General features: G+C 56.8%; 54 protein-coding genes and 3 pseudogenes (1 of these 57 running past the window's edge). 31 read left to right on the forward strand and 26 right to left on the reverse strand.

Features of this window, described 5'->3' with window-relative positions; all coding sequences use genetic code 11:
• Positions 1–63: 63 nt before the first annotated feature.
• From AC0V61_RS11420 to AC0V61_RS11450, 7 genes are all read right to left on the reverse strand, one after another.
• Complete coding sequence (locus AC0V61_RS11420; RefSeq protein ID WP_486157633.1) at positions 64–1080, reverse strand: type II secretion system F family protein; 1017 nt, start codon at positions 1078–1080, stop codon at positions 64–66.
• Positions 1081–1098: 18 nt separating this feature from the next.
• Entirely contained in the window at positions 1099–2070 is a 972-nt protein-coding gene (locus AC0V61_RS11425; protein ID WP_486157634.1) for a type II secretion system F family protein, read from the reverse strand.
• 108 nt (positions 2071–2178) lie between these two features.
• Positions 2179–3465: a pilus assembly protein CpaE gene (locus AC0V61_RS11430; protein WP_486157636.1), complete on the reverse strand. Its 1287-nt coding sequence runs from the start codon at positions 3463–3465 to the stop codon at positions 2179–2181.
• A gap of 3 nt (positions 3466–3468) precedes the next feature.
• The gene (locus AC0V61_RS11435) at positions 3469–4128 is read right to left on the reverse strand and encodes a CpaD family pilus assembly protein (RefSeq protein ID WP_486157638.1); all 660 of its coding nucleotides are present in this window, start codon (positions 4126–4128) and stop codon (positions 3469–3471) included.
• 24 nt (positions 4129–4152) lie between these two features.
• Positions 4153–5805: a type II and III secretion system protein family protein gene (locus AC0V61_RS11440; protein ID WP_486157640.1), complete on the reverse strand. Its 1653-nt coding sequence runs from the start codon at positions 5803–5805 to the stop codon at positions 4153–4155.
• 105 nt (positions 5806–5910) lie between these two features.
• Positions 5911–7023: a Flp pilus assembly protein CpaB gene (gene cpaB / locus AC0V61_RS11445; protein ID WP_486157642.1), complete on the reverse strand. Its 1113-nt coding sequence runs from the start codon at positions 7021–7023 to the stop codon at positions 5911–5913.
• A gap of 109 nt (positions 7024–7132) precedes the next feature.
• A complete protein-coding gene (locus AC0V61_RS11450; protein WP_486157643.1) occupies positions 7133–7612 on the reverse strand; it encodes an A24 family peptidase in 480 nt (159 codons plus the stop codon).
• Between the two features lie 136 nt (positions 7613–7748).
• Between AC0V61_RS11450 and AC0V61_RS11455 the strand changes: the two genes are divergently transcribed.
• The 4 genes from AC0V61_RS11455 to AC0V61_RS11470 all read left to right on the forward strand — a co-directional run bounded on the left by AC0V61_RS11455 (position 7749) and on the right by AC0V61_RS11470 (position 10106).
• Positions 7749–8168 (forward strand): alpha/beta hydrolase, encoded by a 420-nt coding sequence (locus AC0V61_RS11455; RefSeq protein ID WP_486157644.1) that lies wholly within the window; start codon positions 7749–7751, stop codon positions 8166–8168.
• A gap of 2 nt (positions 8169–8170) precedes the next feature.
• Entirely contained in the window at positions 8171–8743 is a 573-nt protein-coding gene (locus tag AC0V61_RS11460) for a serine aminopeptidase domain-containing protein (RefSeq protein WP_486157646.1), read from the forward strand.
• Positions 8740–9864 carry an NAD(P)/FAD-dependent oxidoreductase gene (locus AC0V61_RS11465; RefSeq protein ID WP_486157648.1) on the forward strand — a complete coding sequence of 375 codons (1125 nt, stop codon included), beginning with the start codon at positions 8740–8742 and terminating at the stop codon, positions 9862–9864. Before AC0V61_RS11460 ends, AC0V61_RS11465 begins: the two co-directional genes overlap by 4 nt.
• 65 nt (positions 9865–9929) lie before the next feature.
• Complete coding sequence (locus AC0V61_RS11470; RefSeq protein ID WP_247271696.1) at positions 9930–10106, forward strand: YegP family protein; 177 nt, start codon at positions 9930–9932, stop codon at positions 10104–10106.
• Positions 10107–10173: 67 nt separating this feature from the next.
• Here AC0V61_RS11470 and rnhA read toward each other — a convergent pair whose 3' ends face one another.
• Genes rnhA through ispH form a run of 3 tightly spaced genes read right to left on the reverse strand, consistent with a single transcriptional unit; the run spans position 10174 to position 12621 of the window.
• The gene (gene rnhA / locus AC0V61_RS11475; protein ID WP_486157650.1) at positions 10174–10635 is read right to left on the reverse strand and encodes a ribonuclease HI; all 462 of its coding nucleotides are present in this window, start codon (positions 10633–10635) and stop codon (positions 10174–10176) included.
• Between the two features lie 30 nt (positions 10636–10665).
• The gene (locus AC0V61_RS11480; RefSeq protein ID WP_486157652.1) at positions 10666–11634 is read right to left on the reverse strand and encodes a homoserine kinase; all 969 of its coding nucleotides are present in this window, start codon (positions 11632–11634) and stop codon (positions 10666–10668) included.
• Between the two features lie 12 nt (positions 11635–11646).
• Positions 11647–12621 carry a 4-hydroxy-3-methylbut-2-enyl diphosphate reductase gene (ispH, locus tag AC0V61_RS11485; protein WP_486157654.1) on the reverse strand — a complete coding sequence of 325 codons (975 nt, stop codon included), beginning with the start codon at positions 12619–12621 and terminating at the stop codon, positions 11647–11649.
• Positions 12622–12733: 112 nt separating this feature from the next.
• On the opposite strand from ispH, the gene AC0V61_RS11490 reads away from it, so the two are divergent.
• The 9 genes and pseudogenes from AC0V61_RS11490 (at position 12734) to tatC (ending at position 20428) form a co-directional block, all read left to right on the forward strand.
• Positions 12734–13384 (forward strand): hypothetical protein, encoded by a 651-nt coding sequence (locus AC0V61_RS11490; protein WP_486157656.1) that lies wholly within the window; start codon positions 12734–12736, stop codon positions 13382–13384.
• A 171-nt stretch (positions 13385–13555) separates the two neighbouring features.
• A pseudogene (gene argS / locus AC0V61_RS11495) lies at positions 13556–15305 on the forward strand (arginine--tRNA ligase).
• A 48-nt stretch (positions 15306–15353) separates the two neighbouring features.
• A complete protein-coding gene (locus AC0V61_RS11500; RefSeq protein ID WP_486157658.1) occupies positions 15354–16094 on the forward strand; it encodes an SPOR domain-containing protein in 741 nt (246 codons plus the stop codon).
• Positions 16095–16212: 118 nt separating this feature from the next.
• On the forward strand, positions 16213–17235 hold the full coding sequence (gene nagZ / locus AC0V61_RS11505) for a beta-N-acetylhexosaminidase (RefSeq protein WP_486159530.1): 1023 nt from the start codon (positions 16213–16215) through the stop codon (positions 17233–17235).
• 92 nt (positions 17236–17327) lie between these two features.
• The gene (locus AC0V61_RS11510) at positions 17328–18113 is read left to right on the forward strand and encodes a segregation and condensation protein A (RefSeq protein ID WP_486159532.1); all 786 of its coding nucleotides are present in this window, start codon (positions 17328–17330) and stop codon (positions 18111–18113) included.
• Positions 18113–18793 carry an SMC-Scp complex subunit ScpB gene (scpB, locus tag AC0V61_RS11515; protein ID WP_486157660.1) on the forward strand — a complete coding sequence of 227 codons (681 nt, stop codon included), beginning with the start codon at positions 18113–18115 and terminating at the stop codon, positions 18791–18793. Before AC0V61_RS11510 ends, scpB begins: the two co-directional genes overlap by 1 nt.
• A 101-nt stretch (positions 18794–18894) precedes the next feature.
• Positions 18895–19143 carry a twin-arginine translocase TatA/TatE family subunit gene (tatA, locus tag AC0V61_RS11520; RefSeq protein ID WP_486157662.1) on the forward strand — a complete coding sequence of 83 codons (249 nt, stop codon included), beginning with the start codon at positions 18895–18897 and terminating at the stop codon, positions 19141–19143.
• A 31-nt stretch (positions 19144–19174) separates the two neighbouring features.
• A complete protein-coding gene (gene tatB / locus AC0V61_RS11525; protein WP_486157664.1) occupies positions 19175–19582 on the forward strand; it encodes a Sec-independent protein translocase protein TatB in 408 nt (135 codons plus the stop codon).
• A 9-nt stretch (positions 19583–19591) separates the two neighbouring features.
• The gene (tatC, locus tag AC0V61_RS11530; RefSeq protein WP_486157666.1) at positions 19592–20428 is read left to right on the forward strand and encodes a twin-arginine translocase subunit TatC; all 837 of its coding nucleotides are present in this window, start codon (positions 19592–19594) and stop codon (positions 20426–20428) included.
• 6 nt (positions 20429–20434) lie between these two features.
• On the opposite strand, the gene AC0V61_RS11535 is transcribed toward tatC, so the two are convergent.
• Both AC0V61_RS11535 and AC0V61_RS11540 read right to left on the reverse strand, forming a co-directional pair.
• Positions 20435–22093 (reverse strand): amidohydrolase, encoded by a 1659-nt coding sequence (locus AC0V61_RS11535; protein WP_486157668.1) that lies wholly within the window; start codon positions 22091–22093, stop codon positions 20435–20437.
• A complete protein-coding gene (locus AC0V61_RS11540; protein ID WP_486157670.1) occupies positions 22090–22992 on the reverse strand; it encodes an NAD(P)-dependent oxidoreductase in 903 nt (300 codons plus the stop codon). Before AC0V61_RS11540 ends, AC0V61_RS11535 begins: the two co-directional genes overlap by 4 nt.
• A gap of 88 nt (positions 22993–23080) precedes the next feature.
• Here AC0V61_RS11540 and AC0V61_RS11545 point away from each other — a divergent pair, with 88 nt between their 5' ends.
• The 4 genes from AC0V61_RS11545 (at position 23081) to AC0V61_RS11560 (ending at position 31964) form a co-directional block, all read left to right on the forward strand.
• A complete protein-coding gene (locus tag AC0V61_RS11545) occupies positions 23081–24334 on the forward strand; it encodes a threonine ammonia-lyase (protein WP_486157672.1) in 1254 nt (417 codons plus the stop codon).
• Positions 24335–24593: 259 nt separating this feature from the next.
• Positions 24594–25439, forward strand: a complete 846-nt coding sequence (locus tag AC0V61_RS11550) for an arginyltransferase (protein ID WP_486157674.1) — start codon at positions 24594–24596, stop codon at positions 25437–25439.
• Between the two features lie 7 nt (positions 25440–25446).
• Entirely contained in the window at positions 25447–27732 is a 2286-nt protein-coding gene (locus AC0V61_RS11555; protein WP_486157676.1) for an autotransporter assembly complex protein TamA, read from the forward strand.
• On the forward strand, positions 27732–31964 hold the full coding sequence (locus AC0V61_RS11560) for a translocation/assembly module TamB domain-containing protein (RefSeq protein WP_486157678.1): 4233 nt from the start codon (positions 27732–27734) through the stop codon (positions 31962–31964). The genes AC0V61_RS11555 and AC0V61_RS11560 overlap by 1 nt, the downstream gene beginning before the upstream one ends.
• Here the strand turns inward: AC0V61_RS11560 and AC0V61_RS11565 are convergent.
• Positions 31961–32611, reverse strand: a complete 651-nt coding sequence (locus tag AC0V61_RS11565) for a lysozyme (RefSeq protein ID WP_486157680.1) — start codon at positions 32609–32611, stop codon at positions 31961–31963. The two genes, AC0V61_RS11560 and AC0V61_RS11565, sit on opposite strands and share 4 nt — an antisense overlap.
• A 212-nt stretch (positions 32612–32823) precedes the next feature.
• Here AC0V61_RS11565 and AC0V61_RS11570 point away from each other — a divergent pair, with 212 nt between their 5' ends.
• From AC0V61_RS11570 to AC0V61_RS11585, 4 genes are all read left to right on the forward strand, one after another.
• Positions 32824–35079 carry a putative bifunctional diguanylate cyclase/phosphodiesterase gene (locus AC0V61_RS11570; protein WP_486157682.1) on the forward strand — a complete coding sequence of 752 codons (2256 nt, stop codon included), beginning with the start codon at positions 32824–32826 and terminating at the stop codon, positions 35077–35079.
• Positions 35080–35170: 91 nt separating this feature from the next.
• Entirely contained in the window at positions 35171–35383 is a 213-nt protein-coding gene (locus tag AC0V61_RS11575) for a helix-turn-helix transcriptional regulator (protein ID WP_486157684.1), read from the forward strand.
• Complete coding sequence (locus AC0V61_RS11580; protein ID WP_486157686.1) at positions 35373–36029, forward strand: hypothetical protein; 657 nt, start codon at positions 35373–35375, stop codon at positions 36027–36029. Before AC0V61_RS11575 ends, AC0V61_RS11580 begins: the two co-directional genes overlap by 11 nt.
• Before the next feature lie 356 nt (positions 36030–36385).
• Complete coding sequence (locus AC0V61_RS11585) at positions 36386–36928, forward strand: DUF5655 domain-containing protein (RefSeq protein WP_486157688.1); 543 nt, start codon at positions 36386–36388, stop codon at positions 36926–36928.
• A 76-nt stretch (positions 36929–37004) separates the two neighbouring features.
• Here AC0V61_RS11585 and AC0V61_RS11590 read toward each other — a convergent pair whose 3' ends face one another.
• The 7 genes and pseudogenes from AC0V61_RS11590 to AC0V61_RS11620 form a co-directional block, all read right to left on the reverse strand.
• Positions 37005–37628 carry an NADP-dependent oxidoreductase gene (locus tag AC0V61_RS11590; RefSeq protein WP_486159534.1) on the reverse strand — a complete coding sequence of 208 codons (624 nt, stop codon included), beginning with the start codon at positions 37626–37628 and terminating at the stop codon, positions 37005–37007.
• A 114-nt stretch (positions 37629–37742) separates the two neighbouring features.
• Positions 37743–38007: pseudogene (locus tag AC0V61_RS11595) on the reverse strand (NADP-dependent oxidoreductase); the annotation flags it as partial.
• A gap of 134 nt (positions 38008–38141) precedes the next feature.
• The gene (gene glnA, locus AC0V61_RS11600; protein ID WP_486157690.1) at positions 38142–39551 is read right to left on the reverse strand and encodes a type I glutamate--ammonia ligase; all 1410 of its coding nucleotides are present in this window, start codon (positions 39549–39551) and stop codon (positions 38142–38144) included.
• Between the two features lie 87 nt (positions 39552–39638).
• Complete coding sequence (locus AC0V61_RS11605) at positions 39639–39977, reverse strand: P-II family nitrogen regulator (RefSeq protein WP_486159536.1); 339 nt, start codon at positions 39975–39977, stop codon at positions 39639–39641.
• A 221-nt stretch (positions 39978–40198) separates the two neighbouring features.
• Positions 40199–41128 (reverse strand): N-acetyl-gamma-glutamyl-phosphate reductase, encoded by a 930-nt coding sequence (argC, locus tag AC0V61_RS11610; protein WP_486157692.1) that lies wholly within the window; start codon positions 41126–41128, stop codon positions 40199–40201.
• 51 nt (positions 41129–41179) lie between these two features.
• Complete coding sequence (locus tag AC0V61_RS11615; RefSeq protein WP_486157694.1) at positions 41180–41533, reverse strand: hypothetical protein; 354 nt, start codon at positions 41531–41533, stop codon at positions 41180–41182.
• A 67-nt stretch (positions 41534–41600) separates the two neighbouring features.
• The gene (locus AC0V61_RS11620) at positions 41601–42986 is read right to left on the reverse strand and encodes a leucyl aminopeptidase family protein (protein WP_486157696.1); all 1386 of its coding nucleotides are present in this window, start codon (positions 42984–42986) and stop codon (positions 41601–41603) included.
• 80 nt (positions 42987–43066) lie between these two features.
• Between AC0V61_RS11620 and map the strand changes: the two genes are divergently transcribed.
• Positions 43067–43894 (forward strand): type I methionyl aminopeptidase, encoded by an 828-nt coding sequence (gene map / locus AC0V61_RS11625; RefSeq protein ID WP_486157698.1) that lies wholly within the window; start codon positions 43067–43069, stop codon positions 43892–43894.
• Between the two features lie 10 nt (positions 43895–43904).
• On the opposite strand, the gene AC0V61_RS11630 is transcribed toward map, so the two are convergent.
• The 3 genes from AC0V61_RS11630 to ccmA are packed head-to-tail and all read right to left on the reverse strand — an operon-like array spanning position 43905 to position 45851.
• Positions 43905–44567, reverse strand: a complete 663-nt coding sequence (locus AC0V61_RS11630; protein WP_486157700.1) for a hypothetical protein — start codon at positions 44565–44567, stop codon at positions 43905–43907.
• Positions 44568–44583: 16 nt separating this feature from the next.
• Positions 44584–45234: a heme exporter protein CcmB gene (locus AC0V61_RS11635; protein WP_486157702.1), complete on the reverse strand. Its 651-nt coding sequence runs from the start codon at positions 45232–45234 to the stop codon at positions 44584–44586.
• The gene (gene ccmA, locus AC0V61_RS11640) at positions 45231–45851 is read right to left on the reverse strand and encodes a heme ABC exporter ATP-binding protein CcmA (RefSeq protein WP_486157703.1); all 621 of its coding nucleotides are present in this window, start codon (positions 45849–45851) and stop codon (positions 45231–45233) included. Before ccmA ends, AC0V61_RS11635 begins: the two co-directional genes overlap by 4 nt.
• Before the next feature lie 63 nt (positions 45852–45914).
• On the opposite strand from ccmA, the gene AC0V61_RS11645 reads away from it, so the two are divergent.
• Together AC0V61_RS11645 and AC0V61_RS11650 are read left to right on the forward strand one after the other, a co-directional pair.
• Positions 45915–46220, forward strand: a complete 306-nt coding sequence (locus AC0V61_RS11645; RefSeq protein WP_486157705.1) for a 4a-hydroxytetrahydrobiopterin dehydratase — start codon at positions 45915–45917, stop codon at positions 46218–46220.
• Positions 46220–47434: a hypothetical protein gene (locus tag AC0V61_RS11650; RefSeq protein WP_486157707.1), complete on the forward strand. Its 1215-nt coding sequence runs from the start codon at positions 46220–46222 to the stop codon at positions 47432–47434. Before AC0V61_RS11645 ends, AC0V61_RS11650 begins: the two co-directional genes overlap by 1 nt.
• A gap of 9 nt (positions 47435–47443) precedes the next feature.
• Here the strand turns inward: AC0V61_RS11650 and AC0V61_RS11655 are convergent, their stop codons facing one another.
• From AC0V61_RS11655 to AC0V61_RS11665, 3 genes are all read right to left on the reverse strand, one after another.
• Entirely contained in the window at positions 47444–48277 is an 834-nt protein-coding gene (locus tag AC0V61_RS11655; RefSeq protein WP_486157709.1) for an SDR family oxidoreductase, read from the reverse strand.
• An 84-nt stretch (positions 48278–48361) separates the two neighbouring features.
• On the reverse strand, positions 48362–50323 hold the full coding sequence (locus tag AC0V61_RS11660) for a S9 family peptidase (protein ID WP_486157711.1): 1962 nt from the start codon (positions 50321–50323) through the stop codon (positions 48362–48364).
• A gap of 95 nt (positions 50324–50418) precedes the next feature.
• On the reverse strand, positions 50419–51036 hold the full coding sequence (locus AC0V61_RS11665; protein ID WP_486157713.1) for a DNA-3-methyladenine glycosylase family protein: 618 nt from the start codon (positions 51034–51036) through the stop codon (positions 50419–50421).
• 120 nt (positions 51037–51156) lie between these two features.
• On the opposite strand from AC0V61_RS11665, the gene AC0V61_RS11670 reads away from it, so the two are divergent.
• The 7 genes and pseudogenes from AC0V61_RS11670 to AC0V61_RS11700 all read left to right on the forward strand — a co-directional run.
• A complete protein-coding gene (locus AC0V61_RS11670) occupies positions 51157–51471 on the forward strand; it encodes a 2Fe-2S iron-sulfur cluster-binding protein (RefSeq protein ID WP_486157715.1) in 315 nt (104 codons plus the stop codon).
• 81 nt (positions 51472–51552) lie between these two features.
• Positions 51553–52563 carry a cysteine synthase A gene (locus tag AC0V61_RS11675; RefSeq protein ID WP_486157716.1) on the forward strand — a complete coding sequence of 337 codons (1011 nt, stop codon included), beginning with the start codon at positions 51553–51555 and terminating at the stop codon, positions 52561–52563.
• A 92-nt stretch (positions 52564–52655) separates the two neighbouring features.
• Positions 52656–53054: a hypothetical protein gene (locus AC0V61_RS11680; RefSeq protein ID WP_486157718.1), complete on the forward strand. Its 399-nt coding sequence runs from the start codon at positions 52656–52658 to the stop codon at positions 53052–53054.
• A 528-nt stretch (positions 53055–53582) separates the two neighbouring features.
• Positions 53583–54083 carry a division/cell wall cluster transcriptional repressor MraZ gene (locus tag AC0V61_RS11685; RefSeq protein WP_486157720.1) on the forward strand — a complete coding sequence of 167 codons (501 nt, stop codon included), beginning with the start codon at positions 53583–53585 and terminating at the stop codon, positions 54081–54083.
• Positions 54080–55022: pseudogene (rsmH, locus tag AC0V61_RS11690) on the forward strand (16S rRNA (cytosine(1402)-N(4))-methyltransferase RsmH). The gene AC0V61_RS11685 and the pseudogene rsmH overlap by 4 nt, the downstream one beginning before the upstream one ends.
• Positions 55019–55582: a hypothetical protein gene (locus AC0V61_RS11695; protein ID WP_486157722.1), complete on the forward strand. Its 564-nt coding sequence runs from the start codon at positions 55019–55021 to the stop codon at positions 55580–55582. Before rsmH ends, AC0V61_RS11695 begins: the two are co-directional and overlap by 4 nt.
• Positions 55579–56522: the 5' portion of a peptidoglycan D,D-transpeptidase FtsI family protein gene (locus tag AC0V61_RS11700; RefSeq protein ID WP_486157724.1), read on the forward strand. Its footprint extends 871 nt past the window's final position; only the first 944 of its 1815 coding nucleotides appear in the window; the start codon lies at positions 55579–55581; its stop codon lies off the right edge, out of view. Before AC0V61_RS11695 ends, AC0V61_RS11700 begins: the two co-directional genes overlap by 4 nt.

Here is a 56522-nt window from a genome sequence, read left to right on the forward strand (position 1 = left end):
AAAGGGGCCGGTACGCTCGAAAGCGACCGGCCCCTTTGGTCTCAGGTTCGCAAGGCTGTGACCTTAGCCGCCCTCTTGGCTCGGTGTGACCAAAGCATCGGTGATCGAACAGGCCGCTGGGCCAAGGATCACGATGAAAAGCACCGGCAGAATGAACATGATCAGCGGAACGGTCATGATCGCTGGAAGACGCGCGGCCTTCTCTTCGGCGCGCATCATCCGCTCGTTGCGGAATTCAGCGGACAGAACGCGCAGAGCAGAGGCAAGCGGCGTACCGTAGCGTTCGGTCTGAACCATGGTGGTCACCACGCCTTTGACCGCCTCGAGATCAACCCGGTAGGCAAGGTTGTCAAATGCCATCTTACGCTCGTTCAGGAAGGAAAGCTCAATCGCGGTAAGCGCAAACTCATCGCCAAGCTCTGGATAGGCCCGACCCAATTCCTTTGCCACCCGGTTGAAAGCGGCGTCGACGGTCAAGCCAGCTTCAGCGCAGATGACGAGTAAGTCGAGCGCGTCTGGCAGGCCTTTCTGGATTTCGGTTGTGCGCTTCTTGGCAAGGTTCGAGAGGTAAATTTCCGGGCCTTTGTAGCCGAGGAAGACCATGGCACCAAAGGCGAAGACCTTCTTCATCGAGCCATCGCCCCAAGCGAAATAGTCGACCCAATAAAACATGACGAACCCGATAGCGCCGAACACAATCGGAAGGATGGCTCGAAGGCCAATTACGATAACCGCAAGCTCTTTGTTGCGGATACCGGCATGCGCGAGCTTTTGCTGAACCGCCTCGATCTGGCTCTGCTCGAGCACATTCATCTTGCCAAGGCTGTCTTTGACCTTATCGGTCGTGTCAGATCGGCGAACGAGGCTCGCACGCTTTTTCGATCCTCCGGTGACGATACCGGCTTTGAGTTCGTCGCGGCGGTCCTCGAGTGACTTCACGCGCTTTGCCATCGGATCTTTGATGGTGACCGCAGCGTAAATGGCCATGATAACGGCAAAGGCGGCAAGTCCTGCGAGGATGCTTCCCACAAGGATAACATCAAAGCCAAGGAGCGTTGGTCCGGTTGGTTGATCAAGCATTTTGAATTCCCTCCCGGATCAGATTTCGAAGCTGACCATTTTGGCCATGATAAAGGCACCGATGCTCATCCAAACAAGGCCACCAAGGCCGGTAATGATGAGGCGTTCGTCGATGAAAAACTGCCCAAGATAATCAGGATTAATCCAGTAAATGAGGCCAAAGACGATGAACGGCAAAGAGCCCACAATATAAGCAGAAGCCTTCGATTCAGAGCTCATCGCCTTAATCTTAAGCTTCATCTGCGAACGCTTGCGAAGCACGTCAGCAAGGTTCGAGAGCGTTTCAGCCAAATTACCGCCGGTCTCGCGCTGAATGGCAAGGGTGATGGTGAAGAAGTTGAACTCTGGAATGCCCAGCTTGTCGCCTGCTTCCTGGAGCGAATCTTCCATGGTCTTACCGATCTTGATCCGCTCAACCACCGATTTGAATTCGATGCCGACCGGCCCAGGGACTTCTTCGGCAACCACTTGGAGTGTCTCTGCCACAGGAAGACCTGAGCGAAGACCGCGAACAAGAAGCTCGATCCCATCGGGGAACTTGGCGACGAATTGATTGGTGCGCCGTTTGATCATGAAACCCACAACGAAGTGAGGCAGACCGCAGCCAATGACCGCGCCAATTCCGAGCGCGAGCAAAGGCGCACCGCTCTGAAGAAAGATCACAACGGCAACGGCCATCGTCAGGCCGAGTGAGGCGTATATGTATTGTGAAAGAGTCCAACCCTTACCCGTGCGATCCAGCCGCACTTCGAGAGCTTCTACCCGTGAGCCCGATCCCGCAACGCGGTGCGATTTGGGTTTGCGGGCCGCGATGGCTTTCTTGAGCTGGGATTCAACCTTGGCATCAGCGCTGTCGGAATGGCGATAGCGAAGAGCATCGACGCGGCGTTTTTGTGCCTTGCCAATGTTCGGTCCCGACAACAGCAAATAGCCGCCAACGATGACCAAAAAGATCACCACGGTGATCAGCAGGGTTTGCACTATGTCCATCTTGGTATCGTCCTGCCCGTCTGCGTCGGCTTGCTCAGCGTTCGTTCAATTCTGCCGCGCTCCAAAGTTGGGCGATTAAGCCCAAGCGTTGGAGCGCATTGACTAGGTTTACTCGGCCGCCTCAGCAGGCGCCGCGTTTTTATCTTTCTTCGCCAGCAGCGATTTGAGATCAAAGCCGCCCAAAAGCGATTTCTTCTCTTCCGTCAGCGCTGCCATATCGTCTTCGCTTGCACCCATGATGCGCTCAGCGATTTGCTTGATCGTAGCAGTTGCCTTTGAGCTCTTGTTCGCCTCGGTAAAGACCTGACCAAGCTTTGCCGCGTTTGATGCCGCTTTCACGTCATATGGAATTGCAAAGTCGATTTTGCGCTCGATGGAGGCCTCAAAGTCGGATTTGCTGATCTCAGCAACACCTGCTTGGAATTTGTTGACCACGACCATGGGATGAGCGTGTGCTGCATTGGTTTTGAGCCAAGACAATACGCGAATAGTATCGCGCGCTGATGCAAGCGTAAGCTCGCATGTCAGGACAACCAAATTCACATCAGCCAGCAAATGCGGGAAGTTGATCAGCATGTTGCGTGGCAGATCAATTACCGTCATTTCAAACGCTTGGCGGAACTCTTCCTCGAGCTGAACGAAGGCGGCGCCATCGGTCATGAGCGGTTGGCTAATCGGCGCTTCGGCTGAGAGGATTGAGAGGTTGTCATTGGCGCGGATCATTGCGCGCTCAATGAACAGGCCATCGATCCGGCTCGGGTTGTCGATCGCATCGGTGAGACCGCGACCTGGCTCCAGATCAAGCGCGAGTGCGCCCGTCCCGAAGTGCACATCGAGGTCAAACAGGGCGGTTGGTGCCTTGTGATGATCGCTGAAGAGCCACGAAAGCGAGGTTGCCAGCGTCGATGCACCAACGCCGCCGCGTGTGCCGACCACTGCGGTCGAGATGTGGCGTTTTACGCCTTCGGCATCGCCTGCTTTAGGCGAAGTGAAAACCGCAAGTGCACCGTTAAGTGCGTCGTGCACGGCCTGCGCGTTGAGAGGCTTCAAAAGATAGTCGTGAATGCCGCTTGCCAAAAGGTCACGGTACAAACGCACGTCGTTGACTTGGCCAATGGCGATAACAACTGTGCCAGGCTCGCAAACTTCGGCCAAAGCATTGATATCATTAAGCGGGTCGCCGCTTTCTGAAAGGTCAACGACCAAAATCGCCGGGCTTGCGCTAACCGAAAGCGATTGAACGGCGTTGCGAAGACCGCCTTTGTTGCATTTCTCAGGCGGCCAGCCCATTTCGATGACGACAGGTCGCAGCACATCGAGGGCTGCATCGTCGCAGATGTAAGCGGCGAAAGGATCGCGGTTGCCGGGAAGTCCCGATTTCCATGGAGCGTTCATTGGTTAGTTTCCTCCGCCTTGAGCTTGAGCGTTCTGGAGACCACCAGCACCTGTTGGTTCCGCATCGCGCAGTGTCGCGATGGCTTTGGTGCCGGTTGCGATCACGGTTTCACCCGTTCCCGATTGACCCTCAAGCAGGTCTTCAGGATTAGCGACCATCGCCGCCAGATTGCTGTTCACCGCGCAGCCGTAGTTCTTGCTGGTCTCGTTCTTGTAATTGCTATCGGATCTGCCAGCCCAATTGGGGCATGTTGGCACAGATGCGGTCGAGCGGGTGATGACCACGCGCGCTTGTCCTGCACCCAAAAGCCCGGCTGTTGTTGGCGCGACACCGTCAACGATCAGGCCATAACGGCCCGCGAGCGTGTTCACGGCATCTGCAACCGCCGGATTGGATGAGGGGTCCTCGATAGTGACGCGGTCACCATAACGAAGGTCCATTGTTTCAAACCAGCCATTGAGGCGTTGCTGCTCGCTGATGGAGAGGCCCGAGCGATTGGTATCGACATCCAGCGCAAAATTGGTGCGTTCCACCACGGGCTGATTGACCGAGTACAGTGAGGTGTTTGTTTCAGTCAAAGGACCAGAGCTGCACCCCGCAACCGTTACGCCGAGAGCCAGAGCAATAGAGCCCAGCAGCTTGTTAGTGTGTGTATTTGTCATCACGGTAACCTTTTTGCTGAGGGCTTAGAGGCTGAAGCCAGGGGCAGGAGCGTTTCCAGCATCCCGCTTGCGTTTGTTGCGGTTCGCATCGGCGCGGCGATCTTGCTTGCTCGGGCGCGAAGGCACGATGGCAGCAGGATCCGCAGCGCTAACTTCTGGATTAGGGGCCTCGCGCTCGGAAGCGGTTGGGGCTGGACGGCGCTCTCCGGTTACACCGCCGCTTTCCTTGAACAACAGCAGTTGCTCCGCTTCTGAAGCGGCGCGGAAGCCGTCGGTTGGGTAAGTGATGTCGCGCTCATTGACCGGTTTCACCAGATACGGCGTCACCACGATCACAAGCTCGGTTTCACCGCGGCGGAAAGAACGCGAACGGAAAAGGTTGCCAAGGATCGGCACATCGCCAAGACCCGGCGCTTTATCGAGCGAGTTTTGTGCGTTGTTGCTGAGAAGGCCGGCAATCATAAAGCTTTCGCCAGAACCCAGCTCCACCGTCGTTTCGGTACGGCGGATTGTGAGGGCAGGGACCTGGAAGCCGTTAAGCGTCACAGCGCCTTGCGATGAAAGCTCAGACACTTCCGGACGCACACGGATCGAAATCCGGCCGTTTGAAAGAACTGTCGGTGTGTATGCGAGGCTTACACCAAAATCGCGATATTCAATCGCGACGTTGCCAAGACCTTGCGAGATCGGGATTGGAAATTCACCGCCAGCCAGGAAGGTAGCGGTTTCACCAGAAAGCGCGGTAAGGTTAGGCTGTGAGATCGTTGTGATAAGGCCCAGACGCTCTGAAAGGTCCATTGCGCCAAGCACGTCGAGACCAAACAGTTGGGCAAGCCCGCCGATGGTTGTGCCTGAACCGGCGTTGGTTCCAATCGCGCTTCCGGGAACATCCACAAGCTGAGGAATACCTTGATCATCGACCACGATATTGCCTGCAAGATCGCGGACAAAACGCTGTCCGGTTACAGCGCCTGCACCTGGGCCTACGCTAAGTGGGCCGCCAGTGTTAAAGCCTGAATCGCCGGTAAGCGCTCGGCCGGTTCCAACACCGCCGCGAAAGCCGCCTTGCGCGCCATCAATCGTGGTGACGTTGCCGCCGATTTCGCGCACCAAGCTGCGGCTGACTTCGGCGAACTTCACCTGAAGGTTCACTTGCAGCGGGGTGGCTGTCTTGAGACGGGTGATTACATTGGTCTCATTGCCGAGGAAGGCGGCGACAAGGCGCTCGGCCTCGGCTGCATCTTCGGGAGCTTTTACTGTGCCTGTCAAAAGCACGGTGTTTGTGCCCATCGTTGCGACATTCACTTTCGCCTCTGGCATTGCCAAAGCGAGCATCTGATCGATGCTCCCGATGTTGTTGCCCACGCGAATGTTAGCCGAGAAGATGACATCGCCCCGAGCGTTGCTCGCGTAAATCGTTGTCTCACCGCCAGCGCGGCCAAAGACATACAATTGGCGCTGGGATTTAACCTGAACGTCTGCGATTTGCTCGTTTGCAACGAACACATCCGTCATGGCCCCTGGCACAGCGATCAACTCGCCTTTGCCGATCGAAAGCACGATCTCAGAATTCGGGCTTACAACCTGTTGGGCTGTTGCTGATCCGGTTGGCATGGCTGCAAGTGGCAGCATGGCAATCCCGGCAAGCAGCGCTTTGCTAAGAAATTTGGCTTTCATCTTAGGGGCCCCTCTGGATTTCCCTGTTTGCCCGCTGGCTACAATGGCCTTTTGGGTGTTCGTGATGGTGTCGGCTCGCATGGCTTTTGTCCTTGTTCTCGAGCGTTACCGAATTGTGCTCAGCGCGGATGGAACGGTCTGCCCAGCCTGCCCGACACCTTGGCTAACGGCGCCGTTAAGGTTGCCGGTTGCAGCGGTGATTGAGCCGCTTACCGGCACTTCGGTCGTCGCTTTGCCGCGCGTCACACGGACCGATGGACCTTTGTAGACGGGCGCGCCGCCCACTTTGGCGGGTACACCTGGTGCAGCTGGCGTACGCGGAGGTGCGCGGTTGCCGCCATCGTTTTGAGGTGGGATCGACTTGCGCTGGAAGCGTGAGACATCACCGCCGGTTTGGAACGTAGACTTACCTTCGACCGGACGGCCCATTGCAGTGCGCAAGAAGCGCTCTTCTTCTTCAGGCGTTGCATCAGCTGGGATTTCAATCTCACCAGAAGCAATCGCCCGTTCAAGTTCGGCCTGATTGTCTGAGATCGAACGCAGAACCAATGTGAGTTCGCCGATTTGCTGCGCTACGGCAACTTTCTCAGCGATCTTTGGCGTCACTTCGAGGGTGACTGTGCGGAAGGCGCGAACGACCGTCTTGCCTTCTTGATCGGTCACTTGTTCGGTAGTTTGGTCGGTCGCAAGAACGCGCAGGTTACGAAGAACCGTTTCAGCAGCTTGAAGCGCACGGCCTTCACCAGCAACGCTTTGCGTAAGGACCATATCAACACGGTCGCCCGGGAATACGAAGCCAGCAACGCCGGTCTTTGCGGACACAGGAACTGTGACAGCGCGCATGCCTGGGCCGAGCGCTGCTGCGAGGAAGCCTCGGTCACCGGGGCGCACAAGCGACCCTTGGGTAACCGGCTCACCAGCAGTGACTGGGAAGCGAACAACGGTGCCAAGAAGTTGGCTCATGTCAGAGTTGCCTTCAATGAAGTAGGCGTCCTGGACAAGCTCTTCAGGCCATTGCTGATAGCCCATGGCATCTGCTGTAATGATGGTGCCTGCGGGCAATGCGCGGTTGGCGACGAGAACTTTGGGTCCTTGTGGCTCCTCTTGCGCAACAGCGACGGGTGTCGCGTCACCTGCAAACATGCTGCGTGCAAGAAAGGCGCTGCCGATCGCAACGATCAACGCACCAAGCAGCAGAACCAGTTTCTTCCTATCCATGGCTATTCAGCCCCCTTCGTAAGCCCAACACAATTCGGGCGGGTATGCTTGACGTTGCTACGTCCAAAGTAGTTAAGATCGGGTTCACAGCGTCCGAACACCTTCAAATTCAGGCAAATGTCGGCACATCGCTCAAGCGCGGGGCGAGAACCCAGAAGGCGCCAAAAGCAATTGCAACGCCATACGGTATCGCTAATTTCTCTTTTTGCCTGCGCATCATGTGAACCACCGCCATCACGAGCGTGAGGATGCCGCCAGCAACCGCCATCACCAACAAAAGCTGCATAAAGGCAGTCGGCTCAATCCAAAGGGCAAGGGCAGTCAGCAGCTTCACATCGCCGCCGCCCATCATGCCAATGGCAAACATTCCTGCAAAAACGGCAAAAGCTGCCACAGCAACGCCGAGCTGGATCGCAACATCCGGCCACAGAGCAAGGCCGCTCGCCCACCAGAAGACAGGCGCCAAGGCGGCAATCCCTATATTCAGCCAATTGGCGATAGTGCGCGACCGGATATCGGTGAAAGCGGCGTAAAGGAGGGCAATTGCCAAGGCAATCAGCAGCCCGTATTGAACAGTCGTCATTAACATCGTTTGCCCCTCGAAATGGCCAAGACCAACCAACCGGCAAGGCTTGCAAACCTTGCGTCTTTCAAAAGGGTGCTACAGATGAGTGCTTACCAAATAGTAACCACGATCAACGGCTCAGGAACTCGCGCGTGCTCTCATGACTGAAATATTAGCTGAGAGCGATTTGGAACCGATTGATCGCCGGGTGATCCCACCTGCTGCAACTGAGACCATGTGGACGCTTGCCGATGGGCATGAGGTGCGGCGCATTGATTGGCCCGGGAGGGCGTCGGGTGGTGCAACGCCGAGAGGCTCAATCCTTTTTCTGCCCGGGCGTGGTGATTGCTACGAGAAGTATCTCGAAACGCTCGAAGAGTGGCACCGTGATGGGTGGCGCGTGACTGCCTCTGATTGGCGCGGGCAGGCAGGTTCGGGGCGACTGGGCAAAGACCCCTATACTGGGCACATCGAGGATTTCTCGATTTGGACCGATGATCTGCGCTATCTGTGGCAGGCATGGGTCAAAGAAGTGCCGGGCCCGCATATCATCGCGGGCCACTCGATGGGGGGCATTTAATTATGCGAGCGTTAGTCGATGGAAAGCTTCAGGGGGAAACGCCTCCGGTTGCGGCTGTCTTGAGCGCGCCGATGTTGGGTATGAAGGGACCGCCCGCGCCGTTCTTTCTTCAGCACGCAGTGGCAAAGCTGATGACGTGGATCGGCGATCCCACCCGTCAGGCGTGGAAGTGGAGCGAGAAACCCGGCGAACTTCCCGCGGACCGTATTAACTTGCTGACGCATGATCTTGATCGATATGCTGACGAGCAATTCTGGCGCGACGCCCGGTGTGAGCTTGTGATGGGGCCTGCCAGTTGGCGCTGGGTTGAGCGGGCCTATGCCTCGTGCCGCGTGCTCAATAGTGCAGGCGCGATGGAAAAGGTTGAGGTCCCGGTCTTCATTGCATCAACCACCAATGATCGATTGGTCAGCCATGCCGCAAATGCGCGCGCAGTGGAGCGGTTGCCGAACGGACAGATGTTCGAACTCGGCGAAGAGGCGCATCACGAGGTTTTGCGCGAAACCGACGAAGTAAGAGGGCGTGTGATGCGAGCGATCGCCGATTTCCTTGATGAGGTCGTGCCGACGCAATGAGCGAGACTTTCTACGACTTTGCAATTGTCGGAGCTGGCATGGCAGGCGCGAGCCTTGCCGCTGAGCTGGGGCCCTTTGCAAAGGTATTGGTTCTCGAGGCAGAAGAGGTTCCCGGCTATCATTCTACCGGTCGCTCGGCTGCGTTTTGGGAAGAGTGCTATGGTGGCCCAGGAATTGTCCCGCTTACCCTTCCTTCGGGCGCTTATTTGCGCGAACACGGATTCTTACGCCAACGCGGCGCGCTCTATGTCGGAAGGGAAGAAGACGCACCGCAGCTCGATGCATTTGAAAATCGGTTCGATGGCACCGGCGTCACCATTGAACGGGTTAACGGCAGCACCGCTCGCTCAAAGGCGCCATTGCTGCGCGAGCACTGGTGCGATGCGATCTATGAAGAGGCATGCGCGGACATAGATGTCGCTGGCTTGCACCAGCATTATCTCAAAGCGCTGAAAGCGGCTGGAGCTGATCTCATTTGCCGCGCAAGTGTGGCTGACCTTCAGCGCGAGGGGGGCGTTTGGCGCATCACGACGCGTGCTGGCGAGACCTATCGCAGCGCCAATATCATCAATGCGGGCGGTGCTTGGGCGGATGGTATTGCCGCGCTTGCCGGGGCTCATCCGCTTGGTATTCAGCCTTATCGGCGCACTGTTGCTCAACTAAGGGTTGAGCCCGGCGCACCCGATGACATGCCACTGGTGCTGGATATATCGGGGAATTTCTACTTTAAATCGGACAATGGGCGGATATGGCTCAGCCCGCATGATGAAACGCCGAGCGACCCGTGTGATGCAGCACCTGAGGAGATTGATATCGCCCGCGCAATCGCTTCTTTCGAGGACGCGACAAGCTGGCGAATCCAATCTGTTGAACGCAAATGGGCAGGGCTGAGAAGCTTTGCGCCCGACCGCCTGCCGATTTACGGGCCTGACCCGCACATACCTGGCTTCATATGGTTTGCAGGTCAGGGCGGTTTCGGCATCCAGACAGCTCCAGCAGCCGCGAGATTGGCTTCGCAGATCATTCTTGAGCTTGGACGAGATGCGCTCACACAGGCCATTGATGCAAATGTTTACGCCCCTACACGGTTTTGCGAGCAGAAAGCTGTAAACGCACTCTAGTCACAGCCTATCTGATCTGTATTGTAGCGCGCGAGTTCCAAAACATATGAGAGGGTACGAAAACCATGGCTCACAAGTTTGAAATCTACAAAGACAAAGCAGGCGAGTTCCGCGTGCGCTTCAGCTACAACTCAGAGGTGATGTTCTCGACCCAAGGGTATTCGAGCAAGTCGTCGGCTGAAAACGCGATTGCGTCGATCAAGAAGAACGGCCCAGACGCGCCGACCGAAGACAACACTTAAACATTTGCATTAGGCGAAAACAAAGCGGGCGTGCCAGAACATGGCGCGCCCGTTTTTTGTTGGGCGGTCAGATATCCTCGCCAGCTGCAATCCGCTCAGCTGCATCGCTAGCAAGCTTATCAACGCGCTCATTCTCGGCATGGCCTGCGTGACCTTTGACCCAATGCCATGAGACCTCATGCCTGGCATTCGCCTCGATCAATTCGTGCCAAAGATCGGCGTTGCGTACCGGCTTTTTACTGGCATTCACCCAGCCGCGTTTTTTCCAGCCGTGAACCCATTTTGTGATCCCATCGATCACATATTTGCTGTCAGAGTATAAGTCGACAAGGCAGGGTTCCGTCAGCGCGTTAAGCCCTTCCAAGACTGCCTGCATTTCCATTCGATTGTTGGTTGTATCTGCCTCGCCGCCAGACAGCTCTTTTTCATGGCGTCCCATACGCAAAAGCGCGCCCCAGCCTCCTGGGCCCGGGTTACCCTTACACGCACCGTCCGTGAAGATTTCGATGTGTTTGGTCGGTTTTGCCATCGCCCCTACTATTTGCCCTAGCGAGCACCGTTAGGCAAATAAATCAGCGCCATGCTCGTTGTAGAAGTCCCAGCGTGAGACAAACTGCATCGGGTCCTTGCGCGTGACAAGCGCGTCATCAGGTGTGTCGAGCCAGTCTTCTGCGCGGCTTGCCACAAAACGGATGGCCGCACCTTTGGCAATACCGGGTAGGGCCGTGCGTTCGCTATCGCTGAGTGGTCGGTGGGTTTGGTAGCCTTTGAGCAATGCTTCTCCCAGAGCAGGGAGATACGCGCCATCTTCATCAAAACACCAAGCCGCGTGGGTGACGGCCAAATCCAAGGCCATCGCGCCAGAGCATGCAAAGTAGAAATCGATCAGGCCGGTGACCTTTGGCCCCAGCATAAGGACATTATCAGGGAACAGGTCTGCATGAATTTGTGCTTGGGGCAGCGTCGACAGGTCGAGTGCAGCCGCATCACGGGCGGGCCCAAGTATCTCTGGCAAGTCGGGGTGGATTGACGCAAGGCCATCTTCTCCGCACGCAGCGAGGGTCGCAAGGTTTTGCTCAAAACCCATTGTATTGGCTCGTGAGTGCGGAAAATCGGCGCTCGCTGCGTGCATTTGAGCGAGCGTTTCTCCGACAGCGTAAGCTTGCGCGGCCTCCGGCAACGTGGGCGATACGCCGGGCAGAAACTCGATCAAAGCCACCGCTTTGCCATCAAGCATTCGAAATGCAGCGCCGTCATTATCATGGATGGTGCGAGGAACGGGGCAGCCCTTTGCAGAAAGGTGGTCAAGCAGCCCGAGGAAATAGGGTAGATCCTCCAGCTCAATGCGCCGCTCATACATGGTGAGGATAAAGCGGGCACTGCTGCCATTCACGCCTGCGGTGTCGATCAGCCAGTTCGAATTGGAAACGCCTTCCGCAATACCCTTGGCCGAGACTAGATCGCCCACAGGATAATTCGCGATCAATGCCGCCAGCTCTTCAGCGCCAAGATGTGTGTAAACCGCCAAGGGTAGCTTTGCCTATTCGGTCAGTTGACGCGGCAGTTTGAAGACCATCTTCTCTTCGGTGTGCTTAATCTCGCGCTCTTCGATAGGGCGCATTTTTGAAAGCGCCTCAACAACTTCGCGCACCAGAATTTCAGGCGCCGATGCACCGGCGGTCAGGCCAATCGTCTTCACCCCTTCGAGCCACTCTGGATCGATTTCATCAGAGCGCTGGATCAGTTTGCCGGGTGTCCCAAGCCGTTCAGCCACCTCTACGAGGCGCAGCGAATTGGAAGAATTGGGCGCACCGACTACAAGCACCAGATCGCAGTCATGCGCGAGTTCCTTAACCGCTGCCTGACGGTTTGACGTGGCGTAACAAATATCCTCCGCCTTAGGTCCGCTGATGTTGGGATAACGCCATTCGAGCGCTTCAATCACCTCGCGGGTGTCATCCACGGAGAGGGTGGTTTGAGTAAGGTAAGCAAGCGGCATGTCGCTATCGAAGGGAAGCTTGTCCACGTCCTCGATATTTTCAACAAGCGTCATCTGGCCCGGTTCAACCTGCCCCATCGTGCCGATCACTTCTGGGTGCCCCTCGTGGCCTACAAAAATGATATGCCGCCCTTTTTCCAATTGCCTCTCTGCCTGACGGTGGACCTTTGAAACAAGCGGACAGGTCGCATCGACATAGATCATGTTGCGACGTTCAGCTTCTGCAGGGACCGATTTGGGGACGCCATGCGCGCTGAATACCACCGGGGCATCGGTGGGCACCTCGTCCAATTCCTTGACGAAAATCGCGCCTTTCGCCTTCAACCCTTCAACCACATATTTGTTGTGAACAATCTCGTGGCGCACATAAACGGGCGCGCCATAGCGTTCGAGCGCCTTTTCAACGATCTCAATCGCGCGGTCCACACCGGCGCAAAAGCCGCGCGGGGCAGCAATCAGAAGGTTCAGCGGTTCGGCAGTTGTGGCCGAGGTTTCTTCAGTTATAGGCGCGTTCATACTACGCCCTCTAGCGCTTTGCTGCGCGGCTCGCTAGGGCATATGCGATATCGGATAAATTGCGCGATTACTCGCGCAATAATGAGACACAGTTTAGGGATCACCTTATATCATGATTCACCGCAAATCTGCTTTGACCGCTCTTGCAGGAGCAGCCGTGCTCGCTGGTTGCGCTGGCGAGGGTGATCTAGTGATTGACCAAGGGGTGGGGGTTTCGGCCGTTCTGTCGTCCTGCCCTGATGTTGGCATTCCAGATTTCACTGGCGATGTGACTGTATTTCGCGCGTCCGGTTCGCAGACCCAAGGCGATCTTGATGTGACCGCAGCGATGACGAATTTACGCTCAACTTGCGATGATACAGGTGACAAAGTTTACTCAGAGGCGACCTTTGATGTGCTTGCCCGCCGGACTGATACCCGCGGAAGCCGCACGGTTACCCTCCCTTATTTCGTTACAGTTCTGCGCGGTAGCAGCGCGGTTGTGACCAAACGTGTCGGCCAAGTCGAAGTCACTTTCGCTGATGGTCAAGACCGTGCTCAGGCAAGCGCGAAAGCTGGTTCTTTCATAGATCGTTCAGCAGCCACCCTGCCGGAAGATATCCGCGAGCGCATCACCCGCAAACGACGAGCAGGCGATGCAGATGCGGCGCTTGACCCATTGTCCGCGCCAGAAGTGAAAGCGGCAATTCAACGCACGCGTTTCGAAATGCTCGTTGGCTTCCAACTCACCGAACAGCAGTTGGCGTATAACGCAACGAGGTAGGCGTTGTGTTCGCCCATCTGGGCGGACTCCTCGGTGCTGTTCCCTCCGCTTCGCTACGGGGCACCTACGGGCGCGCGGTCGTGCTTGCGACGCTTGGGCGTCGTATTGGTCGCGCGCCTCGTGTCTTTCCCTTTGTTCCTTTTTCCCCTTTGCGCTAACGGCGCATCCGAGATGACTGATATGCAAACTCTTTACACTGCCTTTGGTGGCACGATTGAAACCGCGCTTAATGCGCTCGTTGCAGATGGCGTTTTGCCTGCTGATGCCTCGTTCAAGAACGTAACGCTGGAGCCGCCGCGCGATCCTTCGCACGGAGACCTGGCGACCAATGCCGCTATGGTTCTTGCAAAACCTGCCAAAACGAGATCCGCGCGCGCTGGCTGAGGCGCTTGTTGCAAAACTTGAAGCCGCTGACGGCATCGCCAGCGCCGAAATCGCAGGCCCCGGCTTCATCAACCTGCGGCTCGACCCGCAAGTCTGGCTCGATGAGCTCGGCGCTATTACCGCTCTTGCATGTGACTACGGCCGCTCCACCATGGGCGAGGGCACACGCGTCAACGTTGAGTATGTAAGCGCCAACCCCACAGGACCTATGCACATGGGGCATTGCCGGGGCGCGGTAGTGGGTGATGCTCTTTCGAGCTTGCTTGAGCTCGCCGGCCATGAAGTCACGCGCGAATACTACATCAATGATGCTGGCGGTCAGGTCGACACGCTCGCCCGGTCCGCGCACCTGCGGTATCGCGAGGCGCTTGGCGATAGGATCACCATACCGGAAGGGCTCTATCCCGGCGACTATTTGATCCCAGTGGGTGAGGCCCTCGCCCAAGAGTTAGGCGATGCGCACAAGGACGCGCCCGAAGAGCAGTGGTTGCCATTGTTCCGAGAGCATGCGGTTGCGCAAATGATGAAGCTTATCAAAGCGGACCTCGCGATGCTGGGCATTCACCATGATATTTTTTCATCGGAAGCTGCCCTTCATGCTGCTGGAAAACCGGATGCAGCCGAGGCTTGGCTGCGTGAGCAGGACCTTGTCTATGATGGGGTGCTCGAAGCGCCCAAAGGCAAAGCGCCGCCAGAAGATTGGGAGCCGGTGGAGCTGCCGTTGTTCCGTTCGACCAAATTTGGCGATGATCAGGACCGGCCGATCAAGAAATCAGATGGCAAATGGACCTATTTTGGTGCTGACCTTGCCTACCATATGCAGAAGGCTGAAAGCGCCGATGAGCTCATCGATATCTGGGGCGCAGACCATGCTGGAACCGTCAAACGGATCAAAGCGGCTGTGGCAGCTCTTTCGGAAGGAAAAGGCAAACCAACCCCATTTGATGTAAAACTTGTGCAGATGGTTCAGCTGTTGCGGGGCGGTGAACCTGTAAAAATGTCAAAAAGATCAGGCAACTTCGTCACCATCGAAGAAATGGTCAAAGAGGTTGGCCGCGACGTTGTGCGCTTCACCATGCTGACCCGCAAACCCGAAGCGCAAATGGAGTTCGACTTCGCCAAAGTGGTCGAAGCCTCGAAGGATAATCCGGTGTGGTATGTGCAATATGCGCACGCCCGAATCCAATCGACGCTGCGTAAGGCGTTGGAAGAAGAGGGTTTTGCGCCATCTGCGGACGCCGTTGGCGAGCTTTGCGACGAAGAGATTGCTCTGATCAAACGCGCGGCGCAATTTCCGCGCGAGGTTGAGGCCGCTGCCAAAGCGCGCGAGCCGCACCGAATTGCGTTCTATCTTTACGACCTCGCAACCGACCTTAATGCCTTCTATTCCTTGGGTAACACCGACACGAAAAAGCGGTTCATTGTGAAACAAGATGCGCCTTTATCACAGGCACGTCTTTTCCTTGGGAGCGCAATCGGGCAAGTTATCAGAAATGGCCTGCGCGTCCTTGGCGTAAAGGCGGTGGACAGAATGTAAGCGGATCAGGCCGGTATGTGCCTGAGGTGCTAGAGGTACAGTGCTGTGATGATCATTGCTGAATATGAAGACATCGAGACCGCTGATGGGGAATTGGACCTGTCGGAAGGCGATAGTCTGCCGTGGCTAGAGGCTGACGAAGAGGAAGAAGAGGGCACTGATCACACTCAGATCATCGTCTTCGCTTTGATATTGGTCGGCATCGCTATCGCAGCAATCGGCACTGTCTTGTTATTCGGCAGCAAAGCCTCCGATGGCGAAATTCTCGCGGATGGCAGCGTGATCGAAGCGCCCGAAGGTCCCTTCAAAGAGCGCCCTGATGATCCCGGCGGCAAGGAATTCGCTGGAACGGGAAGCGTTGCACCAGTTGTCGGCGAAGGTGGTACGCCAGAAGGCGTCATGAACACCGATGGGAATGCAAACGCAGGCGCAGGTGCTGGATCAGGCGCTGGCTCGACAGGCACCTCAACAGCGGCAAATTCAGCCGCTAATGGAAGCGCATCAGGTTCTGGAGCCAGCGGCAGCCAATCCTCTGGCGCAACCACCAGCCGCAGCGGTATTGGCGTGCAATTGGCGGCCTATTCCTCGCGCGCCCGCGCTGAACAAGGGTGGAATGAAATCTCCCGTCGCACCAGTGCGCTATCTGGTATGCGTTATCGCATTGAGGAAGGCGTCGTGGACATCGGAACGGTCTACCGCTTGCAGGCCGTTGCCAGCGATGTTGCTGCGGCGAACAAGCTGTGTACGAGCCTGAAGTCAGACGGCATCGATTGTCAGGTGAAACGCTGATTATCGGCATGGGAATCAGGGCTAGATTGGCCTTTCCCACCGTGTTTCCCCCCGAAAAGGCCACAATGGAGCGTTCAGGCGCTTGCCTCGAAGCTCGCTCGCTGCAAATCTAATGCCCATGGTTCCAGCAATATTCGGATGTTCTGGCACAGCCTTGACCAAGGACGAGCGTGCGTTCTTTCGCGACGCTGAGCCTGCGGGCTATATTCTGTTTGGTCGCAATTGCGAAAATCCTGAGCAGTTGCGCGCTTTGACTGACGAACTGCGGGCCCTTCATGGGCGCGATCACTTGCTCATCTCCATCGATCAGGAGGGCGGCCGTGTGGCGCGCCTGCGCCCACCGCATTGGGCCGCTTACCCGTCGGGCGAGGCGTTTGATCTGCTCTATCAACTGGCTCCAGCCAGCGCGATTGAGGCGGCACGGGCAGGCGCAAAAGCAATGGCGCTTGAGCTGTCAGCCATGGGGATTACGGTCGACTACCACCCGCCCTTGGACCTTCGCCAAGAGGGCGCGCATGATGTGATCGGCGACCGCGCGCTTGGGTATGAACCGATGCAGATTGCAGCGATTGGCCGGGCTATTCTTGACGGGCTTGCCGCTGGCGGTGTGACAGGCTGTATCAAACATATGCCGGGCCACGGCCGGAGCATGGTTGATACGCATAAGGAAATGCCCACCGTTCATGCGAGCGCCGAGGAATTGGAGCAGGATTTGTCTCCCTTTCGTAAGCTCAATTCGGCGCTGATCGGGATGACGGGGCACCTTAAGTTTCCGGTGTGGGATGCGCAGAACCCTGCCACTTTGTCCGAGGCGATCATTCGCGATGTTATTCGCGGACAGATTGGTTTCGAGGGTCTGCTTTTGACCGACGATATCGACATGCAAGCGCTTGATGGCACTGTGCCAGAGCGCGCCGAGCGAGCGGTTGCTGCTGGCTGCGATATCGTGCTCAATTGCTGGGCTAAGATGGACGATATGCAGGGGATTTGTGAGCGTTTGCCGGACATGAGCGAGGCGGTGACAGGGCGATTGAACCGTGCCCTTGAAGGCACCAGTGTGGCGGACACGATCGCTGAGGAAGCAGGCGAGCTTCTGGCCAAGCGCGATGAGCTCTTGGCTCTCACCGAGGTAGCCGCATGAGCACTCCTATAACGACCGACAACGACGCCAGAGATGACGAAGGTTTCATGCTGACTGGGGGCAGCATGAACGCTGAGGAACCCGGTGCCATTATGCCCGACGGCTGGGATGATGATCCCGCCAAACAGGGCGCGAAGGCCGGGGAAGAGGCGCTCTATCTGGAGCTTGATGGGTGGGAGGGACCGTTAGACCTCTTGCTTGACCTCGCACGGCGGCAAAAGGTTGATCTCAAACAGATTTCGATCCTCGCGCTGGTTGATCAATATCTTGCCTATATTGAGCGCGCGCAGGACCTGAGGCTGGAACTGGCCGCCGACTACCTCGTCATGGCCGCATGGCTTGCCTTTCTCAAATCCTCAATGCTCTTGCCCAAGGATGAGCAAGAAGACCCGAGCCCTGAAGAGTTGGCTTTGCGCCTCCAACTGCGCCTGCAACGCCTCGGTGCGATGCGCGAGGCGGCGGCGCGCTTAATGGGCCGGGACCGGATTGGGCGCGATATTTTCCTTCGCGGAAATCCCGAAGGGCTGCGTACCGATCGCAAGGTCTTGTGGAAGTCCGACGCGTTCTCTTTGATCCAAGCCTATGGTCAAGTGAAAGCGCGCACGGCTCCTCGCATTTATCACGTCTCTGACCGTCCGGTGATGACATTGGACAGCGCGCTTGATCGGGTGTCGGCGATGCTGGGCGTGACGCTCGACTGGATGGATATTCGCGATTTTCTTCCCAAGCACGCAGAGCCTGCCTTACGCAAATCGGCGCTCGCCTCTAGCTTTGTGGCCGCGCTTGAATTGACGCGTCTGGGCAAAGCGGAGCTTGAGCAGGAGGGCGCGTTCGAGCCCTTGCGAATTAGGCGTCTTAAAGAGAGCGCGGGCGCATAATGTTCGAGGCAGCGGATGAACCCGATGAAATCGAACGCGGCCTTGAGGCGACCCTCTTTGCTGCTGAAGAACCGCTCACCGTGGATCAGCTTTCCGCCCATCTTGGCGACCTCGACAAGGATGTGGTGCGCGATGGGCTAAAGGCTCTCGCACACCATTACGAAAAGCGTGGTGTCCATTTGGTGGAGCGGGGTAAGCGGTGGCATTTTGAAACCGCTGCCGACATGGCGCACCTGCTCAGACGCGAGAAAGAGCAAGTCCGCCGCCTCAGCCGCGCGGCTACGGAAGTGCTCGCAATCATCGCCTACCATGAGCCGGTGAGCCGCGCCGAAATTGAATCGATCCGCGGCGTACAGACAAGCTCCGGCACGCTTGATGTGCTGATGGAAGCGGGATGGATTAAGCTTGCAGGACGGCGCGAGGTGCCCGGTCGCCCGGTGATTTATGCGACGACGCCAGAATTTCTCGATCATTTTGGCCTGTCCTCGCGCCGCGATTTGCCGGGAATTGATGAGCTTCGTGCGTCCGGCCTGCTCGACCCCGTGGATGAGGCGTTTGAAGACGCTATGTCCAAGGATGAGGAAGCCAAGGAGGACGCGTCTGAGGATGAGGCCCGGGACGCAGATGAAGCCACCGATGCGCCAAATCCGGACGAGACTTCCGACCCTTCAGATAGCTGATTTGCACCATTCACTGGCGTCATTGGCCCCTTGCGCCTATATTGCCATTATAACCCCATCCCTTGTACCCCCTTAGCTGGGGCAATTAAGAGAGAAGTCTTATGTTTGGCCAAGTCGGTATCTGGCAAATCCTCATCGTCGCTCTGGTCATTCTGATCCTGTTCGGACGCGGCCGCATCTCTGAGATGATGGGTGATTTTGGTAAGGGTATCAATAGCTTCAAGAAGGGTATGACCGAAACGGAAGAAGCCGTTGAGGAGACCAAAGGTCAGATCGAGGCGCCTGTAAATAATGGCGCGAAAGATGTGAAAGACGCCAAGACCAACGAGAAAAGCGAAACTTCGAGCTAAACCAGGCACGCGCATTTAAGAGCCCCCTTTCATGTTTGACATCGGCGCAGCAGAGCTTTTGGTGGTGATCATCGTCGCGGTCCTTGTGATCGGGCCGAAGGATATGCCCATGGCCATGCGTCACGCAGGGCGCTGGATCGGCAAGGTTCGCCGCGTGTCTTCCCATTTCCGAACCGGTGTTGATGCCATGGTGCGCGAAGCTGAGCTTGAGGATATGGAGAAGAAGTGGAAGGCGCAAAACGAGGCGATCATGAAGCAGTCCGCTGCTGATGTAGAAGCCTCTAAGGGTGAGCCTGTTATGACCGGTCCGCCTCCTGTTGAAGAACAGATGGTCGCAGATGCCGAGAGCGCTGCGAAGGACACCGCGAAAAGCATTGCGCAGGCACCCGCCCCCCAAGAGCCAACCGCGCCCGAGGCGCAGGCCAAGCCCCGAGAATAGGCGGCGCATATGGCTTTTGAGATCAAGGATATCGACGAGACTAGAGCGCCGCTGCTCGATCATTTGATCGAATTGCGCAGCCGTTTGGTGCGCGCGATTTTTGCGCTGCTGATTGGCTTTGGGGTTTGCTTCTATTTCGCTGACCCGATCCTTGGGTTTCTTGTCCAGCCTTTGAAAGACGCGTTTCCTGAGGGTGAAGGGCAGCTCATTTTCACCAAGCTGCCAGAGGTCTTCTTTGTTGAGCTCAAAATCGGCCTGTTCGCAGGTTTTATGGTGAGCTTTCCGATTATTGCGAACCAGCTTTGGGCCTTTGTTGCGCCGGGGCTTTATGCGCAGGAAAAGAAGGCGTTTTTGCCTTTCCTGATCGCCACGCCGGTGCTTTTCTTTGCTGGTGCAGCGCTTGCCTATTACGTTGTGATGCCGCTCGCATTCCTGTTTTTCCTCGGGTTTTCGGGAGAAGCGGGGGGCTTAGAGGTTCAGGCGCTTCCGTCTGCGGGTGAGTATCTGAGCCTCGTGATGCAATTCATCCTTGCGTTCGGGCTGACCTTTCTGCTCCCGCTTTTGCTGATCCTGCTCAACCGTGCTGGCATTGTCTCGCGCGCGCAGTTTGTGAGCGCGCGGCGCTATGTGATTGTCGGGATCGTTGCGCTTGCAGCGCTTGTCACGCCGCCTGACCCCGGCACTCAGGTGATTTTGGCCGTGCCGCTGCTGATCCTGTTTGAAGGCTCGCTTATCATCATGCGATTGCAGGAACGCGCGATGGGCAAGAAGAAGCTTGCCGATAAAACTGACGATGCCGACGAGATCGAGCAGACCGGCGAAGAAACCGAACAGCCTGCTGAATAAGCCAAACTATTTGGCGTAGACCCGCTTGCCCGCAAGGTAGACCTCGCGCACTTCGGTCTCGCGAATTTGGGTTGGGGATGAGAACATCGGGTCGCGGTCCACGAACAGAAAATCTGCCCGTTCACCCGGGACCAATCTCCCAAACCGTCCGTCAGCAAAGCCAGCATAGGCGGCATCCGATGTGAACGCTGCCAGCGCTTGTTCTCGGCTCACCGCTTCATGCGCGCGCCACCCACCAAACGGATTGCCATTCTCATCGGTGCGGCTGATCGCAACGGCAATCCCGGCAAACACGTCGGCTGGCTCAACAGGCGCGTCGGAACCAAAGGCAATCTGCCCGCCCACCTCGATAATGCTCTTCCAAGCATAGGCGCCGCCCAAGCGGTCTTCGCCAAGCCGGGCCTCTGCCATGAACATATCGCTTGTCTGGTGGAGCGGCTGCATCGAGGCAATCGTGCCATGGTCGCCAAATCGGGGGAGGTCAGCCGGGTCGACAATCTGCGCGTGCTCGATCCGCCAACGCCGATCGCCTTTATATGTGTCGGAAAGCTCGGCAATCGCCATCAATACATCGGAATTAGCCGCATCGCCGATGGCGTGCACAGCGGTCTGGAAATTGTCGAGGGCCGCGCGGCTCATTCGATTACGCAGTTGAGCAGGCGAGGTGATCGCGATACCCCGCGTTGCGGGCTCATCGTGATAGGGCTCTTTGAGCGTTGCCCCGCGCGATCCCAGCGCGCCGTCAACATAAAGCTTAATGCCATTGAGACGCAGCTTGTCCTCATAAAGCCATGGGGTGGGGCCGGGGCCACCGATTAGCTCCATCGCTTCCGGACTGCTGGCATAGGACATGATCCGAATGTTGAGTTCGCCCCGGTCAGCGGCTCTGCGGAATGTCATCCAGTCGACAACCGGCGTGCCCATATCGGCGACTGCAGTGATGCCATTCGCGAGCAAGCGTGCCTGCGCCATGGCGAAAGCTGCATCGCGGTCTTCTGCGCGCGGGGGCGGTACGCTGTCGGCGACAAGGCGTTTGGCTGCATCGACAAATACACCTGTTGGATTGCCGCTGGCATCGCGGATGATGCGCCCGCCTTCGGGGCTTTTGGACGCAGGCGTTATACCTGCCTTTTCCATCGCGACGCTGTTCGCCCAATTGGCGTGATTATCCGCGCGCTCCAGCCAAACGGGGCGGTCAGAGACTACGGCGTTGAGCTCAGCAGCGGTCGGGAAACGGCCAAGGCCCCATTTCTCCTGGTTCCAGCCGCGCCCCAAAATCCAAGGACGCCCCGGATTGGCCTCAGCAAATGCAGCCACTTTGGCGAGCGCTTCTTCAAGGCTGTTCGTATCGGACAGGTCGAGCGTGAGGGCGGCAAATCCGATATCCATCACATGGACGTGGGCATCAATCATGCCTGGAAGCATCACCTGACCCTCACCATCCAAAGCAAAGTCGATATCCTCAGGCCGCTCTTCTCCGCGCTCCAGCACATGGGTGATGACGCCGTCGTCATCGAATACAAGCTCGGTAAAGCGTTTGACCTTTCCCTCTTCATCTATCGTTATGCCATCGACATTGTAGATCAGCGTATCAGCAAGTGCAGGCGATGCGATTGCAGCTATGCTTGCGGCAAGGATCGAGCGAAGGAGCTTTGTGTTCTTCATTGGGAATTGGCCTTGGGAAGACGGGTGATAAGGGCGCTTGTGTCGTTGCGACTGCCGCCTGAGTTTTGGACCTCAGCATAGAATTGATCGACCAAAGCGGTAATGGGTGATGACAGGCCGAGGCGTTTTGCTTCATCAAGCGCATAGCCCAAATCCTTGCGCATCCAGTCAATGGCAAAGCCGAAGTCAAATTCATCTTTGGTCATAGTGGCCCAGCGATTGTCCATCTGCCAACTTTGCGCAGCGCCACCGCAAATGGCTTCGTAGGTTTTGTCTAGGTCGAGGCCTGCGCCTTGTGCAAGCCGGATTGCCTCGGAGAGCCCGCCCAAGACCCCGGCAATGCACATCTGGTTCGCCATCTTGGCCGTTTGTCCAGCGCCGGTCGGGCCGACATGGACAATCGACTTTGCATATGGCTCCATCACGCCGCTAGCTCTGACCATTGCGTCATCTGATCCGCCGCACATTATCGCAAGCTGGCCGTTCTGCGCGCCGGCCTGGCCGCCGCTTACCGGGGCATCGACAAAATCAATTCCCTTAGCAGCGCTCGTCTCGCCAAGTGTGCGGGCGATGTCAGCTGAGGTCGTGGTGTGGTCGATGAGAAGCGAGCCCTTACTCATCGCCTCCAAGACGCCGTCCGGGCCTGTGGTGACGCCGATCAGATCGTCATCATTGCCAACGCATGTGCAAACGACTTCGGCGTCTTTTGCAGCTAATGCAGGCGTGTCTGCAAAATCTATATCGAGCCCTTCGGCGGCCCAAACCTTGCGCCAATTCTCGGCTCGCTCAGGGGAGCGATTATAGGCGGTGACGTCCAATCCAGCGCGCGCCAAATGCCCCGCCATTGGCCCGCCCATAACACCAAGGCCAATGAAGGCGATTTTCATGCTCTTACTCATAGGCCTCACGCCTAATAGCTTTGCTACACAATTGCCAAGGCAATCACGGTTGCTCATGTGAAAGCGAAGGCTTAGTGGCGATTGCGATATGAATGCACCAAACGCAAGCCTCACCGCAGGGCCAACGCCTGCTGATCTGACCCTTGAAGACGTCCGTGCAGCAGCCGCGCGTATTGATGGGGCGGTGGTCAAAACGCCGATGATGCATTCGATTACCCTGTCAGAGATTACCGGGGCTGAGGTTTGGCTGAAGTTTGAAAACTTGCAGTTCACCGCCGCTTACAAGGAGCGCGGCGCTCTCAATGCGCTTTTGCAGCTCACCGAGGAACAGCGAAAGCGCGGCGTGATTGCCGCATCTGCTGGCAACCACAGCCAAGGCCTTTCTTACCACGGCACGCGTTTGGGTGTGCCGGTGACCATCGTAATGCCTCGCACCACTCCGACTGTGAAGGTTATGCAAACCGAAAGCGTTGGTGGGAATGTCGTGCTTCATGGTGAGACGTTCGACGATGCAAACGCACATGCTCGCGAACTTGAGGTGGAACGTGGGCTTACCTTTGTGCACCCGTTCGATCATCCCCATGTTGCCGCCGGGCAAGGCTCGGTTGCGCTTGAGATGCTTGAGGCAAATCCTGATTTGGACACGCTTGTCGTACCCATTGGCGGGGGCGGGCTGATCTCAGGCATGGCGACGGTTGCTCGCGAATTGGCCCCTGACCTTGAAGTTGTGGGCGTGCAGGCGGGCCTTTTCCCCAGCATGTTTGCAAAGATCAAAGGCGAGCAGCGAGATTGCGGTGGTGACACTTTGGCTGAAGGGATCGCGGTCAAACAACCCGGCGAATTTACCAGCCAAGTGATCAAAGAGCGGGTCGATGATATCCTGCTTGTGGGCGAGCCCGTGCTCGAAAAGGCGGTCGCTTTGCTGCTTCAGATCGAGAAGACCGTTGTAGAAGGCGCAGGCGCAGCAGGGCTCGCTGCCGTTCTTGCCAATCCGGACCGATTTAAAGGCAAGAAAGTTGGCCTTGTGCTTTGCGGCGGCAATATTGACACCCGGCTTTTGGCCAATGTGCTTTTGCGTGATTTGGCGCGGCAAGGTCGTTTGGCGCGCCTAAGGGTGACTTTGCAAGATCGCCCGGGCGCGCTGTTTAAAGTGATGCGCCTCTTTGATGAGCACAACGTCAACATCATCGAGATCTATCACCAGCGCATCTTTACAACGCTGCCTGCCAAAGGTTTGATCACCGATATCGAATGCGAGGCCCGCGATGCGCAGCAGGTCGAGCAATTGGTGCAGGCATTGCGCGTTGCTCGCTATCATGTGGACGTTGTTGAGTTGAACTGATTCGCACAGTTCGAGGTTCTCTTTTGCTCGTTCTAAACGCGCACACGTGCGTTTGTCCCACTACGTGACGCCTGTGCCTAAACCCGTAAATCACTGGTCCAAAGTGGTGCTTTTTTGCGCCCAGTTATGTGCAAAGTAAGACAAAGTTCACCATGATTTTTGGTTAAAGGTCTTTTACCGGCGCGTGCAAAAAGGCATAACAATGTCTTAAGAATGTAATCGCTGATTCCCCGTTTCGCTGAAGGACGAAGCCAGACCTGTGACGGCACCTATCCGCTTCCCCCGTTTCTTTGTGACGAGCCCTGCGCCGTGCCCTTATCTGCCGGGCCGAAGCGAGCGCAAGGTGTTCACTGAGCTTAAGGGGGCACATGCGGATCAGCTGAACGAGGCCCTTGGCCGGATAGGTTTCCGTCGCAGTCAGACGGTCGCCTATCGCCCGAGCTGCCTTGATTGTCAGGCCTGTGTGTCTGTCCGTGTCGTGGCAGATGAATTTAGGCCGTCGAGCACGCAAAAACGCGAGATTAAGCGTAACCGCGATCTTGTCGTCACCGAGTGTCGTCCTTGGGCGACTGATGAACAATTTGAGCTTCTGACAAAGTATCTCAGCTTGCGCCATCCTGATGGTGGCATGTCCGCAATGGATGAGATGGACTATGCCGACATGGTCGAACATACACCCGTCACCAGCTCATTGGTTGAATATCGTGAGCCGACCGAGACGGGCGAGCCCGGCAAGCTCATAGGGGCGTGCCTGACTGATCGGCAGGGCGATGGTCTCTCGATGATCTATTCTTTCTATGACCCTGACCATGAAGGGCGCGTGGGTCTTGGAAACTATATTATCCTCGACCACATCCAACGCGCGGCGCAGAGCGGCCTTCCTTACGTCTACCTTGGATATTGGGTCGATGGTTCGCCTCGCATGCAGTATAAGGTCCGTTACCGTCCCCTTGAGCAGCTAACCCGTGATGGTTGGCGCCGCATGAGCGAGGAAGAGCAAACCAAGCTAATCGCCGCAGCGACAGCTCCGCGCAGCGAAAAAGCTGGTGCGATAACGGGAGCACGGGGTAAAGACGGCCAACCTGTCAAATTCTCTGCGAGCTGACCGCCTTTTGACAATTTTGGAATTAAGACTGGCCCTTAAGTGGGGTGTTGCTGCTGGATTGCTCACCGCCAGCTCCTTGGCTGCCGGGCAGGAGCGTGTGCCCGATGAACCAGTAGAGCCAGCTCAAAATAGCGCGGCTCAAAATGACGCACCTCAAAGCAACACAGCTCAAAGCGACAGTGTTTCTTCCAAAACGCTTAATGATCTTATCCCCCAAAGTGCCACTGACAATCCCGAAGAATGGGCTGCGCGCAGCGTTGAGAGCGGTGCGACGAGCGGGCCTGATAGCGAGGAATCACAAGCGCCTGACCCAGTAGGAGTGCCCGATAACGGTTTAGCACCGGGCGGATTGTTCGACCTCGAAGGCGCATTGGATGCGATGGAGATTGCCATCCCCGAGCGACTTGAGCCAGATCCTGATAGGCCATCATTTGCCGATATTGACGCGCCTACTTTGACTGAGCTGCCCGAGCTTGCCGAGTTCGATATAAGCGAGCAGCTTGTCCTTGCTTTTCCAGCCGAGACCGGCAGCTTTCCCGAAGAAGCGCAGTTCATCGCGCGTTTCCGGGCATTGTCAGCTATCGAAGCGTTGGGCAGCGGCGATGATACCGTGCCTCAGCTTGCTGCAAGAGCGCGAAGTGATGCCGAATTGCTCACCGCTATTCTACGAAATTATGGGTATTATGATGGTGAAGTAATCCGCCAGCTTTCTGGGGGAAGACGCGGATTCGCCGATGAGGCGCGCGGCGAAGCTCGCAGATCCGCGGACCGCGATCCGCAAGTGCGCTTTGATGTGCTGCCCGGGCCGCAGTATGCCTTTGGTGCCGTTGATTTGGGAGAGTTGAGCGCGCTTCCCGAGCAAGAAAAATCGCCCCTGCTTGACGCTTTTGGAATCCGCTCCGGCGACCCTCTTTATGCCGATGCCATTGTGTCTGGTGAGGCGCAATTGCGCTTGGCTTTGGGTGAAAATGGGTATCCGTTTGGCGAATTGGGTTCACCCGATTTGTTAGTCGATCATTCGCGCAATGAAGGTGATCTGACACTGCCTGTTACACCTGGGGGCAGATATGCATTCGGCAACGTCGTGAGTGATGATCCGAAGTTTCTATCCGGCCGCCACTTAGGGCGTGTTGCCCGTTTTGATCTTGGGGATATTTACCAAACCAGCATGCAAGCTGATTTGCGCCGCGCGATTTTGGCGACCGGCCTTGTGTCCTCGGTGACGATTACTCCGCGCGAGGTCGCACCGCCCCAAGGCGATGAGCCTGGGGAAGTTGCTTTGGATGTGGCGATTGAGCGCGCGCCTCTGCGGACGATCTCGGGCGCTATTGGCTTTGGGACGGAAGATGGATTTAAGCTTGAAGCAGGTTGGGAGCATCGCAATCTCCTTCCACCAGAGGGTGCGCTGCGTCTGCGCGGGATTATCGGGACAAGAGAACAACTTGCGAGTGCGACTTTTCGGCGAAGCAATTTTCGTGGTCGCGATCAGATACTGACCCTCGATGCCTTTGCGAGCGATATCGAAACCGAAGCGGTTGATGCACGCACTGTTGCCTTAAGGGGGTCTTTTGAGCGTGTGTCGAACCTGCTCTTTCAAAAGCCATTTAGCTGGCAGGTCGGCTCTGAGGTCTTGTACTCGGATGAACGAAACCGGGTCACCAACGGCATTGTACGCCCGCGTCAGGAATATTTGATCGGCGGTGTTTTTGGCCGTGCCACGATTGATGGCAGCGACGACCTTCTCGACCCGCGCACTGGTTACCGTGTGAGTTTCTTCGCCGAGCCTGAAATCTCGCGCACTTTGGGGGATGTTTCGACTTATCTTCGGGCGCGTGTCGATGCGAGCTATTACCAGCCGGTGGGTGGCACCGTGATTGCAGCGCGTGTCGCAGCCGCCTCGGTCATCGGCACGGACCTGTTTGATATCGCACCCTCACGCAGACTTTATTCTGGCGGCGGTGGTTCAGTTCGTGGATACGGCTTCCAAGCCATCGGCCCGCGCAATGCCTTTGATGAAGCGGAAGGGGGGCGCTCACTGATCGAGGCGGCGGTAGAGGCCCGAATTCCAACCGGCTTCCTAGATGGAGCGGTCGAGGTGGTTCCGTTTTTCGATCTAGGCTCAATCTCAAGCGGACAGCGGCCCGACTTCGACGCTGTACGTGCGGGGGCAGGTGTTGGTGTGCGTTATAAAACCAGCTTTGGTCCAATCCGCGTTGACGTGGGTGTCCCGCTCAATCCTACTGCTTTTGATGCTCCCGTCGTCGTTTACGTAAGCTTGGGTCAGGCATTTTGATGACGGATAAGCCAGATATCAATTCGCCAGAGCGTCAATCCAAAGGCCGAAAAAGGGTATGGGCCAAGCGATTGGGTTGGCTAATCGCGATCGTCTTGGCGCCTCTTCTATTGGCGGCAATGTTTCTGGCGACACCCATCGGCAAACGCTTTGTCGCCGATCAAATTGCGAGCGCTGCGCCTGCGTCCGGTTTGCGCTTTGAGGTGGGCCGGATTGAGGGGGATATCTACGCCAAAGCCGTGCTGAGAGATGTGGTGCTCAAAGACCCTAAGGGGCCGTTTCTAACTGTCCCTGAAGTTGAGCTCGACTGGAGGCCTCTTGCATGGTTGTGGAGCGGGCTTGATATTCGCGAGTTTTCCGCAAAGCGTGGCAAGTTGGAGCGATTGCCAGAACTGCTGCCCGGCGATCCAGACGCGCCGATCCTACCAGACTTTGATATCCGTATAGACAATTTTGAACTTGAGAATTTCGTACTTGCACAAGGGCTTGCAGGAGAACAGCCGCAGCGCGTCGACTTCTCCGCTGAGGTCGGCATCAGTCAGGGCCGCGCACTTATCGATGCGAAAGGCACATTGGGACCGGCAGATCGTATTGCTCTGTTGCTTGATGCACAGCCTGACGCGGACCGGTTTGACCTTGCATTAGACTATTCAGCCTCGGCAGACGGACCCATCGCAAAGCTCTCGGGGCTTAATTCGGCCTATGAGGCGCGTGTAAGGGGCGAGGGCACCTGGACTCGCTGGCTCGGCCATGCGCTTGTTCAGCGTGGCGACGCGCCGGGCTCAACCGTTGCTGCCCTCGAACTTAGCAATAATGCCGGTCGGTTTGATTTAAGCGGCAAACTGACCCCTGACGTCGCGCCGAATTCGACGATTGGCAGGACGCTTGCAGGCGGTGTGGCTTTGGCGATGTCCGGGACGCTCGAGGAGAGCGTGTTTGATGGCAATATCGCGGCGGTGAGCGATGCGTTGGACATGCGGGGCAAGGGCGCGATTGATCTGGGTGCCAACCGCGCCGACCGGTTTGAAGTGCGCACCGTGGTGCGCGATCCAGAATGGTTGGAGCCAGCCGTACAGCTTCGGGGCGGTGAGTTTACGGCACTATTCGATGGTCCGTTTCGGTCGCTTGAGATTGAGCACCGGTTGAATGTCGAAGCCCTTGTTATCGGTCAATCAATCACTGTCGCACGCCTCGTTCAAGCTGGCACAGCAACTTATGATGAGGGGACGCTGCGAATTCCCCTTTCAGCAGAGGCTGAGCGCGTTGTGACCGGCACATCGATGATCGATGAAAGACTTGTCGGCGGTGAGATCGAGGGCATGCTGACCATTACTGGTAGCGAGCTTGCAGCAGATAACACCTCAATATCCTTCCCTGATATTGCAGGGGATCTCACCTTGCGCGGCGACCTTTCGAGCGGGGCTTTCGCTGTTGCAGGACCGGTGAAGGCGCGAAGGCTTGAACTGGATGCGATTGGCGAGGTTACGGCGAATGCCAAGGTCCTGGCTAAATTCGGAGGCGGTGTACCATGGAGCATCCGAGCCAATTTGGCAGGGATTGCGAACGCATTCGAAAACACTTCAGTCGCAACGATTGCGGGTGAGAACGTCCGTTTTAGTGGAAGCCTTGGCCTCGGCGCACAAAGCGCGATCGTGTTTCGCAATGTCGACCTCGAAAGCGAGCGACTGAACGCACAGCTTGACAGCCGAATTGTGGGAGGTCGCTCAACGCTCGCAGGGAAGGGCAGTCACACGCAATATGGGCCCTTTGATTTTGATGTGGAATTTGCAGGGGAAGGACTTCGCGCGGATCTTATTTTGGCTAATCCTTATCCTGCTGCCGGATTGAAAGACGTGCGTCTTGGCATCGCGCCATCCGATGACGGATTTGCCATCAATGTGGCCGGTGGATCAGTGCTTGGCGCCTTCGATGGCGCGCTTGAATTGGTGCTTCCCGGGGATCGGCCCAGCCGGATTGATGTAGAGACCTTGCGCATTTTCCGCACCAATGTGAGCGGAGACCTCGTTTTGGGAGAACAGGCCGTTAGCGGAAATCTGGCGCTTAAAGGTGGGGGGATTGATGGGACAATCGCGTTTCTGCCAGCGCCCGGTGAGGGCCAAGGTTTCGAACTTGATCTGACCTCGCGCGGTGCCCGCTTTGGCGGCGAGATTCCCGTTGCGCTAGAATTCGCGGATGTAAAAGCAAGCGGCGTGTTCGGCGCAGCTTCGGGCGCCGGGGCTAGCACAATCGGGGGCAGCGTTTCTGGCACCGGCCTGCAGTATGGAAGTCTGCGGCTGCATGCGTTCAATGCCAAAGCGCAGCTTGTCGATGGCACCGGGGATATCCAAGCTTCTATAGCAGGCAGACGCGCTGATCGGTTTCAGCTTAAGCTGGATGGAGATTTCTCGCCTCGTCGCATCGCTTTAATCGCGCAAGGCGAATATGGCGGGAGGGCCATTCGAATGCCGCGCAGGGCTGTGCTGACTGCGCTTGACGATGGTGGATATGCACTTGCGCCAACGCAAATTGGTTTTGCTCGCGGTTTCACACAGCTTGAGGGTCAGATTGGCGGACCGAACACGCAGATTGACGCCCGCTTTGCCCGAATGCCCTTGCGGCTTGCCGATCTGGCAGGAGCGGATTTGGGGCTGGGGGGACTACTATCAGGTGTTGCTTCATTCACCCAAAGTGGCACCGGCGCGCCCACCGGAAATGCGCGCATCAAGATTGATGGCTTTACGCGGTCAGGGCTTGTCCTTTCATCGCGGCCTCTGGACGTGTTTGCGGTTGCCGATCTCTCCCCGCGCGAATTGGCTTTCGGGGCTCGTTTGACAGAGGGAGAACAGAAACTTGGCCGGCTCGATGCACGTGTAAGCGGGCTTGCCCAAAACTCTGGGACTGGGGCGACGCTGTCCAGTCGGATTATGCGCGGAGCATTAGAGGCCAATCTGAATTACGGCGGGTCTGCACAGGCCTTGTGGCGGCTTTTAGCGATTGAAGTGTTTGACCTGACCGGGCCTCTCAATGTTCAGGCAAAGGCCACTGGATCGCTTGAGGCCCCGCGCATCACGGGTACTGTTGCAAGCGATAACCTGCGCCTTCAAAGCGCGGTTTCAGGCACGGACATAAGCGATGTTTCTGCGCGTGGACGCTTTGCCGGTTCAAGGCTCGAATTTACGCGCATTTCAGGAAAAACAAGCGGCGGAGGGACCGTGACTGGAAGCGGGAGTGTTGATCTTGCCGCTATGAGCGGATCGCGCGGGCCGAGCATCGATATCAAGGCCTCCCTCAAGGATGCAAAGCTGTTAAATGCCAACGGTCTCGAGGCCACCTTGACCGGTCCATTGAGGATCGTCTCTGACGGCATAGGCGGAGCGATTGCGGGCAGGGTTGAGGTTGACCGGGCAAGCTGGGCATTGGGCGTTGCGGCGCAAGACATGCGCTTGCCCACTATCCCAACACGCGAGATCGGGGGTAGCGCATTGGCGGCTGCATCAAGCGCGCCTACGCAAAGCGGTAGCTGGCGGTATCTGATAGATGCTAAAGCCCCCTCGCGGGTCGCAGTCGATGGACTTGGCCTCGATAGCGAGTGGGGCATCGACATTGCCCTTCGCGGTACAGTGAACGATCCGCGTATCGGCGGCGAGGCGCGATTGGTGCGCGGCGACTATCGTTTCGCAGGCACGCGTTTTGAATTGACAGACGGTCGCATCGAGTTCGACCCCAATAGGGAGATTGATCCGCGTCTTGATATCGAGGCTCAGGCAAGCGCGAACGGAACCGATGTCACCATCGACATCACCGGCAATTCGCAGGCACCCCAGATTGCGTTTTCATCTGTGCCCGCTTTGCCTGAGGAAGAGATCCTTGCACGCCTTTTGTTTGGCGGATCGGTAACCTCGCTCTCAGCCACTGATGCAATCCAGTTGGGCGCAGCTTTGGCAGCCTTCCAAGGAGGGGGCAGTGGACTTGATCCGATAGGCACCTTGCGTCGCTCAATCGGGCTCGATCAATTGAGGATTGTTAGCGCTGATCCTGCCTTGGGCAGGGGCACTGGCGTAGCGCTGGGCAAGAATATAGGCAGGCGCATCTATGTCGAGTTAGTGACTGATGGCCAAGGCTATAGCGCAACACAGGTCGAATATCGCATCACCAGCTGGCTGGCATTATTGGGAAGCGTAACGACGATTGGCCGCGACAGCGTGCTCGCTGAAATCAGCCGTGATTACTAGCCACTTACATAAAGGTCAGCTTCCGCTTTACGCCGCCTCACAAGGCCTTTCAGGACCCGGCCACCGGCCTTGTTCCAGCGCGCAAATTCTGAGGCCGCGCCTGCGTAATCACCGGCTTTGTGTTTGCGTGTGAGAGTGGCCCGGGCGATGGCTCCAGTGTTGTAGTGAAAGCTGACCATTGCGTCGAATTGCCCCTGCGTGGTGGGCGCTTCGCCTATCGCACGGGCTACATCTTTGGAATAGGATACAAGGTCGCTGGCGAGCCGCGCATCGCACTGGGCCTGTGTCCAAACGGTACCCGGACCAATTTTCTCGCCCTCTTCTAGGCCGCGGCCGGTTGCTCCCCAGCCGATGGTCCATGGGTCTGCGCCGGTGCCAGGATCAGGATAGGCTGCAACCATACCGTCACGTCGCAGCCGAGCACATCCTTCGAAACTCTTGATAAGCGCAACACCACGCTCGCCGATGCGCGGCATTCCAGAGGCAAGCGTCCCAGGATTTGCGGAAAGGCCCTTATCAAAAAGACTGGCATCGATCGCATCGTCAAGTCGATCAACTTCTGATTGACGGAACTTTCGACCGATGAGCTGACGTACAAAGTCAAAGACCGGTTTGCGGGATACAGGACGAGCTGAAACTTCAGGCATGGCGCTTACCTCGAGTGCGAATCTGATTAACGAGGTCTACTGATTAGGCATAAATTGCCCTTGTAGGAAAATGCAAAGGGCCGAATTCCTTACAAACTCTTGCGGTGCCCCTTCGTGGAAAGCCGGGTTCGATCGTTAGCTTGATTCAACCAAGTTTCCCCTATCTGCGTTGGCGTCGCTCGAACATGTGGAAGAGGCTTTGCATCAAGGAAATGGGCTTACCTCTTGCCAAGACCGAAGAAGATCGCCTGAACTCGCTCTATGCATTGCAGCTGCTTGATACCGCGCCAGTTGAAATGTTTGACCGGATCACGAGGCTCGCTGCGTTCTTGTTTCGCAGCGAATTTGCGGTCATTTCTCTTATCGATAAAGATCGGCAGTGGTTTTTGTCACGCCATGGCTTGGAAGCTGTTCAAACTCCGCGAGAGCATGCATTTTGTGCTGTGACAATCCAACATGAATGCGGCCTCGACGTACCCGATGCTTCATTGGATGAGCGCTTCGCATACAATCCGCTCGTTACCGGATCACCGCATATCCGTTCCTATCTTGGCCGCCCGTTGCATTGTCCAGACGGTCATCTCATCGGTAGCCTTGCCGTTATAGATGCCTCTCCCAACAAGTTCGCCGGTCGCAGGCGCAAAAAGCTTGCGGTGCTTGCGAGCGTCGTTGAGGATTTGCTGCGCGCCCACAAACACACAATCGCAATGACCGATATGGCGGAGCGCGAAAAAGGGAAACATGACGCGCTTGAGAAGGCACACCGGATTTTTGTTGCAGCCGAGAAGGCGGCCAGGATCGGCTCATGGGAGATCGACCTCACCACAATGGATCTCACTTGGTCGAACGGTGTCTACGAAATGTATGGCATACCGCCTGGTACAGCAGTCACGGTTGATGATGCAATTTCAGCATATGCCAAGGGTGATCGTGATCAAGTAGCTGCCCTTGTTGATGCGGCAGTCAGCAATGGTGAGCCGTTTGAGTTTGAAGCGGAATTAGAAGAACGAAACGGAGCGGTAAGGCGTGTCCAGTCGCGTGGTGAATGTATCAAGGGGGACGAGAAAAACCCCGACCGCTTGGTGGGTGTCATCCATGATATTACAGAAAGCCACCGCGACAAGACAGCCCTTCAAAGGGCTGCAGACTATGATCGTCTGACCGATCTTCTCAATCGCAACGCTTTCGACCGCATATTGGGCGAGAAGATAAAGCAACAAAAAGAGACAGGCCTTCCGCTTGCGGTTCTCTTGCTTGATCTTGATGGCTTTAAGGCGATCAATGATACATTTGGACATCTTGTTGGGGACATGGTTCTCGAAGAGATAAGCTCGCGCCTGCGCAGCATGGTTCCAGAAGATGTTGTGATTGCGCGTTGGGGCGGGGATGAATTTGTATTCATTCCGCCCTTGGGATCAGACCAGTCTGATATCGAAGTCTTATGGGGCACCCTATCGGAAGCAGTGCACAAGCCCTTTGTAATATCAGGCCGAAAGCTTGTCATGCACGGCACAGCTGGCGCTGAAATTTGCAATGAGGTGATCGGTGGCCGAGAGATTGTGCGCCGTGCAGACCAGGCCATGTATTCAGGCAAAAAGCGCGCCTCGGGAACCTTGCGCTTTTATGATGCAGCCCATGCGCAGCAGCATACAGAAAAACTTCAAGCCGTCACCGAAGTGCGTGAGGCGATCCAAGACAAGAGGCTCTTCGCTGCCTATCAACCGATCGTTGATCTCTTGACCGAGGAGGTGGTCGGCCTTGAGGCATTGATGCGTGTTCGCACCCGAGACGGACAGGTTCTCACAGCCGGAAATCTGATGCCCGCAATTATTGACCCGCATGTCTCGCGCGAGATTGGCGGCGCTATGGTTTCGAACATCAGTGCTGAGCACAGGCCGATTTCTAAAAAAATAGAGGGCCTGCGATACATCAGCTTTAATGCCAGTGAAGCCGATTTGCTCAGCGAAAATTATGTACCCAATCTGCTGAGCAGTCTTGCAGAATCCGGTGTGGACCCTGCCGCGCTGACCCTTGAGGTCACAGAGACCATGCTGATGGTGAATGATGATGATGCTGCGCGCAGAATTCTGACGGATCTCAAAGAGGCTGGAATGCAGATTGCTCTTGATGACTTTGGGACAGGGTATTCTTCCCTCACGCATTTGCGCGACTTTCCCATTGATATCGTGAAGATAGATCGCAGTTTTGTTCGGGTAATCGGTTCTGACGCGCAGTCTCGTCTGATTGTGCAAGCTATGATTGCGATGGCCCAAAGCCTTGAAATTGAGGTCATCGCTGAGGGCATTGAGACACGCAACCAGCTCGATTTGCTTGCGTATATGGGCTGCAGATATGGGCAGGGCTACCTCCTCGGGCATCCGCAACCTATTGCTAAGCTGCACACGATCCCCACTCACCTCAACGGCGCGGCTGAGCCTACAAACACATCGCAAACCGCTTCGCACTAGCGGGCTGGATGACAAGAGCTCTTGACTGACAAGAGCTCTTTACAGTAAAGACCTCTTTACAGGCGCGGATCGCCTTAAGAGGACTTGAAGGTTGGAAAACCGTCTTAGAGATTACCGTGAGAGGCACAGCTGGAGCCAGGGCGAACTTGCGCGACGGCTGGGTGTATCGCGTCAAACGATCAACGCGGTAGAGACTGATAAATACGACCCTTCCCTTCCTCTCGCTTTGCGCATGGCAAAGCTGTTTGGCGTGAGCGTGCCTGATCTGTTTATTGATCATTGGGAGCCTAGTGATGACGACTAAAGCGCACGGCGGACACAAGAAATCAAAGTTCAAGAAGATCGTGTTGCCTGCCGCAGTCGGGGCGGTTTGCGGTTTCGTGGTCGCATTTGGAGTGTCCTGGTTCAGCGATGACATTGGTGAAACGGGCCTTTCAGGATCAGCTGAGATCGCCACGCTTATCGGGGCCCTCTATGCTATGGTGGCTGTGTTCGTCGGCTTGGGGACCTTAAGGCCGGGTGCCGGAGCGAAGCTTTTGAATGTCGAGGACGCGGACGAGCTGCGGGAACAACGCGCTTTATTACTGTCTTCAAGTTACGGCATGGGGTTATGGGGGGGCGCTCTTATTGTGTTGGCGTTGAGTGGTCCCACATCGCCAATTGCACCTGTTGTAGGTCTTACAGTTTCCGCTGTGCTCTACGCGGCTGGTCTTTACTTTGCCATCCGCTCTTATGCGCATTCCGATGAGTTGATGACAGCGGTCAACCGGGAAGCGGCAGTGTGGTCTTATGGGCTTGCATTTGCCTTGCTGGGCGGGTGGAGCGCTATTGCTCATACCGGCTATCTTACCGGCCCTTCGCCGTTGGATGTGTTGAGCGCATTTTACGCGGTTGTCTTGATCGCAACATTTATTGCAGCAGGTCGCCGCGGCATGTTGAACGTTCGGTAAGCTGATGAGGGCCCATCTGGAGTACCTGCCAAGGGTCATTATTTCTTTGATCTGTCCAATATGGATGCAAGAACGCCGGGTTTGCATCCAAGTACAGATCAAGGGGGAACCAACGCGTTTGGCACACTTGGCACACTGTTCAGGGACGGAAACTTGCTCGATTACCGGCTCGCTTTTTCGATCGTTAAAAGCGATCACAAAGCGTTGAGCAAATTTGGCCATCCAAGCCTCTTAGCGTCGTCGATCCTCGTAGGAAAATGGAGCAGTCTAAGTCCGCCTTCGATGACTGATCAATCCCTAACGGCTTGCAAGTTCACGCTGCTCGTTTAGCCTCGTGCCCTTGAGGGAGGTGCACAATGACGAGTGTGGACAAGCAACTGGAAACAATGCTGGCCAATTTGCCTGAAAAGACGGGTAAGCCGCTTGGCGATTGGTTGAAGCTCGTTTCGAAAGAGGGGCTTGAGAAGCATGGTCAGATCGTCAAATTCCTAAAAGGAGACCACGGCGTCACCCATGGATTTGCCAATTTGATCGCCGCAAAGGCGCTTGAGAGCGATCAGCCGCAAGACCTCGTTGCCGAGCAATATTCGGGTGCGAAGGCGGACCTTAAGCCCATCCACGATGCTTTGATTGATTATGCGAAGGCCCTTGGGGATGACGTTGAGATATCGCCAAAGAAAACTAGCGTTAGCCTTCGGCGCAAGAAGCAGTTTGCGCTAATCACACCGGCGACAAAGACGCGCATTGATCTAGGACTTGCGCTAAAAGGCGACGATGCGGCTGGCAGGCTCGAGACGTACAACGCGATGTGCTCGCACCGCGTCAGGTTGGAGCAAGTTGGTGATATTGATGATGAAGTGCGCAGCTGGATCGCAGAGGCATATGCACGCGCCGGCTAGTGCCTTAACGGCGTAGACGAAGGTCTCCCAGCTTCGCGGATAACCGCTGACCCGTAAGGCAGATCGCCGTTTGAATTTAGACCTCAATCATCAGCTTGCCGGTGTTTCGACCATCAAACAGCATGCGCAGCGCCTCGGGGAAGTTCTCAAGCCCCGCGACCACATGCTCGTCTAGGATCAGCCTGCCCTCGTTAAACCAGCCCGCCATTTCAGCAATCGCATCGGCATAACGATCCGCATAGTCGAGAACGACAAAGCCCTCCATCCGCGCTCGCTTCACCAGCAATTGCATGTAGTTTCGCGGTCCGACCATGCCATCTGCGCTCATTTCATTGTACTGGCTGATCGCGCCGCAAAGGACGACGCGCCCATGCATCGCAATGTTCATGAGCGCTGCTTCAAGCGTTTCGCTGCCGACATTGTCGAAATAGACATCCACGCCTTTTGGGCAATGCGCTCGGATTGCTTTTGCGACGTTTTCGCTCTTGTAATCGATGCAGGCGTCAAAACCGTATCTTTCAACCACGGTCGCGCATTTGTCGGGACCGCCAGCAACGCCAACGACGCGGCACCCTTTGATCTTCGCGATCTGGCCGACCACGCTGCCCACAGCGCCCGCCGCGCCGGACACAAGAACGGTCTCGCCTTCTTTGAGTGCGCCCACATCGAGCAAACCGAAATAGGCGGTCATGCCCGGCATCCCTAGACCAGCCAAGAATTTGCGCGCCGGCGCGAGGTCTGGTTGGGCGATTGTGAAGCCGTCTGGCGGGCCGACATAGTGCGATTGAACCCCTGTCAAACCGCGTACAATGTCGCCCACTGTGAAGTGATCGTTCCGGCTGGCAGTTACGGTGCCAAGGCCGCCTGCGCGCATAACCGCGCCGATTTGCACGGGGGAGGTATGAGGGGGTGTCCACAATCCAGCCGCGCATTGCCGGATCAACCGACACGTACTGCACCTCAATTGCGATTTCGCCATCGCCAATCTGACCGGGAGCATCATAAGTGGTCTCCCAGACATCGTCTTGTGGCACACCGTCTGCGCGCTTCTTGAGCCTGATCTGTGTGGCTTTGGTCATGGCACTCTCCCCGTTAGACGGACGTTACTTTCGGCAAGCGAGTGTGTCGATACAATTGGTAACGCTTGAAGCTCCAACAAAAAAACCGCCCGGTTTCCCGAGCGGCTTTTTGTATCAGTAAACTGCCGAAGCGTTTACGAGCTGTAGTACATGTCGAACTCAACCGGGCATGGGGTGGTTTCCATGCGCATGACTTCTTCCCACTTAAGCTCGGTGTAGGCTTCGATCTGGTCTTTCGAGAAGACGTCGCCTTTCAAGAGGAAGTCGTGATCGGCTTCCAGAGCCTCAAGCGCTTCACGAAGCGAACCGCAAACCGTTGGAACTTGCGCAAGCTCAGCAGGTGGTAGGTCGTAAAGGTTCTTGTCCATGGCATCGCCAGGGTGGATCTTGTTTTCGATCCCGTCGAGGCCAGCCATCAGCAAAGCTGAGAAGGCAAGGTATGGGTTTGCAAGAGCATCCGGGAAACGGAACTCAACGCGCTTGGCTTTCTCACCAGCACCGTAAGGAATACGGCAAGAGGCTGAACGGTTACGCGCCGAGTAAGCGAGAAGCACAGGAGCCTCAAAACCCGGGACCAGACGCTTGTAGCTGTTGGTCGTTGGGTTGGTGAAAGCGTTCAGAGCTTTCGCGTGCTTGATCACACCGCCGATGTAGTAAAGGCAGGTTTCTGAAAGGCCTGCATACTCATCGCCAGCAAATGTTGGCTTGCCGTCTTTCCAGATCGACATGTGGCTGTGCATGCCTGAGCCGTTATCGTCTTTGATCGGCTTTGGCATGAAGGTCGCAGTTTTGCCGTAAGCGTGCGCGACTTGCTGGGTCACATATTTGTACACCTGCACGTGGTCAGCTGATTTGGTCAGCGTCTCATAAGTGATGCCAAGCTCGTGCTGAGCGGCAGCCACTTCGTGGTGGTGCTTGTCCATGGAAAGGCCGATTTCCTGCATGGTCGAAACCATTTCAGCGCGAATGTCCATGGCGCTGTCGACAGGAGCCACTGGGAAGTAACCGCCTGTTGCGCGTGGGCGGTGGCCCATATTGCCCATGTCGTATTCTTTGCCGGTGTTGGTTGGCAGCTCAACGTCGTCGATCGCAAAGCCTGAACCCGCATAGCCGTCTTCAAAACGCACATCGTCGAACATGAAGAACTCAGGCTCTGGACCGACATAGATGGTGTCACCGATGCCGGTTGATTTGAGGTAAGCTTCAGCGCGCGTCGCGGTTGAGCGCGGGTCGCGGTTGTAGAGCTGACCATCGTTAGGCTCGATGATGTTGCAGAAGATGCTGATCATCGGGGTCGCGCTGAACGGGTCAACATAGACCGCGTCGAGATCGGGCTTGAGGATCATGTCGGACTCGTTGATGTCCTTCCAACCTGCGATGGAGGAGCCATCGAACATCAGGCCATCTTCAAGCGCATCTTCGTCCATGACAACTGCCGACATGGAGAGGTGCTGCCACTTACCCTTTGGATCGGTGAAGCGAAGATCAACCCACTCGATCTCCTCGTCTTTGATACGTTGTACGATGTCTTTAGCGCTCGCCATTTTCGCATACTCCAGCTTGTGTAGTTATTGTTGTGAGAGGTGCGCCGTCCCCCTGTGGCGTTAGGCGCAGGTGATTTGGGTTAGTCCTTAAATCGCGTCATCATTGGTCTCGCCAGTGCGGATGCGCAGGGCGGTCGCGATATCGCTGACGAAAATTTTGCCATCGCCGATCCTGCCCGTTTGTGCAGCCGCTGCAACAGCCTCAACCACGCGCTCTGCCTGATCATCCGGCACAACGACTTCGAGTTTCACTTTAGGAAGGAAATCGACGACATATTCCGCGCCGCGGTAAAGCTCTGTGTGACCCTTTTGGCGGCCAAACCCGCGCGCCTCGGTGACGGTGATGCCGGACACGCCAATTTCATGGAGCGCCTCTTTCACTTCATCGAGTTTAAAGGGTTTAATGATCGCTTCGATCTTTTTCACGTAAGAAGTTCCGTTCCCGCTAACCGGTGTGCTTACCCACACATGATCAAGAATCATGCCAAGGTCTTATCACACTTCGGTAGCCGATCCTGAGCCTCGCGCAAGGATCATTCCGTAGGGGCGCGTTAAACGTAGTTATTTATCACCATGCGGTGATTGTGCCTAAGGGAAGGGCGGCGCTGCCTATTAAATGGGCAGTTGCGCTAAGCAGAGCTACCTAATCAGAGACGGAGGCCCGTCGTTTCCTCGATCCCGCACATGATGTTGAGATTTTGGATTGCGGCTCCGCTAGCGCCTTTGCCAAGGTTGTCTAGGCGGGCGATGAGGCGGGCTTGGTCGCCATTTTTGTCGCACGCTACGAGCAGCTCCATTCCGTCCCAAGCTTCTGCTCGGTTCGATAGAAGAAGCTCGCTTGTCATAGGGTCGCCGGTGTTGACTTTTACGACCGGGCTTGCGGCATATGCGTCAATCAACGTGCCTTCAAAGAAGAACGACGAGGCAACGCCTGGAATATGAGTTGCTGGAATCGGCACATCGACGATCATACCACGATGAGCTGGCACAACCGATGGCGAGAATACAGGGTCAGTATGGAGGCCAGCGTACTCTTTCATCTCAGGCAAATGCTTATGAGTCAGTGTGAGACCATATGTGCGAAATGCAATTTCTGGATTGGCTTCGAACCGGTCGATTAGCGCGTTGCCACCGCCCGAATATCCGCTCACTGCGTTGACCGTGTAAGGCCAGTCGCCTGGCAGCATTTGCGCTCGCACCAGAGGCGCAACCAGCGCCAAAAACCCAGTCGGATAGCACCCCGGATTGCTAACAAATCGAGCCTCTGCAATCTTCTCATGTCCAATCAGTTCAGGAAACCCATAGGTCCACCCATCCGCCACCCGGTGCGCCGAGGACGCATCAATGATCCGTGTGTTTGAACCTTCCGCCAGCTTCACAGCTTCCCGTGCAGCGTCATCGGGCAGGCACAAGATCGCCACATCGGCCTCATGCAGAGCCTCGCGGCGAGCAGACACATCCTTGCGGGCGCCATCGTCCAAGACGATCAGCTCAAACTCTTCGCGTCCTTCCAGCCGATCGCGGATTTCAAGGCCGGTGGTACCGGCGGCTCCATCGATGAAAATACGGTGTGTCATAGCGGCCAAGCGCCTAGGCCTGTTACGGCAGACGCGCAATGGGTAGTTGGGTTAGCTGGCAGTGAGAGCGCTTGCGTTCATATAGCCGCTTGGCCCTTCAGGCCCAAGGCATCCCCAAATCCAATCGCCCGATACGTCTATCACTTCGACCTTAGTGCCAGCCTCGAAGCGGGTCAAAATGGGGCTGTCGTCGCGCGTGGTTTCCATCACATCAACGCCATTTGCGCCAACGGTCCAAATATGCGGAATGACGTAGTGAGCCGCCAAATGCGTGCCTGCCAGAGCGATATGTGCAAGGTCTCCGCGCAGGGGCAAAGTACCGGGCACAGGCTTTTCAACCGGGCCTTTTAAGCCCAAGTCGCCGCTTGGCACCGCATACTCACCTTGGCGGGTTTGGACGCTCATTCACATTCGCTCTCTTCGAAGCCCCGTTGTCGCTCGCGCTTAGCTACACAGACGCATGGGAGCAAGTTTAGCTCCCAAAGCGCTCTTTGAGCATGTGCCATGAGGCTCGTAGGCCATAGGCGGTGCCGCCTTTGGAGCGGCCCGGTTTGGGGAAGGGGCGCCATGCAAAGGTGTCAAAGTGCACCCAGTCCAGACCCTCTTCAACGAAGCGATCTAGGAACAGCCCTGCAACGCTAGCTCCCGCGTATGGGTTGGAATGCGCGTTCACCAAGTCGGCAATGTCGGAGTTGAGATACTCGCGATAAGCGTCAGGAAGCGGCAATCGCCATGGTTCGTCATCCACCTCGCGGCCTGCCTTGATCAGAGCATCGGCGGTTTCATCCCGGCGCGCCATCATCGCGGCATAGTCCGGACCAAGTGCGACACGCGCGGCTCCTGTGAGGGTTGCGAAGTCGATCACAAGCTCCGGCTTTTCTTCGGAAGCCCGCGTCAAAGTATCGCCAAGGATCAAGCGTCCTTCAGCATCGGTGTTGTGAATCTCAACCGTAAGCCCCTTGCGGCTGGGCAGCACATCGCCGGGGCGGAAAGCAGGACCGGAAATCGCATTCTCAACCGCAGGCACAAGCAGGTGGAGCCGCACGTTGAGGCCAGCACCCATCACAAGGCCCGCCAGAGCGATTGCATGCGCCGCGCCGCCCATGTCTTTTTTCATGAGGCGCATGCCCGCCGCCGGTTTGATATCGAGGCCGCCTGAATCGAAGCACACACCCTTGCCGATAATCGCCAGAACGGGCGCATCTTTGGGGCCCCATTCGAGGTGCATAATGCGCGGGTCGTGTTTGCGCGCGGCTGCTCGTCCCACGGCGTGCACCATGGGATAGCCTTGCTCGAGCTCGTCGCCGCGCGTCACTTTGAGGTCCGCGCCATGCTCTTTAGCGAGTTTCTTTATCTCGGCCTCAAGCGCGGCGGGGCCCATGTCCTCGGCAGGCGTATTCACCAGATCGCGCACCAGCATTTCAGCGGCGGCCTCCGCGATGTATCCGGGGAGACGCCCCACTTGCTCGGTCAGCAAAACGCGTGGACCGACAGCGTTCTCATCAGCCTTGTAGCGGGTGAAACTGTAGTGCGCAGTCAGCCACCCAAAGGCCGCTGCGCCCGGTTGTGCATCGACAAGACGGTACGTTCCTTCCGGCAGCTTGGTCGCCAAAGCGGCAAGGCAATAGCTGCCAAGGTTGTGCGTTTCAGCAACCCCGCCCACTGCGAAGAAGCCATCACCATCGGGCACAATCCCGACGCTTCCAGCAGCGCCTTCAAACTTTTGCCCTGCAAGGCTTGCCCGCTGGCCTGTGGTGAGGCTTTTTGCGAAATCATCGAAGCCCGCTTTAGTGGTGAGGTGGATCGCGGTCGCATCTTGCCCACGGTCGGGCTGGATCAGGTCATTGATGTCAGTCATGAATTCCTAATGGTAAGCGGATCGCCAATTGTCACGCGCTTTTGCTCGCAATTGCGTAAGGCGCACGCTATATTGTCACCATGACCGAATACCAACTCGTCGAGAGCAACGACACCGTCTACCGCGACGGTTCAATCAAACTTCATACCGAGGAAGGCTTTGAGGGCATGCGCGCCGCCGGCCGTTTAGCTGCGAGTATCCTTGATGAAGTCGCCAATATGGTGGAGCCGGGGATCACTACGGCAGCCATCGATGACAAGGTGCGCGAGATGACCCTCGATGGCGGCGCTGTTCCTGCAACGCTGGGCTATCGCGGATATACGCATTCGTGCTGTATCTCGATCAACCATGTGATCTGTCACGGTATTCCGGGGCCCAAAGTCCTCAAAGAAGGCGATATTCTGAACGTCGACGTGACGCCGCTGCTCGATGGCTGGCATGGCGACACGAGCCGCATGTTCTTTGCAGGCGAACCGTCGATCAAGGCAAAGCGGTTGGTCGATGTGACTTATGAGTGCCTGATGCTTGGCATTGAGGCTGCACAACCCGGCGCAAGGCTTGGCGATATTGGCGCGGCGATTGAGGCCCATGCCAAACAGTTCCGCTACGGTGTGGTGCGCGAGTTTTGTGGGCATGGTCTTGGCCGCCTGTTCCACGATGCGCCTGAAGTGATCCACGCAGCCAAAGCGGGCACGGGCCCTGAGCTGAAACCGGGCATGTTTTTCACGATCGAGCCGATGATCAACCTTGGCAAACCTTGGGCAAAGGTTCTTGGCGATGGCTGGACGGCTGTAACGCGCGACAAGAGCCTTTCCGCGCAGTTTGAGCACTCGATTGCGATCACCGAGGACGGGAACGAGATCTTTACGAAGAGCCAGACAGGCCGCGATCAGCCGCCTTATTCTTGAGCACCCTTGCTCACAGGATCAGCGGGATAAGGCTCGCCACCATCACTGCGATAACCGCTACCGAAAAGCCGAGCATCACAAGGGTTGGCTTCGTCACACGTCCTTGCGTTTTCCACTCAAAGCCCAGTGCAAGCGCGACCGTGATCGGCACCTGCACCGCGATTGCTAGCGGGTCTGGCAGTTCCAGGACTTGAACCACGCGAGCATAGGCCGGTGTCATAAAAGCGAGCGTTCCCACCAGCATCGCCATCCTATGCTCTGCGATCCGCTTCTGGCTCGCAAAGCGCAGAGCAGCGATGTAGAGCGGGAGGAAGGTTACAAAGGCGGCGATGTTGACGATTGTCACCTCAACGCGGCCCAATTCCTCGCCGATATTGACCGCCAGCACCAGGCCAGAGACGGTCATCACGCCGACCAACGCAAGGGACGATTTGCCCAGCGCTGTATGCAGGCGACGGCGCCCATTTGCTGCCAGCCATGGTTGGAAGCTGAGAAGCGCCAGCCACGCGAGCATCGAGACGCCGTGAATGATCACTAGCGGGGTGTAGCGGGCCTGAACTTCGGTGTGCACGGCGGCTTTGAGCGCAAAGGCAAAGATGCTGAAGAGCAAAAGCCCGAATGCAATGCGGGCGAGCAATAGGCTTGCTTGTTTGTCGGTAACCGGCGGTATCATGGCGTTCGAGCTACGGTTAAACTTCGCGTGCGGCTTTAATCGCTGCGCCTGCTGCAAACGGTGCCATTGCGACTAGACCCAAACTTATCGCCGCCACAAAGCCCAAACTCGCGCCGTCTTGCCTTGCTAAAGCGCCTGCTCCGAAGATCAGGATTGGGAGTGCGAGCGGCACCAACAACAGCCCTGATAGCGCCGCGCCCGCCCGAAGGCCTGCGGTAAGCGCTGCTATCATTAGGCCTATCGCTGCCAAGCCAGGTGTGCCCGCTAAAAGGCCGAGCAAAAGCAAATGCAGTGTCGGCCCATCAATCGCGAGAAGTGCCGCCGCAGGGAAAGTCGCCAAGATCAGTGGCGGGCCAAAGCTCAACCAGTGGGCCACCAAACGCACCGCCATCATCATCTCCTCGGTCAGTCCGCGAAGGCGCAATTGGTCGAAGAAACCCAGCTCAATATCGCTCGCGACCAGTTTCTCCAGCGGCAGGATCGCGGCAAGCAAAGCCGCGATCCAAACCACCCCGCCGCCTGTGCGCGAAAGGATATTGGCGTCTGGCCCCACCGCAAACGGATAGAGCATGGCCACCGCGATGAAGAACATAACAGGCAGGCTCGCCCCGCCTCCTGCGAAGGGGAAAAATTTCGCTAGATCGCGCTTGAGGAGCGAGCCGATCATTCCTCGTCCTCTTCCACGAAGTTTGGCGAATAGTCACCAAGCTCAAGCGACTTCAGACCTGCAATATCGAGCCTTTGGTGCGAGGCAATCAGCGCCAAGCCGCCCGCCTGCACATGGGCTTCAATCAACCGCGTGACGGTCTCAATCGCCGCCACATCAAGTCCCGAAAGCGGCTCATCCAAGAGCCATATAGGCACACCTCTGCCCATCAATGCGGCAAGCCCTGCGCGCTTTCGTTGGCCCGTTGAGAGGTACCGGACTGGCACTTCAAGCAGGCCGCGCAGTCCCAGTGAATCTTGCGCCTTTTCAGGCTCCAAACACCCATCGATCCGCTGCCAAAAACCAAGCGCTTTGCCCAGGGGTTGATCAAGGTCTAGGGCAGGCCGCTCATCCAGAAGACCCAGTTCGCCAGTACGCTCAACCTCGCCCGCGAAAGGCGTGGTCAGCCCTGACAAGCACCGCATTAGAGTGGTCTTACCTGTACCATTCGCGCCAGTGATATGCAGCGCCTCTCCCACGCAAAGCTCGAAGCTCAATTTGCGAAACAACAACCGGTCACCGCGGCGGCACGCCAAGTTAGAGGCGGCCAAAGAAGGAGTGGGTGGTTGCGCTTGCATCGCGGGCAGCGTTAGGCAAAAGCTGCGAGACCCACAACCATCTAAGACAAAGGCTTTTAGCTCATGGCTCATGTTCCCGAACTCGATGCGGACGAAGTGAAGCAATTGCTTGCTGACCATCCGGAATGGGATTTGGCGCGCGAGGGTAAGGCGATTACGCGCACGTTTCAGTTTGGCGATTTTAATGAGGCGTGGGGTTTTATGAACCGCGTGGCCCTGATCGCGGAAAGCCATGATCACCACCCGGAATGGTTCAACGTCTATGCCAAGGTGGAGATTACCCTGACGACGCATGATGCTGGTACCAACGGTGGAGGTCTTTCGATCCGCGATTCCAAGATGGCGCATGCGATTGATAGGTTGGTGTGATGCGCGTTCTGGCGGGCTTCCTCGCATTGCTTGCGGTATCATGTGATGCCCCCGTAGATGTTGCGGCCGCGCCCCAAGGGCAGTCTCCAACTTTGGAAGGCGCTGCTGCCTCTGACCATTCTGGGTCAAGCGAGGAACTGCGCGAGGGGAAAATTTGGAAAGGTGCCATCGGAGACCTGCCGATAACCGCTTGTTTCTACGACAAGGCGAGCAATGAGGGCGCGTATTACTACGATAAGAACCTCATCCCTCTGCGCCTTGTTGAAACTGACGAGAATGCTCCAAGCACCTTGAGTGAAGTCGAGGGCTTCAGCACGCAAAACGGCGCGACTTGGACAGTGGACCGCAAGAGTGATGAGGTTCTTGCCGGGACATGGCGCAAAGGCGCTAAGGAGCTCGAAATCAAGCTCACTGCATCGCCAGTACAACTCACCGAATATGGCGATGGCTGCGAAAGCGCCGAGTTTGTCGAGCCTCTGCTGAAAGGCGGGGGCGTCAAAAAGAGCAGGGCCAATTTCGAGAACGTCACCTACACCAAGCTCAAATACACCGGCCCCAAGCGCCCCGGCGTTGATGATTACACATTTTTCTCGCTTGAGATTGACAATGAGCGACCGGGTGATGAAGCCATCAACAAAACACTTGCGGCAAGAATGCCTGACGGTTCTGAAACAGACTCCATGTTGGCTTGCGTTGGCATGAGCATACAAACCGGCCAGCTCGGCTATTGGGATGAGACTGCTCAGCCAACGGTGTTCACTCCAGATTGGCTAGGCATTTCTCAGTCTGGCAGCCAATTCTGCGGCGGCGCGCATCCCAATCACTTTTTGTGGCTCGCTGTTTATGATCGGCGCAGCGGAGGAGAAGTAGACCCTTCGACTTGGTTCAAAGAGGGCGCACTTACGTTCTACGATTTTGAGGACGCACTCGGCGACGTCGAAAAACGCCCCGTCGAAAGCACCTCCGACAAGCTCCTCGATGCCATCATCGCGAATTGGCCGGATGATCCAGACCTGGGCGAAGAGGCAGAATGCAAAGATCGCGAATTCCTTCGCTCTGGTTGGCAATTGGGCTTATCGCGCAAGGGCGTCATCTTCGTGCACGAATTCCCGCATGTGGTTTTCCCCTGCACAGCGGAGGTGATTGTGCCTTGGGATGAGCTTGAGCCCTTTCTCTCGGAAAAAGGCCTCAAAGTTCGCGACAGCTTGCAATAACTTTAGCGCTTAGTTCCCGCCTAGAAGACTACCCGCTTTGCGCTGTTCCTTGCGGACCTTGCCTGGCATCCAGCGCTTGGCGAAGTTGATGCGCTTGGCGGTTTTTCCGACCACATAATGCAGATCATCGCCGTGCACCGCATTCCATACGGTCGCGGCAACTTCATCAACCGGTGTGATCTCAAGCCCCGCTTCTTTGACGCGCACACGGATCTGCTCATTCTCGCCCCGGTGGCCGGTGCCATCGAGCAAAGGCGTTTCAATGAAACTGGGGCAGATGGAGGAGACCTTGATCCCTTCTGCCGCCCATTCAGCATCCAGGCTTTCAGCGATACCGCGAACGGCGAATTTGGTGGCAGAATAGACGCTCATGCCAGAGCCGCCTGTGATGCCAGCAGCGCTTGCGGTGTTGACTAGAGCTGAGCCAGGACCGGCAGCCTTGAGATAGGGATATGCGGCTTGCGCTCCGTAAAGGACACCGCGAAGGTTGATGTCGAGGCAGGCGTCGATCTCATCCTTGCCAAGTTCCGCAATAGCGCCGCCAGTGCCAATTCCGGCATTGTTGAACATCACATCAATGCGCCCGCCCGCAGCCTTAGCCGCCGCGCTAAGTGCCAAATCCCAAGCATCGCGGTCGCGCACATCGAGAGGGTGGGAAAACTTGGCTTTGCTGCCGATAAGCCCAAGCGTTTCCTCAAGGCCCGCCGCATTCACATCGGTGACCGTCACGAACCAACCCCGATCAGCGAAAAAGATCGCGACCGCGCGGCCAATACCAGACGCGCCGCCGGTTATGAAAATATGGCGTTCTGCGCCTGATCCCACTGATGCACCCGAACTCATTTGTGTCTCTCTCCCAAAAACTCGCTGCATGCGTTAGCCCGCACAGGGCCATTTGTCAGCAATGGGGGAGAGGCTTCTCGGTGATTATCCGGAAAGCGCCTCTTCAAGCCCATTGACGTGCGCTGCCCCTTCGACAATCTCCGCGGTCGATGGGGCAAGTACATCGCCCAAGGCTTCCGAGCGTCCGCCGATGCATTCTGACAGAAAGTTTTCCGCCACCGCAAAGAACGCGATGGAGTTAGTGGGTTTGGCAAACCCGTGCCCTTCGTCTGGATAAAGCACATAGGTGACCGGAATGCCTGCATCCTTCATCGCGCCAACGATCTGATCGCTTTCCGCTTGCTTTACGCGCGGATCATTGGCCCCTTGCGCAATAAGCAGTGGCTTGACGATTTGGTCAGCCTTGTAGAGCGGGCTTGCAGCTTTCAGCAGCGCGAGGCCCTCTTGCGTGTTCGGATCGCCCATGCGGGTGTGGAACTGTTTAACCAGCGGTGCCCAATAGGGCGGGATGGTTTCCAGCAAAGTCTCAAGGTTGGAAGGGCCCACAATATCGACCCCGCAGGCGAATACCTCTGGCGTAAAGGTCAGCCCCGCTAGCGTCGCATAGCCGCCGTAAGAGCCGCCCATGATCGCAATCTTGTCCTCGATCGCAATGCCTTGCTCGACCGCCCAATTGACCGCGTCAATCAAGTCATCATGCATCTTGAGGCCCCATTCAAGGTTGCCTGCATTGAGGAAGTCTTTGCCAAAGCCGGTCGATCCTCGGAAATTCACAGAGAGCACCGCATAGCCGCGATTGGCGAGCATTTGGTGGGTGGAATTAAACCCGTACGTGTCGCGCGCCCAAGGCCCGCCATGAACCAGCAGAACCATGGGTACGGCTTTATCCGGACGCCCGTCGCCATCGCTGTCTGAGCCTGCTGGTAGGGTCAGGTAAGAGGGAAGGGTGAGGCCATCGCGCGCTTTGATCTCAGCTGTGTGCATGGGCTGCAAAGGCGCGCCCTCAAGCTCTGGCCGCGTGGTGTAAAACGGCGTGAGCGTCTCGGCATCCCGGTCATAGATGAACATGCGCGTAGGCGTGGTCAGCGGGTCGTTCCACACCAGCCACGTGCGGTCATCATCGGTGCGGCTTGAAATGCCAAAATCGCCTTGAAGCTGTGTGCCTAGCCAATCGAGCGAGGTGCCAAGCTGCGCATCAAGAGCGGTCCATTCGTTGCGCAGGTAGTTCACCGAATAGGCCTGCACCACGCCGGTTTTAGGGTCGCGGATTGTCCCGCCAAGATCGGCCTTTTCATCCTCAGCAATGAGTGTGCGTTCACCCGTCGCGGTGTCTTGCGCATAAAGGGCCGCTGTATTGCGGTCACGGCTATCGATCCAATAAAGGATTGAACCGTCAGTCGTATATCCAGCGGGACTTGTCGTGAGAGCATCTTCCATCGAAGTGGTCTCGAAAGGCTCCTCAGCCACCACGCCATCTTCGATAGCTAAGAAGTCGGTGCCCCCTTCCATATTCTGGCTCATCGCCATGCGTAGCGTGAGCGTATCGTCCGCCATAAACCCGGCATAGGCGTTGTTTTCATACACCAGCGTCAATACGCCGCTTGTGATGTCGAGCATATGCACATCGTGAAACTGCGGATCGCGGTTGTTGATGCCAAGCAGCACCTTGTCCTTGATCGTCTCAGACGTGCCAACGATTTGAATGCGAGTGTTCTCAAACGGGGTGAGGGTCTTTTCCGCCAAGGTCTCAAGGTCGATCTGGTACAATAGGAAATTCTCATCGCCGCCCTTGTCCTGAACATACATGATGCTCTTGCCATCAGGCGCCCAGAAATACTGCGTGATCGGCCTGTCGGTTGAGCTGGTCACGACCTTGCCCTCATGGGGAGTCTCACGCGGAGCAACCCAAACGTTGAGAACCCCCTCAAGCGGTGCCAGCCAGCTAAGCTGTGTCCCATCGGGACTGATCTGACCGCCTGCTCTCGTGGGATTCCCGAACAGTGCATCGCGCGGGATCAGGGGGACGTCTTGGGCTGTGGTGGTCATTGTGGCTCCATCTCGTGTGGGCGTTTGTTGTGTGGCAGGAGATGGACAGCGCTTATGGGGGTTTCAAGCTCTCTTCTTTTCAGCGTAAGCGACGATCACAGCGCAGGGTTTGCATAATAGTGCCACGTGAACAGCGCTACGCTTGAACGGTGCGGGGCCCATCTGTCGCCCAGCGCGCGGCATTCTTTCTCTTTGGGGCGTTCATCGAGGTCCAGAAGGCGCTTCACGCCTTCCTGCACTGCCAAATCACCCGCTGGCCAGATATCGGTACGACCCTCGGCAAACATCAGATAAATCTCCGCCGACCACCGGCCTATCCCTTTAATTTGGGTGAGCTCAGCGATGGCCTCTTCATCATCTTCGGGAAGAGCATTGAAGTCCACTGCGCCTGCCTCAACAAGCTCGCAAAGGCTCCTTGCATAGCCCTGTTTCTGGCGCGACAGCCCGCAAGCGCGAAGTGTGTCGAAATCGCGTTTAAGGAGGCACGAGGTCGTAAACTCCTCGCCCAATTCTGCCTCAAGTTTGCTCCACGTCGAAGCGGCCGATGCAACGGAGACTTGCTGACCTAAAATCGTGCGCAACATAGTTTTATAGCCGCGCGGACGCACTCGAGGCTCGGGATAGCTTATGCGCGCAAGCGCTTCAGCAATCCGCTCATCCTTAGCGGCAGCGGCGTCCAATTCAGCCTTCAAAATTTCAGCAGTTAGTCCCACGCGCGGTTCCTCTGGCTTGCATCTAGCAAGCGAAACTCTTAGCTGAACTCGACAAGAAACCAAGAGAGCGTTCTTGCGTTCAATGTCTTGACGCAAACGCCACAACAAGGACCAACGCCCATGCCCAAGCTGATCGTCACTAACCGCGACGGCGAAACCAATGAGATTGAGGTCGAAGACGGCCTCACCGTCATGGAAGCCATTCGCGACAATGGCTATGACGAGCTGCTCGCGCTGTGCGGTGGATGCTGCTCTTGCGCGACCTGCCATGTCTATGTTGACGAGGCTCCGGGCGAAGTGCCTGAAATGAGCGAAGACGAGGATGATCTTCTTGAATCTTCAGACCACCGCAAAGAGACCTCGCGTCTCTCGTGCCAGATCGCACTTGCACCGGTTCTTGATGGGATGAAGATCACCATCGCGCCGGAAGATTGATTGGTGCGCCGCAAGACGAACTGAAGCGTCTGAAGGTTTATCTTGATTGCGGGGGGCGCTGCTCCCCCTAACTCAAGTCCCATGAACATCACAAAACCTTTTGGCGACACGCTCGCCCTGATTGGCAATACCCCGCTTGTTCGCCTTGAAGGCGCGAGTGCGGCGGCTGGTTGCGACGTTTGGGGCAAATGCGAATTTGCAAACCCCGGCTCATCCGTCAAAGATCGCGCTGCGCTGTACATGATCCGCGATGCTGAGGCGCGCGGTGACTTGATGCCCGGTGGTACGGTGATTGAAGGGACGGCTGGCAACACCGGCATTGGCATTGCTCTGGTAGCGAATGCGCTCGGCTATAAGACGATTATCGTCATGCCCGACAATCAGTCGAAGGAGAAAATGGACACTCTGCGCGCGCTTGGCGCTCAGCTCGTCTTGGTTCCACCGACCAAATATGCCGATCAAAACCATTTCCAACATGTCTCGCGCCGGATGGCAGAAGAGACGGACGGTGCGATTTGGGCGGGGCAGTTTGACAATGTCGCCAACAGGCGGGCCCACATCGAGGGCACTGCACCTGAACTTTGGGAGCAAACAGGCGGCACAATCACCGGCTTCACTTGCGCTGCTGGCACTGGCGGCACGATTGCGGGTGTTGGCATGGGACTTAAGGAAAAGAACCCCGATATCCGCATCGCTTTGACCGATCCGCATGGCGCGGCGCTTTACAGTTACTACGCCACTGGTGAGCTCAAATCCGAAGGGTCTTCCGTTGCAGAAGGTATCGGGCAGGGGCGCATCACTGCAAACCTCGAGGGCGCGCCCATCGACACGCAGTTCCGCATCTCTGATGAGGAAGGCATGAAGTGGGTCAAGCAGCTCCTTCGCGAAGAGGGTCTGTGTTTAGGGCTTTCCAGCGGGATCAACGTTGCGGGCGCGATTGAGCTTGGCAAGCAATTGGTCGCCGAAGGCCAAGAGAACCCGCAGGTTGCCACAATCTTGTGCGACACAGGTTTCCGCTATCTTTCAACGCTCTACAACGCTGAGTGGTTGGGCTCGAAAGGCCTGCCCGTCTTCGATTGGCTTGAGCAATAGGATTTGGCTTTGCAGGCAGGGCGTTGCCCATCTGCGTCCAACTTTTGGTCTACCTAATCGACAGCGCCCGGATTGGCCGTTAAAACAATTCGATGAGCGGCGGAAAGTTTCAGGCACACATCAATGCAGCGAAAGGCGATTTGCCGCCTGAAGGCGCGCCCCTGGGCGGCACAAAGGCTGAGGCGACACAGCGTTTGCAGATCGGTCTTTTTGGGCTTGGTTCCATGGTGCTTCTTATTGGCCTTGCCACGGTTATCGGCAATCAGGCCGACTTGACGCAGGAAGGCGCAGTGCCTGAAGCAGCGCCAACAACCGAACCCGCAGACACTACTCCTCAGCGCGACCCGCTCGCGGATGCCGGTATCGTCCCCGATATCCCGGCTGATCCCGAGCCTGAGGTTGAAGAAGGAGCGGTAGAGGACCTCCCGCTTGAAGATGTGATCTCTGATGAGGCGAATGTTCCAGAGCTTGGAGCAGCTCCCCAAGAATAGGCTCGCTAGGGCCGGGTGGAGGTTCGGCCGGTAGAGTGCTGAACTTCCTCATCTTTTACAAAATCACTGGTCGACCAGGCTTTCCGGGGATATTGCGGGAAACCGCCTGTGCTGCGCGCTTTGACAAAAGACTCGCAGTGGGGAATCTGCGGGAAACATGGTTGAATTCGAGGTTTAGACTGGGGAAAATGCGGGAATCCTCTACCATGAGAGGGTAATATAAACGGATTTGGTTTGAATAAAAATCAAATTAAACAGATATTTACCGTTTAATCCCGTGAAATCCCTAGAAAAGCCCTTCCCAGTGGCTTTCATCCCCGATATGTCTGGGTTCCATCAAACATGTCGTTTTGCCCCGCGTCACTGGTCTCAGTTGGCGCGCCGCTCCCGCTCGCACGGGGGTGGTGGTGGGTAAGTCGTGACTGATCGGCATGATTGATGGGCGCTGCGTGACAGCAAGCGTGACAGCATGTGTGATAGGGGCTGGGTGGCTCCCTTCATGCAAAACGAAGGGAGTGGGATAAGGCCGTGACAGCCTTGCATAGATATAACGGACAAGCCTATTCGCCTGCTGGCGACAAGGGCCGTTATGTCCTGCCTCCAGCATTTCGCAAAGCGGTGAAGGATAGCTCTGGCGGCTCCAAGACACTTTGCCTTGCTGTCCATGACCGTTACAATTGCATGATCGGCTTTGGCCTTAGCCGCGTCGAGGAATTCGACGAGCAGCTCGAAAAAGAAGAACAGCGCGCCATTGCGATGGGGAACACCGATTTCGACCCCGATGCGCGCGCAGGCCAGCTTTATGGTTTTGAGCAAGTGCCGTTTGATGACAGCGGTCGCTTCGTGATGCCTGAACAATTCCGCGATCTCGATCTCGCAGGCGACGGGCTTTATTTTCACGGCTCTGGCAAGTTCTTCATGGTGTGGAAACCCGAAGAGCTTGAGCAGATGGGTAATGATTTCCGCGGCGCGAAAGCGGCTTGCAAATCGCAAATGGCCAAGGCAGCGGCGAAGGGGGGCAAGAAATGATAGCTCCTCATATCCCTGTCCTGCGCGATGAAGTGGTGGCAGCAATCGCGCCCACTCAAGGCATGTCAGTAATCGACGCGACCTTTGGGGCAGGCGGTTATTCGCGTGCCCTGCTGGCAAGCGGTGCACGCGTTTATGCCTTTGACCGCGACCCCAATGCGATCCGTGATGGCCAGGTGATGGTCGACGAATTCGAGGGGCAACTCTCACTTCACTCCGAACGCTTTGCGCAAATGCGTGAGGAAATGGAGCGCATTGGTGTGTCTCAAGTGGATGCGGTCGTCATGGACATTGGCGTCTCCTCCATGCAACTCGACCAAGCGGAGCGCGGCTTCTCATTTCAGGGTGACGGCCCGCTCGATATGCGGATGAGCCAGTCGGGCGAAAGCGCTGCTGATTTTCTCAACTCCGCCGATGAGGGCATGATTGCCGACGTGCTTTACCAATATGGCGAAGAACGCCAGTCTCGCCGGGTCGCCCGCGCGATTGTGGCAGCGCGTCCGCTTGAGACTACGGGCGAGTTTGCCCGCGTGGTTCGCCGTGCTCTGGGCTATAAGCCGCACGATAAGAAAGACCCTGCGACCCGCAGTTTCCAGTGCCGTGCGCATCCATGTGAACGATGAACTCGGTGAGCTTCGCGCAGGGCTGGCGGCAGCGGAACTGCTTCTCAAAGAGGGCGGCGTTCTTGCGGTTGTCAGCTTTCACAGCCTCGAAGACCGCCTCGTCAAACGTTTCTTCAAAGAGGCAAGCGGCGCGGGCAAGGCCGTGTCGCGTCACCTTCCCGGAGAGATCCCCGGACCCGCGCCCACTTTCACAAAAGTTTCCAAGGCAATCCGCCCAAGCGAAGAAGAAATCGCCCGCAACCCGCGCGCGCGTTCCTCGATCCTTCGCCACGCCATCCGCACTTGCGCTCCAACACACGAAAGGACAACAGCATGATCCCCGCTGGCTCTCGTATTCGTCAAATCGGTTGGGCTGCGGTTCTTGCTGCGTGCATCGTGGCGTTTGCGCTGCTGAGCCTTCAGGTGCAGACCGTGAAAAGCGAAGTGCTTTTGGCGGAGCGTGAGATCATTTCGCTTGAGCGCGATGTGCTGATGCTGGAGACAGAGTTTCAAACCCGCGCAAGCCAGCGCCAGCTCGCCGAATGGAATACGATTGAGCTTGGCTATAGAGCGCCGCGCGCCGACCAATATCTCGATAACAATCGCCAGCTTGCACAACTTGGACAAGATGTGCTCCCCGATGCGCCTGCGCCTATTCGCGTGGCGCGCGCCCAGCTTGAGCCTGAGGATATGGGGCCGGGAGACATGGTCTCGCCTGTGACGGGCACGCCTGTGACACTTGCCTCGGCTAGCGCGAGTGAGGATGCGGGCGCTCTGTTTGCTGATGCTTTTGGAGAGTTCTTGACTGACACCTCTCCCATCCGTCCCGCGAACGCGCAAAATCCGGTGTCCCCACCGGCGGAAACCACTGCTTTGCTAAGCGAGGCATCGCAATGAACACGATGGCCCTTTCCGGAGGGCTCGACGCCGTCTCGCGCATAGGCGCGCTGGCAGGTGCTCCCAAACGTGTTGCGCCGCGCGCCGAGGCGACGATCCCTGCTGGACGTGTTCAAGCGGCCTATCGTCGCTCGCATTTTCTTGTCACTGCCCGCTCGCGCCTATTGCTTTTGATGGGCTGTTTTGTTCTGGTTGCAGCAATCGCGTTGTTGCGCGTTGGTTATCTTGGATTTGTCGGTTCTGCACCTTCGCAGCCCAGCCTTGCCGAGGCGTTGTTGCCTCCGCGCGGTGAAATCACTGATCGCAATGGCACGCCCTTGGCTCGCAATTTTCCTGCCTATGCCTTGTGGTTTAACCCCAAGGCGATGGGCGATGGCGGCGATCCGCTGGTGCAAAAGCCGGCGGAAGTGGCGGCCCAGCTTAAAGCGATTTTCCCTGACATTGATGCCGCTCGCACTATCCGCGTTCTGTCGTCAAAACGCGGCGGATACATCCTGCGGCGTATCCTCCCCGAGGATGCCAATAAGGTCATGAATTTGGGCGAGATCGCCCTCGAAGTGCCGCGCGAATTTGACCGCCACTACCCGCAAGGGGCTTTGGGCGCGCACGTGCTTGGCTTTGTGCGTGAGAACGACGAGGGCAAAACACAAGGCTCATTCGGGATGGAGCAGGTGCTTGATGACCGCCTTTCGTCCGCCCAATTGCGCGCAGAACCTGTACCGCTTTCGATTGATCTGCGCGTTCAGGGCGCTCTTGAGGATGAGCTTGGAAAGGGCATGCTCGCAACCGATGCCAAGGGTGCGGCGGGTATTGTTTTGGATGTCGACACAGGCGAAGTCCTTGCGATGGCGTCACTGCCTGCCTTCGACCCGAACCTTTCAAACGCTCATGCCTCGCCGCATATCTATAACCGCGTGACAAATGGCGTTTACGAGCTGGG

It is taken from the genome of Erythrobacter sp. JB1-4 (assembly GCF_057365025.1).

Excerpts from the sequence above, each read along its gene's own strand:
- AC0V61_RS11420 (WP_486157633.1), bottom strand. The coding sequence starts at position 1,080 with ATGCTTGATCAACCAACCGGACCAACGCTCCTTGGCTTTGATGTTATC.
- AC0V61_RS11425 (WP_486157634.1), bottom strand. The coding sequence starts at position 2,070 with ATGGACATAGTGCAAACCCTGCTGATCACCGTGGTGATCTTTTTGGTC.
- AC0V61_RS11430 (WP_486157636.1), bottom strand. The coding sequence starts at position 3,465 with ATGAACGCTCCATGGAAATCGGGACTTCCCGGCAACCGCGATCCTTTC.
- AC0V61_RS11435 (WP_486157638.1), bottom strand. The coding sequence starts at position 4,128 with ATGACAAATACACACACTAACAAGCTGCTGGGCTCTATTGCTCTGGCT.
- AC0V61_RS11440 (WP_486157640.1), bottom strand. The coding sequence starts at position 5,805 with ATGAAAGCCAAATTTCTTAGCAAAGCGCTGCTTGCCGGGATTGCCATG.
- cpaB (WP_486157642.1), bottom strand. The coding sequence starts at position 7,023 with ATGGATAGGAAGAAACTGGTTCTGCTGCTTGGTGCGTTGATCGTTGCG.
- AC0V61_RS11450 (WP_486157643.1), bottom strand. The coding sequence starts at position 7,612 with ATGTTAATGACGACTGTTCAATACGGGCTGCTGATTGCCTTGGCAATT.
- AC0V61_RS11455 (WP_486157644.1), top strand. The coding sequence starts at position 7,749 with ATGACTGAAATATTAGCTGAGAGCGATTTGGAACCGATTGATCGCCGG.
- AC0V61_RS11460 (WP_486157646.1), top strand. The coding sequence starts at position 8,171 with ATGCGAGCGTTAGTCGATGGAAAGCTTCAGGGGGAAACGCCTCCGGTT.
- AC0V61_RS11465 (WP_486157648.1), top strand. The coding sequence starts at position 8,740 with ATGAGCGAGACTTTCTACGACTTTGCAATTGTCGGAGCTGGCATGGCA.
- AC0V61_RS11470 (WP_247271696.1), top strand. The coding sequence starts at position 9,930 with ATGGCTCACAAGTTTGAAATCTACAAAGACAAAGCAGGCGAGTTCCGC.
- rnhA (WP_486157650.1), bottom strand. The coding sequence starts at position 10,635 with ATGGCAAAACCGACCAAACACATCGAAATCTTCACGGACGGTGCGTGT.
- ispH (WP_486157654.1), bottom strand. The coding sequence starts at position 12,621 with ATGAACGCGCCTATAACTGAAGAAACCTCGGCCACAACTGCCGAACCG.
- AC0V61_RS11490 (WP_486157656.1), top strand. The coding sequence starts at position 12,734 with ATGATTCACCGCAAATCTGCTTTGACCGCTCTTGCAGGAGCAGCCGTG.
- AC0V61_RS11500 (WP_486157658.1), top strand. The coding sequence starts at position 15,354 with ATGATCATTGCTGAATATGAAGACATCGAGACCGCTGATGGGGAATTG.
- nagZ (WP_486159530.1), top strand. The coding sequence starts at position 16,213 with ATGGTTCCAGCAATATTCGGATGTTCTGGCACAGCCTTGACCAAGGAC.
- AC0V61_RS11510 (WP_486159532.1), top strand. The coding sequence starts at position 17,328 with ATGCCCGACGGCTGGGATGATGATCCCGCCAAACAGGGCGCGAAGGCC.
- scpB (WP_486157660.1), top strand. The coding sequence starts at position 18,113 with ATGTTCGAGGCAGCGGATGAACCCGATGAAATCGAACGCGGCCTTGAG.
- tatA (WP_486157662.1), top strand. The coding sequence starts at position 18,895 with ATGTTTGGCCAAGTCGGTATCTGGCAAATCCTCATCGTCGCTCTGGTC.
- tatB (WP_486157664.1), top strand. The coding sequence starts at position 19,175 with ATGTTTGACATCGGCGCAGCAGAGCTTTTGGTGGTGATCATCGTCGCG.
- tatC (WP_486157666.1), top strand. The coding sequence starts at position 19,592 with ATGGCTTTTGAGATCAAGGATATCGACGAGACTAGAGCGCCGCTGCTC.
- AC0V61_RS11535 (WP_486157668.1), bottom strand. The coding sequence starts at position 22,093 with ATGAAGAACACAAAGCTCCTTCGCTCGATCCTTGCCGCAAGCATAGCT.
- AC0V61_RS11540 (WP_486157670.1), bottom strand. The coding sequence starts at position 22,992 with ATGAGTAAGAGCATGAAAATCGCCTTCATTGGCCTTGGTGTTATGGGC.
- AC0V61_RS11545 (WP_486157672.1), top strand. The coding sequence starts at position 23,081 with ATGAATGCACCAAACGCAAGCCTCACCGCAGGGCCAACGCCTGCTGAT.
- AC0V61_RS11560 (WP_486157678.1), top strand. The coding sequence starts at position 27,732 with ATGACGGATAAGCCAGATATCAATTCGCCAGAGCGTCAATCCAAAGGC.
- AC0V61_RS11565 (WP_486157680.1), bottom strand. The coding sequence starts at position 32,611 with ATGCCTGAAGTTTCAGCTCGTCCTGTATCCCGCAAACCGGTCTTTGAC.
- AC0V61_RS11570 (WP_486157682.1), top strand. The coding sequence starts at position 32,824 with ATGGGCTTACCTCTTGCCAAGACCGAAGAAGATCGCCTGAACTCGCTC.
- AC0V61_RS11580 (WP_486157686.1), top strand. The coding sequence starts at position 35,373 with ATGACGACTAAAGCGCACGGCGGACACAAGAAATCAAAGTTCAAGAAG.
- AC0V61_RS11585 (WP_486157688.1), top strand. The coding sequence starts at position 36,386 with ATGACGAGTGTGGACAAGCAACTGGAAACAATGCTGGCCAATTTGCCT.
- AC0V61_RS11590 (WP_486159534.1), bottom strand. The coding sequence starts at position 37,628 with ATGCCGGGCATGACCGCCTATTTCGGTTTGCTCGATGTGGGCGCACTC.
- glnA (WP_486157690.1), bottom strand. The coding sequence starts at position 39,551 with ATGGCGAGCGCTAAAGACATCGTACAACGTATCAAAGACGAGGAGATC.
- argC (WP_486157692.1), bottom strand. The coding sequence starts at position 41,128 with ATGACACACCGTATTTTCATCGATGGAGCCGCCGGTACCACCGGCCTT.
- AC0V61_RS11615 (WP_486157694.1), bottom strand. The coding sequence starts at position 41,533 with ATGAGCGTCCAAACCCGCCAAGGTGAGTATGCGGTGCCAAGCGGCGAC.
- AC0V61_RS11620 (WP_486157696.1), bottom strand. The coding sequence starts at position 42,986 with ATGACTGACATCAATGACCTGATCCAGCCCGACCGTGGGCAAGATGCG.
- map (WP_486157698.1), top strand. The coding sequence starts at position 43,067 with ATGACCGAATACCAACTCGTCGAGAGCAACGACACCGTCTACCGCGAC.
- AC0V61_RS11630 (WP_486157700.1), bottom strand. The coding sequence starts at position 44,567 with ATGATACCGCCGGTTACCGACAAACAAGCAAGCCTATTGCTCGCCCGC.
- AC0V61_RS11635 (WP_486157702.1), bottom strand. The coding sequence starts at position 45,234 with ATGATCGGCTCGCTCCTCAAGCGCGATCTAGCGAAATTTTTCCCCTTC.
- ccmA (WP_486157703.1), bottom strand. The coding sequence starts at position 45,851 with ATGCAAGCGCAACCACCCACTCCTTCTTTGGCCGCCTCTAACTTGGCG.
- AC0V61_RS11645 (WP_486157705.1), top strand. The coding sequence starts at position 45,915 with ATGGCTCATGTTCCCGAACTCGATGCGGACGAAGTGAAGCAATTGCTT.
- AC0V61_RS11650 (WP_486157707.1), top strand. The coding sequence starts at position 46,220 with ATGCGCGTTCTGGCGGGCTTCCTCGCATTGCTTGCGGTATCATGTGAT.
- AC0V61_RS11655 (WP_486157709.1), bottom strand. The coding sequence starts at position 48,277 with ATGAGTTCGGGTGCATCAGTGGGATCAGGCGCAGAACGCCATATTTTC.
- AC0V61_RS11660 (WP_486157711.1), bottom strand. The coding sequence starts at position 50,323 with ATGACCACCACAGCCCAAGACGTCCCCCTGATCCCGCGCGATGCACTG.
- AC0V61_RS11670 (WP_486157715.1), top strand. The coding sequence starts at position 51,157 with ATGCCCAAGCTGATCGTCACTAACCGCGACGGCGAAACCAATGAGATT.
- AC0V61_RS11675 (WP_486157716.1), top strand. The coding sequence starts at position 51,553 with ATGAACATCACAAAACCTTTTGGCGACACGCTCGCCCTGATTGGCAAT.
- AC0V61_RS11680 (WP_486157718.1), top strand. The coding sequence starts at position 52,656 with ATGAGCGGCGGAAAGTTTCAGGCACACATCAATGCAGCGAAAGGCGAT.
- AC0V61_RS11695 (WP_486157722.1), top strand. The coding sequence starts at position 55,019 with ATGATCCCCGCTGGCTCTCGTATTCGTCAAATCGGTTGGGCTGCGGTT.